Raw genomic sequence first — 55,900 nt, 5'->3', positions numbered from 1 at the left:
TTATAGGATAAGAAAAATGAATAATCAGTATTCTCTTTAACAGGAAAAAATAGATCATCTACTAACTTAGTAATCTCTCGTTCTTCTTTTTGCCTTATATCAACTAGAAAATGCTTGGTTCTATCAAGTTGCCCCAGGGAAATCCCATAATCAGCACTTTGATTCTGCAAATAACTTAAGCTGATTTTTCTTTGTTTACATGCAAAACAGTTATTATTTTGCTTTATAGGCATGGAAGAAATATTGAAGTTTTTTGCATCTATTATTCGTATCTGTGGTACTTTCTCATTCTCTATCTTGAGTAAATAATTTAATGCCAGATTAGCAGCCATGGTTCCTGCCATTCCTGTTACAGTGCCTAAAACACCCGCCTCCGAACAATTAGGTATTACACCTATAGGTGGTGGATTGGGGTATAGACAACGATAACAAAGATTCTTTGTATCAAATAAAGCAAGCTGAATGATATTGACCAAAATACTACAGCTGATAAATACTTTATTCTTTAAAACACAAATATCGTTAATAAGGTATCTTGTTTCAAAATTATCTGTTCCGTCAATAATCAAGTCGATATCAGATACTAAGGAATATCCTAAATCCACATCAAACCTTTTAGTGTGAGCCTCTATAACAATATTTTTATTAATTTTACTTAAAACATTCCTCGCCTTTTCTGCCTTATTGAACCCTATATCGCATTCATTAAATAAGATCTGCCTATGCAAATTAGAAAGGTCTACTTTATCATCGTCAACAAGAATTAACTTTCCAACACCAGCTGCGGCAAGATATTGAGCTACTGGACTGCCTATCCCGCCGAGTCCAACGATCATAATTGTTGCGTTATTTATTATTTTTTGACCTTGCTCTCCAATAACAGAAATTTGACGTTTGTATCTATCCACTCTCCTACCCTCCTGAAATAGAAGTCACAATACACACTTCATCATTTGGGTTAAGAATAATGTCTTTAATGGATGATATCTGTTCTGAGTTAACAAATACGGAAATGTATCCCTTTGAACAACCACAGTCGTCAAACATCTTTTCAAAGTTTTCTTTATAAAATTCTGCTAATACTTGTTGCAAATTTGAATTACTGGAAACCAATTGGGTTTGTTTTCTATCTGAATTAAACTCTATTAATTGATATTCATGCATTCTTATAACCTGTAGATTTTTGTATAAACGACATATATAATTTACTTATATTTTTAACAATTGTGACGAAAATATGAACGAACAACTGTTTAAAGACCTTACTAAAAACTCATCAGCAGCCAAAATGAGGCTATAATCGATTTTTAGAATTAATATATTTCTACAATATCTTGCTCTGCAAGAAAGCTACCTGTTTGGTTGATTTCCATAATAGAGTCATCCCAACAAATCACCATCGCTGACTTAGACATATGCGCCATTTGCTCACTGGTATCATCAGGCCTAACAAAAAGTGTCCACTCGTTTTGTACATGGAGTTCTGGCTTGTGAATTTTTTTTATAACACCGTTCTTTCTAGGAAAATAACCACAAATGTAATGGCTTTTATTCTTTACAAAGCGAGGAGGGTCAACCTCACAAACAATGCAACATAAAATTGTTTCAAGACTCAAGGAGTATTTCTTTTGGTATAACTTATTTAGACCAATACCTGGAGGTCTAGCATTAGTTTCAATAAACTGAATACAACCATCCTCACTCATGAAAAACTCGGTGTGAAGCACCCCGTTATTGAATTCTAATAACTGGCAAACCTTAACTGAAGCATCCAAAATTAATTGTCGCTGATGCTCATCTAAAATATTCAGACTAAATATAGGCAAATTTTTACTGACCATTAAATGATTTGGATGCGTATATTTTCTGGCTTCTACAAATAATATATCCCCATCAAATACTGCCAATTCTGAATGGTATAAATCATCTGCAACATAAGCTTGAACGATATACTTTTCCTCACTCTCTTTTTTATTGGCCAAAAAATCACAAAAATCCTTCTCGGTTTTAATGTGATATGTCTCATACGAGCCAGATGAATTAATAGGTTTAATAAATATCTCTTGATCACCTATCCTTTCTTTGATTGATTTTAGGTTTGAAGATTCAATCAATGTTGTTGTTTTAGGATATAAAAATAAACCATCCAATTTTTGATACATAAGATCTTTATGACTTAATAGCATCGATGTATTCAAACCCATGCCTGCGATATTTAGTTTTTCCCTGACCCTTGCTACATCAACAAACATATCTTCCGAAAAACAGACTATATAATCAGGGCGAATCGAATCACAAATAGCGAGCAGATCTTCAAATGAAAATGAGCTTACTAATATATTTTCTCTGTCCTTAACAAACTTAGATTCATCTTTAATCAAAAAAATGGGGGAAATTCCTAACTGAACAAGTAGATCACAATCAATTAGCTCATAATCCTGGAGAGGATCAATGCATAACAGCGTCTTTATTTTCATTGTATTTAATACCAAAGCATCCTACTAAAAATGTTGTTTTAGAAGGGAACTGATCTACTGAATAACCAAGTTTATCTGTTACTTCTAAAAACCGAGAATCATAAGAAAAAATTGCTTCTCTAGGCAATTTAAATAGATTATTAGTCACTTGATTATTTTTTTCATGAAAAAGTGTTAAATCCAGATTAGTAGCACTTTCAAAAAAAGGGGTACTCTTGAAATGACCTAACTTATTTATATGATCCGCATATTGCAAATAAGTATCGTATATTAATTCACATCGTTGTGGTTTATTTGAAAATGATGTTGGTTTAAAAGTCATCTCTTCTTTGAGTATTGAATAAAAAACAGGATTGTTTTTATTTTTATCAAAATGCACTGGCTCCATAACAAAGGGAGTGTATTTGGATTTATATATATCGCGATACACCTCAACAATAAAATCTAAAGGTAATAAATCATCACCAACAGCTAATCCGTAGCCAGGAACTTGTCCTGTCCCTATAGTAATTAATTGGCTAATCGCATTATTAGTAAATTCATTTTGAGATATTTCTGGATTATTTGCACGAACATAGGCCATTAGATAATTATAAAAAGGCAGATTTGCATAATATCCTGTTTGATTAGAATCAAACTCCATCACCAAACTCAAAAGAGTAGGTAATTTATTCTCTTTTATTAAAGTTACAATTTCAGAGGGAAATACCAATAACTTTGAACGCCAACTACAATTGGCTGCATCGCACAAGCTTTTGAAGGTTAAATAATGATTTCCAAGATCATCTGGAACAGGAATATCTGCCTTAAAATATTTTTCTAAACTAGCATGAGGCCTTGCATCTGCCACCGGACAGAGTAAGAATGTATTCCTTGCACCCGACGATATTTGCAATATATCTGTTGGATGATGAGTATTTGAAGCATTATAAAGTGAACTAACGCTTAAAAAATCTCCCTCTCTATAAACCTGATGTGTACTCGACTTCCCTTTAAATTCAATAAACATTTCAAGATTTTTTTCTAACACCATTGAAAACGGAACTGAAGAAAGTTTGCCACCAGTATTTGGTAAATAAAAGTGATTTTCATCTGCTATGATCTGCCCATACTGATATTCAAGTACAGTAAAAAGCATATTTTGAATGCCATCTATCGTTTCCAATACTTCATAGAGACGTTTGTTAACCAGAGCTATGTCCGTTTTTACCTTATCCCAAGATAGTTCACTCATATGATATCAATATAAAAGTCCTATTAATTAACAGCATCATACAAGAGAACATAACTACATTCAATGAAACTGCATTTCATGTAATAAAATTTATTGGTAAAAATTGATATTTTTATTGCATAAATGCATTTCAAGCTATAAATTATGTCACATGGAATGCGTTTTAAATAAAAACGGAGTTTTAAATGACAATCGACCAGGTAGATAATCAAATCATAAAAATGATAGTCAACGGCTGCCATGTGAATGACATAGCGGAAGACACAAAGAAGTCAAAAAGGTACATTCTTTATCGACTAAGTGATCTAAAAACAAGTTTTAACTGTAAAACCACGCCTCAGTTAATTTATATGCTGACCACATCGGGGTTAATTAAGTAATTTTTTTCACATGGATGTATTATGAATAATTCGATTTATTATTTGGGCTTTAACAAGATTCTTTCACTAACTAAATGTCCGAAAGAAGCGCTCCTTTTAGATAAAATAATCTTCCACCATCAAGGCACTCTTTTAAAACGCGAAAATAGATTATGGTTTACCAAAAAAATTCCTGATCTTGCTGCAGAACTTGGCTTTAGTGAAAGCAGAATATATATCTATCTAAAGAACTTAGAAGAAAATGGCTTTATTATCCGAAAGCGATTTAAATTTTATGGTGTACCTCGTTCCTTTATTGCCATTACAGAAATGCTTCAAAGTAAATTACAATTGATCAACCAAGAGCCAGAAAATACTCTGGAGATAAAAGAAAAAATCCCAACTCCTGAATTAGATATAAACGAGAGAATGGATTATCTTGTTTCAACAGATACCATTAATAAAGAAAAAAATAGAGTAATTAATAATATTACTCTTTCTCATTCAAGTACTAAATTACCACTTAACGAGCTCAATATTGCTAAAGGGATGTTGCTGAATGTTCAAAAACAACATGGAGTAAAGCTATCCTCACCACAAAAAATCCTGGATGAGGTTGTATTTTCACTAAGTAACCAAGAGCAATTCCAAAATATTGGGACTTTTCGGCACAAAATTAATATCATTTCTCAACTTCTGCGCACTAATCGCTGGAGAACACCGAAAGGATTTAATCAATATTCTCCGGAAGGGAAACGCTACAAAGAAGAGTGCGAGCAGGAAAATGCTGTTCGACTGCAATTGAAGAAGGAGGAATGTACTTATTCTGGATTAGATGAGTTTGCTACAAATAAACGTTTATCCAATGTTTATGAATTGGCTCATCCCCTATGTACTAACATGGAATTACAAAAGTCACTTCAAATTCAACAAAGTCTTATAAATGGCATTAAAAAAGATATCAAAACAATAAAAAACCCTAATGTATTGGACAATTTTCTAAAAATATTAGCTCAAGAAGAAACAAAGTTATCCAAATTACAGGCAGAATTATCGTTAGAATAGATCATGCTACCCCTTCGATCGCTTCAACCGAGGTTTTTTGTATACTATTCTCAATCGTTTTAGAACATAACCAGAGAATGAGTGCACCAAAGATGGCATATAGACCTAGCTGGGTAAATGCGCTCATATAATGTTCATTGCTAATAAGCGGATTTAATGATTCAGATTGAGTCATTAAATTAGAAAAATAGTTGGATAATGTGGCTGCTATTCCTGAAGCCATCATCCATATCCCCATCATAAGTCCTTGCAGTTTTTCTGGTGCAAGACTTCCTATCATCGCATAACCAACAGGAGCAATAAGCAACTCCCCTATCGCTTGAAGAAGATAATGCGCAATAATCCAAATCATGCTAGTTAATCCCTCGGTACCACAATTCATTATGCCAACAGTCAATGCCAAAAACGACAATGCAATAAACACTAAGGAACACATAAATTGTTTTGATATCGAAATGGTGATTTGTTTCTTTCTTAGTTTATCAAATAGAGTGATTGCTATAGGTGAGCCTATAATTACAAAAATTGAGTTTAAATTCATTAACCATTGTGGAGGAATATAATAAGAACCTATGTAAATACTCACGTTATACTTCAAGAATTGAGTCACACCCATAGGTCCTACAAAATAAAGCATCCAAAATACAATTGAACTTACCGTTAAAAATACAAAAGAATAAATTTTTTTTCGTGCATTTTGTGTACTTAAACTACGTCCAAGTAAGGTTATATAGAATAGAGCCGCAGAACCAATAAAGAGTATGAGGCCATTTGCTAACCAAGAATAATAAAACCCTGCTAGAAGAATAGGTATAATAAATATGATTAATATCAGTCCTAATCGACCCCTCTTTATCTCCTCCCTGGTATTTATTTTATTTTTTGCGAAATATTTCCACGATTTAATAATGAAAAACACCGTAATTAGATTAATCAAATTACTTACTTCAAATAAACGATCGTATCTATCGTGAATATCAATAAATCCGCTCATAACATAACCAGAGAGGAATCCTATATTCATAGCACTGTAATTATGAAAAAATGCTTTTTCTCTTAATTCATTTTCGATACTTGTAAATTGTTGGGTAATAAGGCAGTTAATACATGTAGATCCTAATCCACACCCTATAAGAAACAAGCTTAACCCTAGATACACAAAAGCATCAGAAAAATTAAGTACTATTAACCCTACAGTTTGTATGAGCGTTGAAATGGCAAATAGCAATCGATAACTTAAAAACCTATCCCCAATGTACCCCGCTACAAAATGTAAAATAAAATTTGATGCCAGAAAAAATCCTACGATTCCATTGGATTGCATTTGAGTTAAGCCAATGTTCTTTGTTAAATAAAGGGATAATGATGAAAATAAAATAGCAAAACTGAATGTAGTTATTGCATTTAGCCAATGTAGATAAACTACCCCTTTTCGCTCACTCTTTACAGCATGCATTCCATTTCCTTATTAAAAACTTTTACTGTTACATCACACAAACAATTCTTCAGATTTTGCTAGGACTAAATCACTCAACAATTTTTTAGGCTCAACTTGCACGGAGGGAATAGCTGTTTGCTCAGCTGTTATAAATCCATTTTTATTACAATGCTCGATAAAACTAAATAGTTTTATAAAGTAATCATCAACGTTTAGAAACCCTATCTTTTTGTCTAGCTCTCCAATTTTTATTGCATTCCATGTTTCAACCGCTTCCTCTAGTGTTCCTAAACCACCAGGCATAACGATAAATGCGTCAGCCAGATATTGAAGCATTTTTTTTCTTTCTTGCATGGAGGAGACTATATGAAGTTCATCTAGAATGTCTAACGGTTTTTCTTTGTCTAAAAGATGTGTAGTTGTAACCCCGATCGCTTTACCGCCCAATTCTTTTACAGTTCTTGCTAATAAACCCATCATGCCAAGACGTGACCCACCATAAACTAGTGTAAGTCCATAAGCAACTATTTCATGAGCAAGCTTAATAACAGCTTCTTTGAATGCCAGATTATTTCCAGAACTAGCACCAAGATATACACAAATTGTTTTCATTACTAATTATCTCATTACCCGTAAACGTCCCATCCATCAATAAAACAATACATCCCCGCAAATGTCCCATCCTTAAATTTATAGCTATTATTAATTGCTATTGAACTAACTCAATATAATCTTCCATTGATATGATAGTACCTATTTCACTATGTCTATTTTCTTTAATGAAACTATGAAACGAGGCTTTGGTTGCAGGGTGATCTAGGCCATGCTTTTTATACCAATTTTTTAGAATACTACTTTGTTCCTTCATGAATTTATCAAAATCATTATTTAAAGCGCTTTTTTGATGCTCTGTTAATTTCTCTAGGTATGTGTTTATCTTTTTGTTTACATACTGTTTGTAGCGCTCTGATTGTTCTTCCAATTTTTCTTTTTTTTCTTTTTCTTTAGCTTCTGAGATCTTGCGACGCTCATTAATTACAGCTTTGCTTGATCTGCTTAGCTTATAATCTTTTTTTAATGCTTCAATCAAATACCCAGCTAAGCCTCTAATTTTTCCTGTAACAAAATTCTCTGATTGTGTAATGATTTCTACTTTCTCTCGAATATATTCCCTACCATATTTTGTATATGTCTCATCAATCATTTGTGCTGAAAATCCAAATGTACTAATCAATATTTGTTTTAATTCCTCATCAATTGATAAGTTATTTATCTGAATTGGAGATTCATCAATATTTTTTTCTAGCTTGAATCGAATTTTAGTGACCTTCTGATTAACTCGTTCTAATTCAGGAACAATACGAATGGGTGATACTGTATTTACTTCATTCACCCCAACATCAAGTACTCTTTTCTTAAAATCTTTAAATACTTGATACTTTCCATCAAACACGCCCATCAACTTTCTAAAAATCTCTATGGGAAACCATGGTGTCTGCATAAGCCCTTTGTATCGGATACAATTCTCGTATAACGCCAAACCATAACCCGATTTAAACTTTGAAACGAGATCAATATTGATTTGACCATAAATTTCAGGTTGATACATAAGATCTTTCATTACCTGGCTGTATTCATAAATACAAACTCCGTTTGAAAGTTCGGCAGATGCCAATATGGAACTAGCCTTCCATTTTTTTTCTTGTCCTGTTGAGCAATCAATAACATTCCACTCAATAGCTATCGTTATTAGTCCGATTAAAGCTTCCTTCAGCTTAGCAGTGTCTTTGCTGTTGTAACCAATTAGTTGATATAAATCTTTTCCTTTGATTTCAAATTGTTGTTTGTAGGGAAGATCTGGATAAGCATTAAAGAGCAACGCATTAAACAGCTTACGCTGAACTAATGATAGATTATTAGAACAATGTATCGCGTTAACATGTTTCTTTAGCTCGAGACTTTTATTATTCATTGCTGCGTTTTTCACACAGTTCTCCCTAACGATAGAATCCGGATATCCGGATTAAATATCAATCCGGATATCCGGATTCCATTTCTTTTTCTAGATATTCAAACATATGAGAACACATAGATTCTAAATCTATTAATTCGGAGATTTCTTTATTAAGAACAATCGAAGGTAATCCTCGTGAATCACGTTTAAAAGTAAATAATTTCTTACCTTTTTGAGATACATAAAATTTAGCATCAGTGGAATTTCTTGTGTGTAATGACGATTGCGATTTCGTGCTATTTGATTCAAATATACGCTCAAGCTTGGCATTAGAATTTATTGTTTTCCCTATCTGATGGGCAATAGATAACATTGTTTTATAGTTATTTTTTGATTTATTTAATATTTGAACAATAGAAACGGCCAACTGTTTTGATAAAATATGAATATTAGGAATTTTACCTATTATTTCATCAGGAATCTTTGAGTAAGCCATTAAATCATTAAAAGTTGATGTAGAGATATTTAATTTGTCTGCGAGCTCTTTTTCAGTTTTAAATACACCATCTACTAATAAGCGTTTATATAACAAGGCATTAGAATAGTTGCTAACATCATTTCGTAATTTATTCTCTGCATCTTGGGATGCTACAGCATCTTGAATATTAGGAATGTCTTTTTTTATGACTAAAAAAGGAATTCCAAGCTGTAAGCAAGCAATGTGTCGTCTTCTACCGAAAATTACCTCGTATTTAATTTTTCCATGTGGGGTAGGGTGAAGCCTAACTAAAGCCGGTTGCAATTGTTTATTTGCTTTAATTGAATCAACAAGCCCTTGAATATCCCCCATTTCATTTTCATGACGGTTAGCATAGCACCATGGTTCACATTCAGCAGGATCAATATAAATCAGCTCTTGCTCTGAAAACTCAATTCCAGATTGTGTTTTAAAATAGGAGGATGTTTTGGATGATGTTTGATTAGAAGAAACCTCGTTAGAAGTTTCCAGTTTATTAATTTGCCCGTTTCGCAGTAACATGCCTAATGGACCAGAGTTGTGGACATTTTTTTTACTGTTATCCATTGTTATCACCACCTATAATCGAAGAAGTTGCTTGTTTGTCCCAAATATCTTTAAAGTTATTAATAATTTCTAAATTAACATCATCCAGATGTTGCAAAGCGCGTCTGTAAGCTTCTCGACTTCCTCGAGGTTTAGAAATGTCATAAATAGTCCCAATTTCGTTAGCTGCCTTAGGAACTTCTACAGTTTCACACATATGATTTGTCAAGATATATCGTCCAAATTGTTCGCGCATCATGTTTTCCATTTGTAAGGCCTCATTACTGCCAGTATGTTTTGAAATCAAAATTCGAAGATATTCTAATTTTTTAGAAGGTAGCTCTTTAAACATGTTTCTTAATGTAGCGGTATACATGATGAAACTGGAATAATCATTCATAGATGGAGGAATAGGAATAATAATTCCATCACAAGCAATAATTGCGTTTAAAGTAAGTAGTCCAAGATTTGGGCCGCAGTCAATTAAGATAACATCATATTGATTTTTAATAATTTTCAAAGATTCAGCTAATCTAATAACTGGAGATCCTAGTCGGTCTTGATTATTTGCTGTTTCATTGGGTAAAATTAGATCACAATCTTGTATCGCCAAGTTCGCAGGGATAATATCTAAACCATCGAAATGTGTTTTTAAAATAACCTCCTTAATGTTGCTTGGGTTAGAAATAAGCACATTTGTGATGGTGTCTTCATATTTTAACTCTAAATCAGGTATCAATCCGGAGCTAATTAAGGTTGCAGTTCCTTGTGCATCAAAATCTAGTAGTAAAACTTTTAATCCTTCAATAGCAATTTTTTTACCTAAATCGACAGTCGTTTCTGTTTTTCCAACACCGCCCTTTAAATTAGAAACGGCAATTGTTAAACATTTGGAACCTTTTGGTCGTATATAGCGAGTCCCGGCTTTATCTCTTAGACAATTTATAGCGGCTAAAGTGTACTTTTTTACGTTTCTCCCATTTTCCTGTTTTTCCATTACTATTCCTGGAATATCATCATGTGACTCCAATAGCTTTCGAAAGGTGGGATCTGAAACTTTAACCATTTTTGCTGCTTCAATAGCGCCCCATGTTCTTGGTTTTTTTCTTTTTTCAGGATTAATGACGTAGTTCCTGAGTGCCAATAACATATCATTCCCGGCTTGATAAAATTTATCCATCAGTTGTTCTGGATTATCTGTGCCATAAGTAATAATTTGAGGATTTAGCATAATTTCCTTTTGTTTAATAAACAAAATTTCACTGTTTTACTAATTTATCCATATTTTTATGAAAAAACAAGGTTTTTATGAATTTTTCTATTTACTATAGAAACACAACGTGTTTTAATTTTTTTTAAGATCTTTTTATTTGTTGTTTAGAAGTTTAATGCATCAATGTTCTTAAGGGTTGTAGGATAGTCTGCGGGACATTTACGGGAATTACCCGGGACGTTTACAGGAATGGATGCGGCGTTTACGGGATAGGGTGGGACGTTTTCAGGAAGTAAAAATAAGAAAAATAACTAATGGTGCGACGTTTACAGGTATGGTGGGACGTTTGCAGGGATAAACTGAGGAGAGACACTCGTGTCAAATTTAGAATTGAAGGGATTGAAGTTGCTTCGAGCCTTAGACAATTCATTCCAGGATGGAGAATCCAAACCCTTTGAATCGATAACTCATTTAGCTGTTGAGTTATTAAATTCTGGAAAATATCAGCCTAGAAGACAATTTGATGAATCTGTTTTAGATGAGCTCGCAAGCTCCATCAAAGTTCAAGGGATTATCCAGCCACTTATTGTTAGAAAGATTGCAGAAGAACGTTATGAGATTATTGCTGGCGAAAGACGCTGGCGAGCGGCAAAAAAAGCAGGTTTAACTTATGTGCCTGTTATTATTAGAAATGTTGATGATAATATTGCTCTCGCATTTTCACTGATTGAAAATATTCAACGCGAAAATCTCAACCCAATTGAAGAAGCGCTAGCATTAAACCGTTTTCGCGAAGAGTTCCATATGACTCATGAAGACATAGCACAAATGATAGGTCGTTCCAGAGTTTCAGTTACTAATACGCTTCGCTTACTATCTTTGGACTCTAGAGTAATAGAGATGCTAAACGAGGGTAAGATTGATATGGGACATGCCCGATCAATTTTGAAACTTTCGCCAGAACATCAATTTCAAGTTGCATGCGCCGTCATTGAGAAACAGCTCAATGTGCGTGATACGGAGGCATTAGCAAACAGATTGAAGTCATCAGGGGATAAGGAACATGACAAGACTTTTTCTTCAGCTACACGTCATGACAAGTGTGAGGAGTGGAGTACCTATCTATCTCAACAATTTACAACAAATGTTTCTGTAAAAGTAAATGCTGAAGGTAAGGGAAAAGTGATTATCGAGGTGAATTCTGCTAGTGAGGTTGATTGGTTGATCAAACTAATGAGCGAAAGAGGATAGTTATCCACAAAATCTGTTGATAACGTTGTGTGATAATCGTGGGTTATAACGTAATTAAGCCTGTTAATGAGAAAGAAGATCGTGTTTAATTTTTGGATTTTGGATTTATGATGAGACCATTGCGTATTTTTATCAGTAGCGTACAACAAGAATTTAAAGAAGATCGTCTAGAGATATGCCATTGGTTGAAAAATGATCCCTTAATGCGTCGTTTTTTTGATCCATTTTTATTCGAAGAATTGCCAGCTCATGATAGGAGGGCAGATCAAGTTTATCTAGAACAAGTAAGTGCTTGTGATATCTATATTGGTCTTTTTGGCTATGATTATGGCTTTGAGAATGCAAAAGGTGTTTCCCCTACTGAGGAAGAATACAATCTAGCTTCCGAGGAACATAAGACCCGATTAATTTTTATAAAGGGAAATGAAGAAAGTAGACGTCACCCTAAAATGAAAAATCTTATTACTCGTGTTGGAACTGAATTAATCAGAAGGCGTTATCAATCTATTTCCGAGCTTATTTCCAGTGTTTATGCGGCTTTAATACATGATTTAGAAGAACGAAAATTAATCAGAAATAGCCCTTTTGATGCCGCTCCTTGTCGAGGGGCAACATTATTAGATTTAGATGAAGAGGGGATGACGGCTTTTTTACGTCGAGCAAAACGAGGACGTGGATTTCCACTGCCTATCGATGCGACCTCTTTTGAATTACTGTCCCATTTGAATTTGCTAGATGAGGATAAGCCTACACATGCCGCAATGTTACTCTTTGGAAAGCAACCACAACGGTTTGTTATGTAATCCGAGGTAAAATGTGCTCATTTTCACGGGACAGAAGTAGCCAAACCCATTCCTTCATATCAAGTATATAAAGGCACGTTATTTTCACTGGTCGATCAGGCGATTGATTTCGTAATGTCCAAAATTAATCTTTGGGTGGGAACCAGAGAGAGCGGGGCGGAAGTGCCTGTTGCCTATGAAATTCCCCAGGAAGTTGTCGCAGAAGCGATTGTGAATGCGGTTGCTCATCGAGACTATGATAGTAATGGAAGTGTACAGGTAATGCTGTTTGCAGATCGATTGGAAATTTGGAATCCAGGAGGACTCCCTCCATCATTGACCTTAGAGAAATTACGTCATCCACATGGTTCTGTTCCAAGAAATCCCTTGCTTGCTGAGCCATTGTATTTAACGAAATATATCGAGCGTATGGGAACTGGTACAGGCGATATGATTCGTCGTTGCCGTGAGGTTGGACTGCCAGAGCCTGAATTTTCTATCTCCGATGGATTCAAGACAACCATTTGGCGTAAATCATCATCGATGACCGGACAAGTTACCGGACAAGTTACCGGACAAGTCGATCCATGGGTTGAGCGGGTACTAAGAGCATGTGAGCTAAAAGGTGAGCTGAAAAGTATAGAGCTACAAGAGGTAGCAGGTATTAGGCATCGAGAAACTTTTCAACGTAATTATCTTGATCAATTGCTCTGGGATGAGTTAATCGAGCGTACTATCCCAGAAAAGCCTAAAAGTAGATTGCAAAAATATCGTTTATCCAAAAAGGGAAAAATTTTATTAGAAGATTTATATAAAAATAAAAAATAGGATGAAGCCGATGTTAGAAAAGAGAAAGAAATAAAAAGCAATTATTAAGTGACTTTGATTGAATGATTTCTGTTTAAGGGAGCGCTGTTTAGCAAAATATAACCGAAGGGCAATTTTTATGCGTTTAAGTAAAAAAATCAACTTCCATATTTTAGTTTTAAGCGTCGTTTTCACTACAACCAATGGTTTTAGGTTACATAAATAACGTCGCTTTATTAAGCGCTATTAAAACACGTTTATGATAACTCTGTATATTAAATAGTCAGTTAAGGGAAATGATAAGCCTTGGTGTCATTTAGAAAATAGCCAAATTAGCAATGCGTTTTAGGCGATCAGGGTTGTCTTCAACATAAATTGCTGTGGTGACAATGTTGGCATGACCTGCAAGACGAGAGACAGCTTTAATATCCGCGCCCTGTTCAATTAAGCGGGTAATGAAAGTACGTCGACCAGAATGGGAGCTTGCCCCAATGATTCCTGCCTTATCATAGAGTGACTTGAACCATTTTTGCAAACTATTAGGCGTAAAGCGACTTTTGCGTTGGGTCTGAAATAAGGGTTTGTCTCGTGCAACATATTTTAGGGTATCGAGATGAGCTTGGAGTGCTTTACGGATTTTTTCATTGGCAAGATAAGCGTAACGTTGCTTTTCACCTTTGGTCATTGAGCGCTTCAAACAAATCTCTTCAAGTAATTGATAGTTGTAATCGGCTATATCTGCAATAGTGAGAGAGGCGATTTCTTTCACTCGCAATCCAAGTCCAAAAGAACAATACACAAGGGCACTATTTCTTATAGCGAATTGCCCATCTTTGGCAACAATAAGCAGTCGCTTAAATTCCGCTTCACTTAAGACTCTGGCCTTTCCTTCTTTTGGCATAAAAGACTCAATATTTTCCTGTTATAATGGTATTCTAAATAAATCAGGCTGTCTTGGCAAAAGCAAAAATAAAATTGTGGTTTATAGTAGAACTTTAGTATGAATACACTTATCGATGCAGCAATAAAATATCTTTCCAATCATTATTGCAGTGAAAAAGAGCTTATAAGGCAATTAGAGAGGGATTTTTCGCATGTTCCTGAGTTAGATGCTCAGATTCATGCAACCATAGTTCGCCTTCGGGAATTACATTTAATTAATGATAATCGTTTGGCTGAATCATTAAGTGCCCGTTATATCCATAAAGGAAACCGTTTTATTCAACAAATATTAAAACAAAAGGGCGTTAAAGAAGAGGTGATTGAGCAAATCTTAGAACATATTGAACTGGAAGAAGTTCGCGCCCTAGATGAAGCTCGGAAAAAAATGCGTGGATTTAAAAATGATACAGATGAGGCGATAAATACAAAATTGGCTCGTTTCTTAAGTGGCCGAGGTTTTTCCCATGCTACGATAAAAACCGTACTTAAACAGTTAAGTGAAGAACAGACTACTTAAAGTTTTAGATAGTGTAGCGGATGAATACAACAATCATTTGCATCTATAAGAAAAGAAAACTGTAAATTAAACTCTGAATGAAATGATAAACTTACAACGCATCATGATTATTGGTAGACCAGGAAGTGGCAAGTCCACCTCTGCTTGAAGAATTTATTAATATGGATTTAACTACAACGAATAGGGATAGCTATTTATGAGTAAAATGTTTTTTTCAACTATTTTTTTTCTAACTCTAATTGTAGGCTGTGTTCCGAGATCATTAGGACCTACTGCAGAAAATGTAGTAATTATTGATGCTCACAATACTACAGTACCTAAATCGTGTAAATTTTTAGGTCAAATATTGAATAAAGACGTACATGGTGAGTTGCTCCAATTTTCCCTTGGTTTAGAACAAAACCTTAAAAAGGATGACATTCGTTTTCTTAAAAATGAAGGCGTTAAACTGGGTGCAAATGTTGTTCTGTTTGAAAAGCATCAAACATTAATAGAAAGACGTCATAACCTGGGTCGACATACTGACATCAGTATGCATGTTATTTACGCTAAAGCCTATCAATGTCCTTCTCATTTAATAAATAACATGCGCCAGACAAGTACAGATTACTCTGTATATGAAAATCCGGTACTAATTAAACAATATTGATATGTTTTTGGTAATTTGTCTTTGGAAGATCCTTTGGCTTACTCGATCAATTAGCTTAATTGCGAAGGCCAATAAATCCAGAATAACCTCACTATAGCGAGCTAATGCATTGAAAATTTCATAATATGCTCTATGGAGATACTTAAGCCATGATATAGGTTATTTTCGCATGCAGCTCATATAGGAGTTGCAATGTAATAGGGGAAGATGGTAGCACCGTAAGCGCTCCAAGAACCACAGGCTTACAATTTACAACTTAGGGGTATAATCTAAGCCAATATTCCAAGGCAACAGTTTTTCATAATCATCAACACTGTTGCAAAGAGGAGCGTTCTTTAACAACATGACATAGTAATGATAAGGGTCGAGATTGTGTAATTTAGCCGTTCTGATGATACTGAAGTGTAAACACAAGGCCTCAGCACCTTCAACAGAGGCGCAAAACAAGAAGTTCTTTCGAGCAATGACCAAGGGTTTGATTTCTTGTTCAGTAAGATTGTTATCGATTTCCAGACGCCCATCATCTAAAAAGCGCATCAGTCCATCTCTATATTTAACACAGTAATTGAGTGCTTTCCCAAGCGGTGATTGGGGCAAAGTTGTAGGATAGACCTTATCAACCCATGTATTAAAGGCTTCCATGAGTGGTTTGGATTTTTCCTGACGCAACTGGTGACGTTGGTCTGGATTCAGTTGATTATTTTTAGCCTCACGCTCTATTTTATAAAGCTCTTTAAAAAAGCGCATGGCTTCTTTGGCAATGCCTTTGCCTTTATTAGATTGGGCAATAGGTTCAAATTTTCTGCGCGCATGCGCGTTGCAATTGACAATGTGCGCATTGCTGCTACCCACAAGTTCAAAAAAATTGTCACCATCGACATGTAAATAGCCATTGAATCCGACAAACCAATCGTAAATAAATTGTTTGTGCTCCACATCGTTGTAGTCATAAAGAATAACGGATTTATCCGGTGGTCCACCCCGAATGCAATACACATAGGATTTGGTTTCTGCTTTTCTTCCAGGCTCATGCAAGACCTGCAAGGTCGTTGCATCACAACTGGCCACATCATACTCAATCACACTGTCTTTCAACAGATTATAAATGGGACGCAGTGGTGTCATTAACTCAATGAGCCAGCGCGCCATGGTTTGGCGTGAGCAATCAATACCATGTCGTTCGCTGAGTTGTCGCTCCAGATGGTACAGTGGTTGCCTGTCATCCAGCTTGCTGACCACCAGGAATGATAAAAACTCTTCTGTTGCTTTAATTTTGGGGAGAATTTGTTTGGGCGCTGCTGCGGTTACGATTTGATTCTCGCATCCTTTAGTGCAAGCAACTACTTCACGTCGTTGCTCCACAATTTCGATGACGCAAGGTTGGTAATGCAGTAGCTCTTTGGTTTCATAACGAATCACTGTTTTGCATGCACCACAGGCACATTGCTTGTCTTCATCAGATACCGGAATAATTTCAATGCGACGGGGTAGTTCTTTCTGCGCTTTTTTATTCTTCTTTCTTGTATGGGCAGCCACTGGTGTCATTTCTTCGGTCTGCTCACCGCTTGCTTCAGCCTGAGAAAAAATGCTCTGATTATTTTCAAACAAAGACAGCTGAGGATTTTCAGGGTCAATATAACGCTCAGAGCGCTTGCCAAAACGGTGACGGCGTAGCTCCATGATTTGTGCTTTTAAAGAATCATAGGCTTCCGCGTAGTGTTCATTGCGTGCTTGAGATAGAGCAAGCTCTGCTTTTAATGCGAGTATTTCGTTACTTAATTGCTCTATTTTTTCTTCGTACATCATGTTGAAATGGCACCTGTTTGCTGAGTCAATTATATCACATTACGTTGATTTTAAAAACAAATTAATCGTTTTTTGTAAATTATTTCTAATAGAAATTCGTAGCCAATACTTCCGGCAACAATGTGTGTTTTGCAAAATCCAATCCTGAGAGCAGCCAGCTTAATTGGTCATTGGTAAGGCTCATGACCGCGTCATCGTGTTTGGGAAATTTTAGTTTTCCTTGCTCCAATCGCTTATAACAGAGCCAAAACCCATTTCGCTCCCACCACAGCATTTTTATTTTATTGGCTTGGCGGTTTCTGAAAAGAAAAATTTGCCCTGATGTGGGGTTCAACTGAAGATGGTCGGAAATCAACATCACCAGTCCATCAATTTGTCGCCTAAAATCAATAGGCTTTGGATAGAGCCATATGCTTGCATTAAATGATAAAAACATGGCTAACCCCACAAGGACAACAACATTGGCAATAAAGTCTGGTCGTGAATTTTTAGCTCATGCCCATTGTTCAATACCAAGGTGCATACTGTCTCTGGAGCTCTTTGTGTCAGCTTATTTAATTGAATCGGTACTAATTTGGATGAAGCTATTTCTTCCCGATACTTTCGCTCCCAATAGCCAAATTGATGGTAGTTTAATTGATGCTTTCGACAGTACGTTACTCGCGACAAACCACTTTCTTTTTGATGCGTTACATGCTCCATCCATCTCTGTTCTTTCGTGCCATCTGTTTCTTGGGGGGATATAATTTGTGGGGATATATTCATCGTACTCTCCTCTCTAAATTGATGTTGCAGAGTATGACGAAACGGAGATAATTATTAAATTATGTAGTTGCTGGCGCGCTTACCATTAATATTAATCCTGTATTGTTTTTCTTAATCCCAATAATTAATTCATGCAAGTTCAATGATGTCCATGATGGTGCGGGTGATACCCACCAAATACACGCTTATGCGGTTTAGCGTTTTTTGAATCCTCTTTATCTTTACTCGTAGCAGAGGTGCAGGAAGTTAACAAGAACATTAGAGGAATGAGCACTAATGCATATGAGGTTATTAAAGTGAATTTTTTAATCATGTTATTCCCTATATAAAAACAATGTGTAATATAATGAGTGTATATCCATTCACAACATAAAAAAATAGAATGACTTACATTGATGGGATCTTAACCCATCTTCCTGCAGAGGATGTACTCATGAAACAAAATTCTTCTCTCTATTTATGGTGTACTTATTTTGGCTTTAGCCACATAAACACTCCTGGCTGATAAAACTCCCAGTCGCACATGACCTACGTCTGAACTCTTAAAAAGAGTACAGACTCGCGGTTACGATGCGATACGAGAAATAGAATTTGATGATGATTTATATGTTTTATCTTCCAAATAGAGTTGGATGGCCTTATCTTAAATTTATCAAAATGACTTAATCTGCTCATAATAATCAAAGAGCATCATAAAAGATCAAATGACTAAACACATAGAACTCAATTCGCTCGAATGCCTACATAAAGAACTTTTGTTGATTAATTACACAAAACTACCTGGATTTTTGTATAACTGATAACGACCGTTTTTATGCACATGTTTTATTATCGTCTTACACTTTATAAATCTATATTAGTATGTATAATTAAATCTATTATTTAAGGTTAAACATTAACGGACTATTTTTTGAGTAAATTATGCCCAAAACTATTGCATATATTCGTGCTTCAACAGATAAACAAGATTTGAACAATCAAAAACTTGAGATTTTTGAATTCGCCAAAATAAATAAACTTGAAGTGGATGATTTTATCCAGATGACTATTTCAAGTAGAAAAACCACCAAAGAGCGCCGCATCGATGAAATGATCTCAGTATTAGATGATGCCGATACACTTATCGTCACTGAACTCAGTCGATTGGGACGAAGCACTGCGGAAGTCATAGGATTAGTTAATGAGTTAATTAAAAAAAAAGTGAGGGTGATTGCTATTAAGCAAAATTTGGACATGAAACAACATGACATGACATCAAAAGTGATGATTACCTTGTTTTCACTCTTTGCTGAGCTTGAACGTGATCTTATAAGTCTCAGAACAAAGGAAGCACTTGCCAGCAAAAAAATGCAAGGAATTCAATTGGGCAAACCCAAAGGAACAATCCAGAAAAGTAAATTTGATAAGGATAGTGATAAAATTAAAGAGTTATTGGCATTAGGGTTATCCGTCAGGAAAATTGCAACATTTTTGGGCTATAGTAATCATATTGGTCTTAATACTTATATTAAGAAAAGAGAGTTACGTTCAGCGGAAATGGCTTAGTTTATTGAGGGAGCAAGATGAAAGATATTATTATTCCCAGCGATGTATCTTTTAATGATCTTAAATTAACTACCTCAGAATACGTGAAAGACAACCCGACACGCTTGAAAGGTATCACAAGTCATGGTGCCTTTTAATGCAAACACCCTGGTTTCTCATCCCTTCCATTTTGCACCTGAGTATATTTGACTTTTCTCATGAATAGAATATAATAATAGATAAGTGGATCGGGGAATCTCGGTCGGCGTTAACGCCTCGGTGAAGATCGGGGCTTTTCGCTTTTTAAGGGAAACGTTTTAAACCCCATCCTTCTTTTTTACCATTCCCATTACGATAAAATTTTTTCTCGATTAAGTGATATGCTCTATTTTCCTGTTTTGGATCAAGTGTATATCGACCAATTGGGCGAGCAATTAAGTCGGCAAGTTGTAGGCCGCAAGAGTTTGTTTTTTTATCAGCTAGAATCATATCAAAAGGTAATCGCACTCCCCAATAATTGGAACCATCGCATACTCGCCTAAATTCCAGTTCTAAATCGTTATCTTCTTTTTTGCCTCTACATTCAAAGATAATATGTGTTCTAAGTTGGCCTTGTTGTTTTTCCTTTAAAAAAGTATAAATTCGCTCCAATCCAAAACCCAGTGCTAAATGATAAGGATTTGCTGGATCTGCATACTTATTTTTAAGAGATTTTTTTTCAATAACCATACTAATAACAGTAAATGGAGCGTCATTTATAAGCTCATTGAGATCGTCCATAAAAGTATGGCGGGTTTCTTCATTTACTAAAATAACAAATTCTTTTTTGGCCTTGCGAATATCATGTTCATGTAATAAAACCATATCATGACCAAAATAATTAAATTTAAATTTTTTTATAGCGGAACTAACAGTATGAGCATAATCCCGTTTATTAAAAATACAAAAAGCCAAAACGAAAACAGGGTAATTGGGATCAATTGATTCCAAACTATGATCGCCACTTTCATCTACATAAATGATATAATCACTAAATCCAGCATCCATAAAGCGTAGTTCCAAAAAGTCATTAAATATTTTTATACTAAAGGTCCATTTTAACATGCTTAGATAAGATTAAGCGTTTATTATTGACTGATTTTGTATCTGACTCATTGAATTCAGTAAGCCCTTTATCAAACTAATCGTATAACAAATCATTATACGATTAGTAATTAACGCATAGATTCCCAATATGCCTATCCAGCACAACAGGATAATTTGTTAACATCTTTATCAAAAGATAATGCAGCAAGTTTTACACCCTCAACTCCGGTCAGATAAGGAAATAATGTATTTGCTAAATCTTTAATGGTAAATTGTGCTTTTAATGCAATAACAATAGTCTGTATTAAGTCACCTGCTTCAGGAGATAAAATATGGGCGCCTAGTAGCTTATCGGTTTTTTTATCAGCAACGAGCTTGATTAACCCTCTTGTGTCTCTAGCCACAAAAAAACGAGGAACATGCTCAAGACCAAGGACACTGACTTTTACTTCATAACCAGCCAATTTGGCACTTGCTTCTGTATAACCAACATCAGCCACTTGTGGATCAGTAAATATTACGGTAGGCATAGTTGAATTGTCATAGCAATGCTGATTACCCTCGAGTGCATTTAATGCAGCTAATTTAGCACCATATGCTGCCATATAAACAAACATATCAACCCCTGTTACATCACCGACAGCATAAATATGATCACGACTGCTTTGCATGTACTGATTCACTCGTATGCCACCATTGTCGGCTAAAATAATGTCTGATTCGTTTAACCCAAAACCTGAAGTATTTGGAGTACGGCCTGTTGCGATAAGGACTTGCTCTGCTTCAATAATGCGGGTATCGCCGTCCTTGTCATGGGTTAGACGAATATAACCATCAATTTCCTCTATTTTCTGATAACCTATGCCCTGACACACATCAATGCCTTCTTGCTGCAGATAATGCGTAAGAGCCATACTTATTTCTGGTTCACTAGTTGGAACAAGACGAGAGCGGCAACAAATGGTGACTTTAGTGCCTGCACGTGCAAACATCTGCCCTAATTCAACGCCAACGACCCCGCCACCAATCACTAATAATGATTTAGGTTGATTGTGTAAATCCAATGCTGTTGTACTTGTTAGATAAGGAATTTGATGTATACCATCGATAGGAGGTATGGATGCTGAAGCTCCAGTCGCAATGATAACCGATGTGGGGGTATAGAGCTGATTACCTACCATTACACCATGATTCACAATGCGCGCCTGCTCTTTTACATAATTAATATTTTTATAAGCTTGCAATACATCAACATACTTGGTTACCCTTAGTGTATCCACCAGTGCTTGTTTTTGTTGAATTAATTCATACCAGTTACTGAGTTTGCCACTTGCTTCAATGCCATCAAAACGCGAGGCCTGATTCGCTTGATGTATTGTTTCTGTTGCCCTAATCATGTTTTTTGAAGGGACGCAACCTACATTAACACAGGTTCCGCCAAGGATGCCATTATCAACCATAAGGACATGTGCACCTTCTTCTGCTGCTGTAATTGCAGCGGAAAACCCAGCCGATCCAGCTCCTATAACCAAAATATCGGGTGATGTATTGGCACTTCCTATTTCATCAGGACAACTGAGGTAATCAGACATATTGTTCTCCATCATTAGGGCTGGTTGTTATTTTTTATCGAAGAGGGGTAGCCAGCATTGGTCGTTGTAGTAATCAATGACTTAATTGTTACTTTAGTTGGATCATAAGTAATTGTGGCTGATTTAGTCTTAACTGATGTTTCAACCTTATATACACCTGGTAGCTTCCCAAGACTTTTTCGCACAGTATATGGACAAGTAGAACAAAACATTCCTGGAATATCAAGAGTCACAATGCTTGTTTTCAGATTACTGCTAACTGTAATTTCCTCAGCTGCTGTGGGTGCTTGCAAACTAGAGGCAAAAGTCGATACATTACCCAATATTACGGTAATTGCTAATACGATAAATGCATTGTTCATAAATATGTCTCCTAATCGTTATAATCGCTCTAAAATAATTGGCGCCAGATAAGGATAAAGCAGCACAAGCCCTATAATGATTAACGCAATCCAGAGCATTATTTTATTGATGCGATCTGAGGCTGACATCGCACAAAAAGTACCTTGTTTGCAATCGGAATGATTGGGTTTGCGATAAACTTTCCAAAATCCAAGTGCAATCAATAGAATAGCACTAGTTAAAAAATAGGGTTTATAGGACTCCATTGCCGTTAAACTACTTATCCAAGCTCCACTTATACCCAAACTAAACAATATTAAAGGCGCAATGCAACACAAAGTCGAAGCAATCGCCGCAGCGGTTCCCGAGAGCAATATCCATTTAATACTATTACGCTTTACATACTTTGCTTCATTCATCATGTATCTCCAGGCTATATAGTGAGACAAATAAAAAGCCGTTATTCTCCTTTTGAATCAATCATATCTAATAAAGGACATTCATTAGCCAACACATTGTTTCCACTAGCATTACAAGCCATTATTAAATCTTTGAGAGCTTTTTTAACAGTCCTAAGTTCCTTTTCTTTTTCTTCAATCAGGGCAATTTTTGCTTCGGCCTGTTTTCTCACATCAGAACACTTGGCTGTATCTGACAAACGAAGATCTAATAATTCCTTGATTTCTTTTAAAGTAAAATCAAGACGCTGTACTTGTCGAATAAACTTCAGTCGCTCCAAACTAGTCTCGCTATAAAGCCGGTATCCAGCTTTTGTTCGTCCCACCGGTAATAATATGCCGAGCACCTCATAATAGCGTATTGTATCTATGCCTACACCGCCATTTTTAGCTAGTTCACCAATGCTTAGCGAAACCATAACTCTCTCCATATAAATAGTCTAGACTCTAGAGTATACCCAAGGGTCAAGGGAATCATGATAGTATTTTGAAATAATATAATTATGCGATCAGACCAATGATGATAGATCAAAACAAAACTCGCACGGAGATTATGATTTCAGAAGGTTATAAGGTGAAAATGACAGGAATTATTCGTTAGATAATATTATGGTTTAGAGGCGAAATTGTAGTAAATTAAAGCAAAGTCGTATTTCCAGTTCGCATTAGTACTGAGTCTGTAATTTAAGCCGAAATTGGATGAAGTTTTAAAGAGAGACGCTTTACTTTTTGAAAATAAAGCGATACTTAATTCAGATAAACTAACTGCTGGGCAGCTCTTAGCCTCATATCGGTCTTAATACTTATGTCAAAAAACGAGAATTACGACAACCGGCTGTCTTAACCAACAATACTTAATTGTATGAGTAGGTTAGCATTATGAGTTCATTAGTTTAGGAATTAAGCGCACATAGAACAGTTCACTTATCAACTCCACAAGTGTCTGAGTGACAATGATTGCCGGCAGTATAGGAACAGCGCCTGGTATCGCAAAAGCAAGCGGTAGGACAACAAGAGAGTTGCGAGTACTTGCGCTGAATGCTACAGATCGGCTGGAAGGCACATCCAAGCGGAAGATTCGAGCGATAAACCATCCAGCCCAGGGAGCAATAATAGCAAAGGCAATGTAGATTGGAACTACTTTTAAAACTGAGTCTGCCTCAAGACCGAGCTGCGGTACCACCGACGTAATGACCACGAATAACACAAGAGCTGTCGCTGGTACGGGCAGCAATCCAAGTGCTATTAAAACCCGTTTGCCCATCGATTTTCGATTAGCCCACGCTTGTGTAAGTGCTGCGAGCACAAGCGGAATAGCAATTATCCATATAAAGGCTTCGACAAATGGGCCAGGTTGAACCAAGTGAGCAGCGCTTTCCTCAAGGAATAGTCCAAGATAGATAGGTAGAAGCAGCATCTGTAAGATAAGAAGCGCAGGTGTCGCCACCAAAAGTAGTCGAGCATCGGCGCGTCCAATATGCGCAAAAGTTACGACATAATCAATACACGGAGTGAGCAAAACTAATAGCACACCAAGTCGTACCATTGGATCGATGGGAAGAAATTGGACTAACGCCACTACAATTAACGGGACCACCATGAAGTTCACTAGAAATAGAACCATGAGGAAACGAAACTTCACTAATGCTTGCTTAAAGTCAGCAAGCGGCACTTGTAGAAACGTTACAAACAGCATCAGAGCTAATGCAAGGTTTACACTGCTCGCAAAAACTTTCGTGGCCGGCACGAGCAAAGCAATTATGATTGCTACAATAACTGTAGAAAAATAAATTATGATTTGCTTAGCCTCTAGTAATTCTCTTATTGATTGCATGTTCATTTTTGCCTTTAATCACGTTACGAGTAAATCCGAGAGATTTGAAAGTAAACCAGTTTAATCAATCCTACCCCGTATGATTTGCTTTATAAAACCAGTGTTGGCGCAACCACAATGCAATATTTACTAGTAAAATAAGAATCGGCACCTCAACAAGTGGGCCAATCACAGTTGTAAAAGCAATGGCGGAGTTAAGCCCAAAGGTGGCAATTGCAACAGCAATAGCCAATTCAAAATTATTACTGGCAGCAGTAAATGAAGCTGCTGTTGTTTTTTGATAGTTAGCCCCGATGAGCTTCCCCATCGCAAAACTGACAAAAAACATCACAACAAAATAAACAGCTAAAGGAAATGCAATTCGAATTACATCTAATGGAAGTTGCAATACCATCGCGCCTTTCAAAGAAAACATCGCCAGTATAGTAAACAATAGGGCTATTAGAGTAATGGGAGAAATTTTTGGTAAAAAATTAGTTTCATACCACATTATCCCTTTTCTCTTTATCAGTATAAAGCGAGTCAGAAATCCTGATAAAAAAGGAATTCCAAGATAAATGAAGACGCTTTCAGCAACAGTCATAAAATCGATATGAACCATTTGTCCCGTCATGCCAACAAGGGGTGGCAAAACGGTTAGAAAAAACCAGACATAGACACTAAAGAAAAGTAGCTGAAATATACTGTTAAACGCCACTAAAGCCGCAACATATTGATTATCGCCTTCAGCCAGCTGATTCCAGACAATTACCATGGCAATACATCGAGCCAAACCAATGAGAATGAGTCCAGTCATGTATTCGGGATATCCATGTAAGAATAAAACAGCAAGACCAAACATGAGAAATGGCCCGATAAGCCAGTTTTGAATTAAGGACAACAATAGAATTCGCCAATCTTTAAAGACCAGCGGTAATTCTTCATATTTTACCCGAGCCAGGGGTGGGTACATCATTAAAATCAAGCCAAGCGCAATAGGAATATTGGTGGAACCAATCGATAGGGAATTTAAAAATTGTGGCATGTCGGTTAAAATAGATCCGATAACAACGCCTAAACCCATAATCAGGAAAATCCATAACGTTAAATATCTATCTAAAAAAGAAAGGCGACGAGTGCTGCACGTGCTCATGACAACAGCTCCTTTTTTATTTGTTGTTTTAGTTGATTAAATACCGCTTCAAATGCTGTATTTATTTTCATCTTAGATCCTTCTGCTTTAGCAGGATCAGGAATACTCCAATGGAGTTTTTTTGGTTGACCAGGGAAAATAGGACAGCTTTCACTAGCTGCCTGGTCACAGACAGTAATGACTAAATCAATAGATTCTGAATTAAATTCATTCCAGGATTTACTGCGAGGTGTATTCGGTTTGATACCATGACGAGCAAGAGTTTCTATCGCTTTCGGATGTACGTTTCCAGTCGGGATGCTGCCTGCGCTAAAAGCCAGATAGCGGCCATTCGAGTAATAATTAGTTATTGCCTCAGCCATAATGGACCGACAAGAGTTACCTGTACAAAGAAATAATAATTTAATTGGCTCAGTACGTATCAATCACAACATCCGGTTGATTTTGATTGTACATCACAGCAAGAGGTTGATGTTTTTTTGGTGGACATTGAACACGAGCCTTCAGTTGTATTATCTCCAGAAAAAAATTGAGCATCCTCCATGGTATGATAGGCTTCCCATGCAATTCCGTTAGGGTCACTCACCCATGATTTTTGTGATTTGGCATAGCAACAGGTTGTTTCACCATCGCTATGGGTTGAAATATTAGCCTCTGAAAATTGGTTTCTCAGTGCATCTAATTCAGTGGCATCATCCACTTGAATTCCCAAGTGTTCCACGCCATGTTTTCCAGCACGAGTTGAAATGGCAAAATTAATACGCGGATCTTCCAGCATCCATTTGGCATAATCGGACTTAACTTTTACGGGATCTGCTCCAAATAGAGCATTGTAAAAACGGATACTATCAGCAAGGTTGTCAACATCAATATGAATATGAAAACGTTTCATGACTTACTCCTTTTAGAATTACAGCAATCATTTAATTTTATAACCAGACAATCGTCTGTCCCAGGTTGTTGAATTTGAACTTGTTGTTTACTGCAACAATCCTGAACCATGAAGGCGATAAAATCGCGCATTAACACAAAATTTGCAGAATAAAATACATAACGCCCTTGGCGATAGGACGTGACAATTCCGGCATTAGACAAATGGCTTAAGTGAAATGATAGGGTATTTTGTAAAATACCCAACTCATCCCCAATTGCACCAGCGGATAATCCGTTTGGCCCTGCTTGAACAAGTAGCCGAAACACTTGCAAGCGAGTTTCTTGAGAAAGGGCGTCAAATATTTTTAGTGAGTTTTTTATATCCATACTTCTAGAATAGTAGAAATATTTAATTTAGTCAATCTGCCATTTAAAGTCTGTCATTTAAAGTTTAAATTTTCCTGCCAAATAAAGATAAAACTTACAGGCTGTAGAAGGATAGGTTTTTGCGTGCTATTCAATGAGTTCTTAAAATGATATAATCTCTTATCTTTTAAGCACTCATTGAGAAAAATGGCAAAAGAAGGTAAAGCGCGGGTTTTAAATGAAAATGAATTTAAACGTCTGCTCGTTATGGCAAAAGACAGCTCTTTTGCTTTGCGTAATGTTGCCATTATTTATTGCTCTTTTGGGTTAGGACTTCGCGTTAAAGAAATAGCTGCCCTCACTTTTAAAGACATTCTTGATTTGGAGTTTAAAGTTCTGGATGAAGTCAATTTAAAACGAGCCATGACCAAAGGGGAAAAGCAACGCTTCGTGTACATCACCAATAAAAAAATTACGGCAGCGTTGCAAGACTATGTCGATGATATACGTGCCAAAGAACAAGAAGCATTTAACCTAAAAGCTCCCTTGTTCAAAACCCAACGCGGCAGTCGCTTTCATCCTGACGTGTTACAAAAATGGTTTCGTAAGCTTTATGATAAAACAGGCCTCATAGGAACCAGTTCTCATTCAGGAAGACGTACTTTCATTACCCGACTCATTGAACAAGGTGCTGATATAAAAGCCGTGTCTCGTCTTGCAGGTCATGCCAATATCGCCACCACCTCGGAATATGTTGAGGACAATCCCGACCGATTAAAGAGAATTTCTAGTTTGGCCATTTTTTAGATGCCATTTTTACTCGACCCATTTTGGTTCATTCATGTAACACTAAAAAAAGAGCCCTATCATTATCTGCGTTTTGAAAAAGAGTCGAGGTATTATGAACTGCGCCTTACACAAGATCTTTTAGAAGACTGGATACTTATCACCAGCAATGGTCGCATTAAATCAAAACTCGGCCAAAGTCGCACACAGGCCTTCAACACCTTCGATGATGCATTAACGCACTTTTATGCCGCCGTAAAACTACGATTTAAGCGTCATTACCAGATACAGTCCTACCTGGTAGAAAACTTAATTTATACCTTTTTAATGCTACATCTCACCTCTCATTCTAGGGTAAAAAGCCGCGATAGAATTAAAACAGAGAAATCGACAACAAATACATCAAATAAACGAAAAACAAGACAAAAATCACACAACAGTCTACAAATTAGCTTCGCTTTTTAATGAAATACGGTCATTAATAATGTCATCTTTTAATCCAGTTGACACAAAAGAAATCATAACAATGAATTTAACGCGATTTAAGAGTAGATAATCATTTTGTAATGAAATCCCTTCCCTGCCAAGGGATCTCATGAGACAAGAAGAAACAACAAGGATATTCAACGAAATCTACCTAAAAGAACTAACATCTACCTGGTTTCTACGTTACCATTAATCTAATAATTATTTTCACATAAAAAGCCAAAGTAGCCGCATATGATTGAGCAATCCTTCAATGAACTATCTCGTCACCCAGACTATCAAGTATTAAAACGAGTTCCTATGGAACTTAAAGAAACCTGTGCCGGCCCCTCATCAAAAGTATTTATGACAACCATCATTGATTTGGAAACGATGGGTATGGATGCAACCCAACATGAAATCATTGAAATAGGCATGCTTTCCTTTTCATTTTCTAATGAAGACGGAATTTTAGCAGTTAAATATACTTATAATGAGCTAAGCGATCCGTGCAAACCTATCCCCTCAGAAATTACCAAAATTACAGGTATTACTGATGAAGATGTCAAAGGAAAGGTTATTGATTGGGGATTTGTGTCTCGGATACTCAATGAGTCCCATTTAATAATATGCCACAACAGTCAATTTGACCGTAACTTTTTAGAATTGCAGACACCCGAGGATGTACAAAAGAAAATTATATCGCTCCCCTTCGCGTGCACGATAAAAGATATTCAGTGGAAAGAGCGAAAATATGAGAGTTCAAAACTTGATTACCTTAACTGGAAGCTAGGGTACTTTTATGATGGGCATAGAGCAATTAACGATTGCTGGGCGACCTTGAACTTACTGCTTCATGAGACAGGCGCTTTCGATGAACTAAAAGCTAACGTCCGAAAAAAGCAAACCCTTATTTGCGCCGAGAATGCTCCTTTTGATAAAAAAGATTTATTAAAGAGCCGCCATTATCGGTGGTCGGATGGAACAGCAAAACTTCCAAAAAGCTGGTGGACCATAGTAGATAATGATGCCTTAGATGATGAGAAAGCATGGCTTGATACAGAAATTTTTGGTCGTGATGGCAAAAGCAGCTCCCTTCCTCAAAGTGAAATTACTGCTAGAAATCGCTACTCCATTAGAGCTGAATTATTGAAGTAAAGAATTATAGCATCCAAATCATCATATTCATCCGTGAGGAACTCCATGATTGAAATTGATCACACATTACTAAGCGAAGAAGCTTTAAATAACCTAATTTTTGATATCATTACCCGCCAAGGTACTGACTACGGAGAATATGAGATTGGTATAGAAGTTAAAAAAAAGCAGCTGTTACGTAAGTTGCTATCTGGAGATGCAGTCATAGTATACTCATCCAAAGAAGATACTTGCGATATTATTAGACAGGAAGATTTTCTCAACTTTAGCCAGCTCTAAGTGCAACCCTCCCTAGAGCATTACCTTGCGGTAAACCACTGATATAGGCGCGGTTTTTTGGACGAAAAAAGGTAATTTTTAAGAGCTATTCTTCTAAGTAACAGAGGAGAATAGAATGAGCAAAAAAAGAAACTATTACACGGCATCAAAAAAATCAAAGATAGCAGTTGCGGCAATTGAAGGAAAATTGACTCAGGCTCAACTGACCAGCGAATACGGTGTGCATCCTACCCAAATTAAAGCATGGAAGCAAACAGCATTGCAGGCTATTTCAGATGCTTTTTCCAATTCTCATGATAAGGATAAAAAAGAGCAAGCCGAGCTTGTTGGTGCTTTGTATGAGGAAATTGGTCGACTTCAAGCCCAATTATCATGGTTAAAAAAAAAGACTGCCACTGAGCTTGGATGAAAAGCGTAAGCTGATTGATAGCAACGCTGAAATATCAATCCGAGAACAATGCATGCTACTCGGATTGAGTATTTCCAGTTATTATTACAAAGCGTCTCCTATATCAGCAGAGGACGAGCGGCTCATGGCGCTGTTAGACGAGCATTATCTCCAGTATCCATGTGAAGGTAAAGTGAAGCGCGCACAATGGTTGTCCCTTGAAGTTGGCTATCCTGTTGGTAAACGACGCATCAAGAGACTCATGGAGGCTATGGGATTAGAAACCGTCTACCCAAAGCCAAATACAAGCGTTCCCAATAAAGAGCACACCGTGTACCCCTATCTATTACGTGACATCGATATCACTAAGCCTAATCAGGTCTGGGCTGCTGATATTACCTACGTGCGTATGAAGGGAGGCCATGTTTACTTGGTTGCCATCATGGACTGGTATAGTCGGTATGTGCTTCAATGGGCGGTGTCCCCAACATTAGAAGCAGAATTTTGTGTAGAGGCGCTAAAAAACGCGTTATTACAGGGGCGGTGTGATATTTTTAATACCGATCAGGGTGCTCAGTTCACGTCTAATGATTGGATCAATACCTTGAAGGCCCACAAAATCTCTATCAGTATGGATGGGCGCGGCCGATACCTCGATAATATTTTCATAGAACGTTTATGGCGCAGTGTTAAGCAAGAAAAACTCTATCGGTATGATTTCGAAACAATCGAAGAGATAGAGCTGGAATTAGCTGAGTATTTTGAATATTATAACAACCGAAGACTCCATCAGTCTTTTGGATATTTAACACCAGCTCAAGTGTATTTCGGACACCCTAGTACGGTTTCTAAAACATAGTTCGGTGTGTCATGGCTTACCCACAGGGTCCACAGGCCTATCCGAGACGATGAAGGCTCTACTGGCCTATGGACTTGTGGATAAGCCATTCTGTGAGAGCAGGAGTTAATAAACCAATTCGGAATAGCTCTTATTTTTCCTGAATTTTGTTCCAGATTACCAGACCTAGATTACCACATCAAAGCGAAATGAGTATATTAAAACGGTTTAAATAAACTGCATTTTTATGATGTGATTGCGGTTTCTTGGTAACTAAGTTCAAAGCAATATCTATCAATCAATTCAATAACATCCAATCCTCAATATTCTATATTATTTCAGCATATGCTCTAAAATTGACTTGTTATAAATTAACTTTTAATATGCTTTTTTTTTGCCCACACCATTACTACACAGGAACAAAATGTTAAAGCAAAATCGATTATTATTAAGACTTATGATCTGTTGGATAATTATTTTTATTGCAAGCCTATCATTTTTAATAAGCTCGTATGGGTTTGATGATTTAGATACCATAATTTTTGGATCAATAATCGCCTTAATCCCCCTATATTTTTTACCGACCATTGTTGCTATTAAAAAATTACATCCCTCAACACTTGCTATCACTGTTTTAAACCTGCTCACTGGAGGCTTTTTTTTCGGTTGGGTCGCCTCATTAGTCTGGGCTCTCAGTAATCCAAATAAAACAATAATCGTTTATAAAAATGATTTGAAGGAAAATAAGTAACTCAAGAGCCCACAGCATACGTGGCCTAGCCACAACGTGATTCATACAATTTGCAACCAATGACGGTGTATTAATCTTTTGTTCTAGCCTTGATAACAGGCCTAGTGTGTACGTAGACCCTGTTTTCGGTCAACATTAGTTCCCACTTAAATAATGTAGTTGTCATTAATGAATGTTTCATTTAACACGCGCTTTTAGATTTTATCCATCACAAACACTGATGTTTTTTACTTCTGTGGATCAGATAAACACCGGTATAATGGCTACAGAAGCACTCGTTTTGTGAAAGATAAGGTACGTTATCTACCCCAAAGTTTACTGCCTCTATTTTTTAGACGCAAGTGCATGGTTCAATATTGGTAATTTCTGCGCTACTGCTTTTTATGATTATATATAAATAGTCTAATATATAACGATATGGATAAATATTGGAAAAAAATGGGTACTCTTTCAAAAAATGATAAAAAACGGAATGAAATTTTACTTCTTTTAAAACAGAAGATGCCCAATCAACAAAGAAAAACTCCAAAATCTCAATCTATTATAGATTTTGAAAAAATAAAATATGACAGCATTTATGCTTTTGCTACGTTAAGTCATTTGAATTACTCATGTTACGCACATGACCTTGTAGTTTGAATAAAAAGCATTAGAATTTCGTCCTTATTTTAGGGAGGAAGTTAAATGGATATGCTTGATCTTTATAGTGATTATTTAATTTGTCAGAACAAATATGCGACAGCCACCGGATTATCTGATTTGGTTGATGGAGCATTTGCGCATGACAAGGTGACTCGATTTCTTCGTTTTGAGTCTTTTGATTCAAAATCCCTTTGGCGCTATGTAAAAAAGCCAGTGAGGTCGCAAGAAACGGTTGGTGGTGTCTTAATACTGGATGACTCCATCGAAGAGAAACCCTACACGGATGAGAATGAAATTAATTGTTGGCATTACTCTCATGCTAAAGGGAGCGTGCTCAAAGGAATCAACATCTTGTCATGCATGGTTCGCTATGCTGACTTCAGTGTACCCATAGGGTATGAGGTGATTAAAAAAGATGTTGCCTATTGTGATATTAAAACCAAACAAGCCAGAAGAAAATCATCGGTTACCAAAAATCAATTATTTCAAAACCTGATTACTCAGGCCATTACCAATAAAGTGATGTTTGATTATGTGCTTGCAGACAACTGGTTTGGCTCGAAGGCCAATATGGTTCACATCCATAAAGACCTTCAAAAATCGTTTATCATTGGGATTAAATCTAACCGCACGTTAGCTTTATCTGAAAACGAGGCCAAAAACGGACGGTACCAACAAGTAAGAGCTTTAGAATTAGAAGAGGATGTAGCCCACACAGTCTGGCTTAAAGGCCTAGACTTCCCCGTGAGGCTCCTGAAAAAAGTGTTCAAAAACGAAAACGGTTCAACAGGAATTCTCTATCTTGTTTCTAATGACATGCCAAGTAGTGCCGAACGTCTTTATGAAGTGTACCAGAAACGGTGGCGGATTGAAGAGTATCACAAATCAATTAAGCAAAATGCAAGCTTAACCAAGTCGCCCACTCGAACCGTTAAAACTCAGTGTAATCATATTTATGCTTCTATTATTGCATACTGCAAGCTGGAATTGTTGAAGATAAAAACTCAATTAAATCATTTTGCCATTAAGTACAGATTGATCCTTAGAGCAAATCAGCTTGCATGGCGGGAGCTTAAAAATATGGCTGCTTAAAATAGATCGTGCGTAACATGAGTGAATTATAAAAAAAATCTTGATACTCGATCGCGAGTAATAAAAAAACTAAAACTCTTGGGAACTGCACTATTTGAGTTACAAGACGCCCTAAATGAGGAGAAAGAAAGATTAACTTCACACTATATTAAGCACTTGAAACAAGCCAACAATGAATTACTACAGCCATTTTTAAGCACTTTTGCAAAGGATACCAGCAGTAATGATTTTATGGTGGTGGATCAATTTATTCAACAAACAAATATCATTGTGTCTCAATTGGTTGGCAAAAGTAAGCGCTCCAAGAACCACAGGCTTACAATTTACAACTTAGGGGTATAATCTAAGCCAATATTCCAAGGCAACAGTTTTTCATAATCATCAACACTGTTGCAAAGAGGAGCGTTCTTTAACAACATGACATAGTAATGATAAGGGTCGAGATTGTGTAATTTAGCCGTTCTGATGATACTGAAGTGTAAACACAAGGCCTCAGCACCTTCAACAGAGGCGCAAAACAAGAAGTTCTTTCGAGCAATGACCAAGGGTTTGATTTCTTGTTCAGTAAGATTGTTATCGATTTCCAGACGCCCATCATCTAAAAAGCGCATCAGTCCATCTCTATATTTAACACAGTAATTGAGTGCTTTCCCAAGCGGTGATTGGGGCAAAGTTGTAGGATAGACCTTATCAACCCATGTATTAAAGGCTTCCATGAGTGGTTTGGATTTTTCCTGACGCAACTGGTGACGTTGGTCTGGATTCAGTTGATTATTTTTAGCCTCACGCTCTATTTTATAAAGCTCTTTAAAAAAGCGCATGGCTTCTTTGGCAATGCCTTTGCCTTTATTAGATTGGGCAATAGGTTCAAATTTTCTGCGCGCATGCGCGTTGCAATTGACAATGTGCGCATTGCTGCTACCCACAAGTTCAAAAAAATTGTCACCATCGACATGTAAATAGCCATTGAATCCGACAAACCAATCGTAAATAAATTGTTTGTGCTCCACATCGTTGTAGTCATAAAGAATAACGGATTTATCCGGTGGTCCACCCCGAATGCAATACACATAGGATTTGGTTTCTGCTTTTCTTCCAGGCTCATGCAAGACCTGCAAGGTCGTTGCATCACAACTGGCCACATCATACTCAATCACACTGTCTTTCAACAGATTATAAATGGGACGCAGTGGTGTCATTAACTCAATGAGCCAGCGCGCCATGGTTTGGCGTGAGCAATCAATACCATGTCGTTCGCTGAGTTGTCGCTCCAGATGGTACAGTGGTTGCCTGTCATCCAGCTTGCTGACCACCAGGAATGATAAAAACTCTTCTGTTGCTTTAATTTTGGGGAGAATTTGTTTGGGCGCTGCTGCGGTTACGATTTGATTCTCGCATCCTTTAGTGCAAGCAACTACTTCACGTCGTTGCTCCACAATTTCGATGACGCAAGGTTGGTAATGCAGTAGCTCTTTGGTTTCATAACGAATCACTGTTTTGCATGCACCACAGGCACATTGCTTGTCTTCATCAGATACCGGAATAATTTCAATGCGACGGGGTAGTTCTTTCTGCGCTTTTTTATTCTTCTTTCTTGTATGGGCAGCCACTGGTGTCATTTCTTCGGTCTGCTCACCGCTTGCTTCAGCCTGAGAAAAAATGCTCTGATTATTTTCAAACAAAGACAGCTGAGGATTTTCAGGGTCAATATAACGCTCAGAGCGCTTGCCAAAACGGTGACGGCGTAGCTCCATGATTTGTGCTTTTAAAGAATCATAGGCTTCCGCGTAGTGTTCATTGCGTGCTTGAGATAGAGCAAGCTCTGCTTTTAATGCGAGTATTTCGTTACTTAATTGCTCTATTTTTTCTTCGTACATCATGTTGAAATGGCACCTGTTTGCTGAGTCAATTATATCACATTACGTTGATTTTAAAAACAAATTAATCGTTTTTTGTAAATTATTTCTAATAGAAATTCGTAGCCAATACTTCCGGCAACAATGTGTGTTTTGCAAAATCCAATCCTGAGAGCAGCCAGCTTAATTGGTCATTGGTAAGGCTCATGACCGCGTCATCGTGTTTGGGAAATTTTAGTTTTCCTTGCTCCAATCGCTTATAACAGAGCCAAAACCCATTTCGCTCCCACCACAGCATTTTTATTTTATTGGCTTGGCGGTTTCTGAAAAGAAAAATTTGCCCTGATGTGGGGTTCAACTGAAGATGGTCGGAAATCAACATCACCAGTCCATCAATTTGTCGCCTAAAATCAATAGGCTTTGGATAGAGCCATATGCTTGCATTAAATGATAAAAACATGGCTAACCCCACAAGGACAACAACATTGGCAATAAAGTCTGGTCGTGAATTTTTAGCTCATGCCCATTGTTCAATACCAAGGTGCATACTGTCTCTGGAGCTCTTTGTGTCAGCTTATTTAATTGAATCGGTACTAATTTGGATGAAGCTATTTCTTCCCGATACTTTCGCTCCCAATAGCCAAATTGATGGTAGTTTAATTGATGCTTTCGACAGTACGTTACTCGCGACAAACCACTTTCTTTTTGATGCGTTACATGCTCCATCCATCTCTGTTCTTTCGTGCCATCTGTTTCTTGGGGGGATATAATTTGTGGGGATATATTCATCGTACTCTCCTCTCTAAATTGATGTTGCAGAGTATGACGAAACGGAGATAATTATTAAATTATGTAGTTGCTGGCGCGCTTACTGATGGTCAAAAATTAGAAACAAAATATCAAACAATAATGGCACGGTACTCAACAAAATATTTTGGATATGGAAAGGGTGTTGTTTCTTATAGTCTAATTGCTAATCATCTACCCGTTAATACCAAAGTAATTGGTGCAAATGAACATGAAAGCCATCATGTTCTGGATATTGTTTATAACAATACCAGCGATCTGAAGATTACAGCGGTATCTGGAGACATGCATAGCATCAACCGGGTTAATTTTGCAATGATGTATTTGTTTGGTTATGATTTTATGCCAAGGTTCACCCAAATAAATAGAAAAGCCGATAAAAATCTTGTTGCCTTTAAAAAGCCAAGCGAATACAGTAAATTTTTAATAAAGCCTTCTAAAAAAATACCCAAACAATTAATTATTGATGAATGGGATAATATCTTGAGAATTATCGCATCCATTGCGATGAAAGAAACCTCACAGAGTACGGTGATAAGAAAACTATCTTCTTATACACAAGCAAACTCTACTCTAAAGGCATTGATAGAGTTTGATAAGATAATTATGAGCATTTATATGCTTAAGTACATTGATGATGTTGAGATGAGACGTTGTGTCCACCGAGCATTAAATAGAGGAGAGGCATTCCATCAATTACGTTCAGCCATCCTCAAAATCAGTGGTAAGCAATTGTTAGGAAAAACTGACAAAATGTTAGAAATTAATAATCAATGCAATAAAATCTTGGCTTGTTGCATGATTTATTACAATACTGCTTTATTATCAGCTCTTTTAGAGCAGGCTAAACAACGTGGCGATGAGGCATTATGCAACGAAATTAAACGATTATCTCCCGTTGCTTGGCAACATTTTAATATGTTGGGTACATTTACATTTTGCAAATCTGAAAAACTTATTGATATTCAAGAGGTTGCGAAATTGTTGTTAGAGGATGAAACTATTAATGCTCGCTCTATAAGTCTTGCTGTATAAGAGATGTAACGGGTAATGCTGATAAACCAGCGCTATATGGAATTAACCCCTATTGGTGGCATAGAGCACGCCATGAATTTGATTTTTTATGGGTTGGATTTCACCAAATTCATCATAGCCCACAAAGGCTCGAAGTCATTACTTCTTTTTACAAGCATCCTGGAGAAATGATTATAAACTCTATCATCGGTAGTTTGCTTGTATACACAGTTCTTGGCTTATCCATTGAAGCAGGTATTATCTACACTGCCTGTACTGCGATAGGCGAATTTTTCTACCACACAAATATAAAAACACCGAGGTGGGTAGGGTATATATTTCAGCGTCCAGAGATGCATCGAATCCACCATGAGTTCAATCAACATAAAAATAATTACGGTGATATCGTATGGTGGGATATGCTATTTGGCACTTATGATAACCCCAAAGAATGGAGTAAAACCTGTGGCTTTGTTCCTGAAAAAGAGGAGCAGTTATTAAACATGTTAGTTTATAAAGACGTTCATAAAAAATGATTTTCTCTACAGAAAAAAGTTAATTTGATCCCTTCAAAAGGGTTAACCAATATCGATTATTCTATTTAATTAGCCACAAAAAAAATAGAATTATTTATTAAAAAATTAGCAACTAATTAATGAGTTTTAACCAAAAAATATCACTTATTTGGCTGTCAATTCATTATACTTATCCAGCGTTTCCTGGGTAATTTTGGCGATTTTATCAGGGCTTAACTCAAATTGACCCGTTGCTAATTCTTTAAGAATTCCATTGATTTGAATGATTAATTTATTACAGTGCTCTTCGATTTTTGAGGGCTGCTCGTCTTTATTTTGATTTTTATTGTTGGTCACAAGCAAACCTAATTCCACTAATTTTGAGACAGTATAAGAAACGCTAGCCTGTTCCCTTTTAGAAAACTTGAGTACCTGTGTATGAAGGGAATCCGGCATGGTTATCGTAATTCGAGCCATATTTTATCCTGTAATCAATGAAATAAAAATATATGCAATTGTGCATACTTTTGATTATATAATAATATTCTATTTAATAGATAGATATTTTAAAAATCCTTTATTAATAATATACAAAATAGAATAGTATGCATATTTGCATACTTAATTAAATGTGTTATATACTAATTAATATGCAAATGTGCATACTGTAAATTGCTTATATATAGAGCATTTATTGGTTGTTTTGGGGGAATGGCCTCATCAACCATAAAAAAGTGATAAATATCATGGCTTTACACAAATCAACACGTTGCGAAAGGTGTGCTTGTTTTTAGAAATGCTTATTTTGTACATTATTCGGTGAGGGTTATTTTATAGTTTTATTTTATTTTTTATGCAGCGCAAATCAATTGCGCGTATGTGATTGACTCAATTGATATTGTTCTCTAACATCCTATTTTATAAATTTTAAATGGAGTTTAAAATGATTTTTATACTTATTGTTGTAATGATTATTATATTTTTTGCGGCAATTATTATCACTAACGCAAGGAATGCAAATAATATTATAAATTTCGACATTAACTCAAACGAAACGCAATATAATCCTGCAACAGGTTTACCAATGATTGGTGCTTTAGATGACCTATCCCCTAAATTAGTACCACTTCTTTGATGAGATTCATTATCCTATGCCACCTTTCTTGCGTATTCAACAGGAGGCATATAATTTAGAGAGCTATGAGGTCGAACATTATTGTAGTGTTTACGCCATTGTTCAATCTCAAATCGTGCTTCCTCCATTGTTCGAAACCAGTGCTGATTAAGGCATTCATTTCTGAATTTCCCGTTTAAGCTCTCAACAAACGCATTTTGAGTTGGTTTTCCTGGTTGAATAAACCCTAAAGTGACATTCGTTTCTTTGCTCCAGAAAAACATCGCTTTACTAGTAAATTCTGTACCATTATCACAAATCACTTTAACAGGCTTATTTCTTTGCTCAATAAGTTGGTCTAAAAAGCGAGCCACTTGTTTGCCACTGATTGAGGTAGATATTAGCTGGCCAACCATTTCACGAGAATAATCATCCACTACATTCAATATTCGAAATCGTCTCCCATTGCTAAGTTGATCCGATACAAAATCCATCGACCAACGCTGGTTTGGTGCAGAAGGAACTTCCATTGGTTGGCGAGGACGAGTCAGTTTTTTCCTTTTCTTTGTTCGAACTTGAAGTCCCTCCTCAGTGTATAATCGATAAGTATGCTTCTTATTCTGAACCAAGCCTTCAGCTTTAAGTAGTCCATGAAGAATTAAATAACCATAGGCCGGATATTGTGCGGCTAAAACCTTGAGTCGTGTTCTGGCCTTCTCATCCGTACGTGGTTTACATTGATAACGAAATGCTGTGCGGCTTAATCCTGCCAGCTTGCAAGCTACTCGCTCACTCAACTTAAAGAAACATATTAGGTGCTCGATGATCGACTTTCTTGCTGCTGGCTTCACCACTTTTTTGATAATACATCCTTCATTGCCTCTAGCTCCAGGAGCTTATCTGCCAACAGTTTTTTAAGATTAACATTCTCTGATTCAAGCTCACGAAGACGCTTGGCCTCATTCACTTCAAGGCCAGCATACTTACTTCGCCAATTGTAAAATGTGCCTGACGAAATTCCATAGTCTCGACATATCTCTTCGACCTTTATACCTGCTTCATGCGATTTGATTGCTTTTATAATTTGTTCTTCTGTGTAACGCTTTTTCACTTTGAGATCTCCTTTTGGTTTAGTTTATCGGAAATCTCATCTATGTCATGGCATTATTTTTGGGGGATAGGTCATAGACAGCTTAGGAAATTCTATTGGTTCCAGTGCATCCGATAGAGACAATTACTGGAATAACGATTATCATCATTCAACATACAATAGCAGCAGTTATGATCCATTCAACAATCGCTATTAATAATGTATTTTTTATATTAGATATTAAGGAATTATTATGGCTTTAATCAACGCAAGAAAAACACCTGAAAAAGAAAAAATTAAAATCGAAATAAACAAAGAAATCTATTCGGAAATTAAAGAATATTGCTCATGGGTTGGTATTGATGATATTGGCCATTTTTTTGAAGAGTCATCAATTATGATTTTCTCTAAAGACAAAGAATGGAAGCAGCATCAAAAAGACAAAAAACTGAATAACGAAACCGTCTAATGTTTATTAGATAGGTGCTTATTTTTGAAAAAATATCAGCAACATTTTATTTACCTTTCCTTTTTTTAATTGCGTATAATATTCCTTCCAATAAAAGCAGACAAAAAGAGCTGATAGGATAGCTGAATCGATAAGAAAAAAGCCCATGGAATTTGGGCTTTTTTTATGGAAATTCTACCCTAATTTAATTAACTCCCAATCACCAAAGTACCCATCTTTGGTTTTAATTAAATCCTCATAAACACGCATCTCTAAACCATCAGCAATCTCATCCCACCCTGTTACTTCCCTCGCTATATTAAAATACTCATCATTAATAAAAAACACTCTGGGAACTCCGTATGTCCAGATAATGCCATCAACACCAAAAAGTGTTGCTCCTTCAAAACCCCAATCATCCATTTCTTGTTCTGGGGTATTACGTCCGTGGTATAGTCTTAATTTCATCAAAAGTTCCTTTCATCTTGCTGTTGTTATCACGCTATTTTCAGGATGAGGCAAAGGGATTTTTCTTTGCCTCTTAAAAAATTCCGTTACCTTTTTATTTCCATCATTTTTTCGGTTAACGTCCACAACGCTCGATTTAATTTCACATTTTGATCAATAGCTTTTACTTCTCTCGTTTTTGTTCGAGTGGTGTATCCGTATTTATTTAAACGATGGCCACGGATACCCCCTTTAATTAAGTTTTCTTGCAGGACATTAAACACCGTAAACAAATCATTATCTTTTTGATCTACATAACGCCTTGGTTGCAATAAACTCTTAGGATTAACGATAATACCCCCCTCTGTATCAGAGAATTTTAGTGAATGTGCAGCTTCTGCAAAAATCATTTTTTCATCGTCATTTAAATGAATGGAAGCCATATCATCTGATACATCAAGCATGTTATTTGCTGTCTCAATCACTTTGTAGGTGCCTTCAATGACATTCCCAAGAACATCCCCCTGATGTTTGATTCTGATTTCGTTATACGCTTGTCCAGCAATCATTCCATTACTGCATACAACCCGAAAAAGACCCGCCATTAGACGATAAGAAGACAAACCATCATGAGAGTTAATAAGAACCAGTTCGGGGTAAAGCCCCTGATTATTTTGCATCACATCATGGCGTTGAAAACGGAGCATGTGTTTTGCAAATGCTTTCGATTCTTGATTATGACTTTTAGTCTGAGTTGCCCAAGTCGGAAAAAAACCTTCTGAGATTAATTTTTCAATGATTTGCTCTGTTGAGATTGGTGAGTACTGAGCACTTGTTTTATATGAACTATCTTGTGTGAAGATGGAAGGAGCTAATTTAAATAATTTTTCTTTAGATAAGATGGGTAACACGATTTCTTCTCCTATGTTTTCTTTAATGTTCCTAAACGAACAAGTACATTATGACAAAACTAGGAATAAAAGTCAATTAAATACGTCTTTTAATTAGATGTTTTAATATCATTTATATGTTGGAATGTGTAATATAAATGTTAATTTAAAAACCCTTTATAAAGGTCTTGCTCATTCTCAAAATGAACATATATTCCGCCATATGTACCAGTTAACCCAATAATTCCGTTAATCGTTGGACCATCAAAACCCCAATCTTGCAAAGACTTATCAGATGTTGTTCTGCCATGGAATAAATGTAATTGCATGTTATATCCCTCTAATTTTATTCATCTCCTCTAAAACCCCACAACAAATGATCACTTTGTTGTGGGGAGGGATTTAATCAATTGCCGCAAAAATTTGCTTAAATTCATGATGTTGTCCGGCAAAATCTAAGAGAGCGTAATATTTATCTATTATTTCATCTGATTCGGTTCGCCATGCGAGATTATTTAGGGCGTAGGTTGTAGCAATAATCCCCGCTGCATCGCGAGATACGCTTCCCTCGTAGCCATTACCATGAACAAAGATATTGAATGGCTCGCTTGAATGGGGCGCTATATAAAATCCATTGTTACTCAGCTCGTAAAAATCCCAATATCCACCATGATATGTGTTGCAAATAGTACGCATTGTTCGGTATACCGTGGATTCAAAGCTTAAGTATTCTTTATTTAAATGCTTTGGGAGAAAGGCTAATCGTTGGTTGTCTGAAATTAATTGAGATTGAATGAAGAATTGTTGTCTTTCAGTATTCATGTGAAGCTCCTTATTTTTCTATTATGTTCCTAAGTGAACAAATACAGTATCTCAAAATACCTCGATAATGTCAACATAAAACATCTATTTTAATGACGTATTTTATTATTATTTTAGCTGGAACACTTGATGCCTAAATAATAATGCATCATTTTCTTTTTATACTTCCGCTTCTTAAGAGCATACGTAATATCCAAAACAAGAAAACAAAATCTATCTCCAATTTTTTTAATCATAACAATATCCTTATCAATTAATTTATCAACAGAAAGAGGCATATCCCCTTTCTGTTGGTATGCGCTTATATACGTCTTTTTATGCATAAGATGAGTAATAGAGCGCTTCACCAGACCAAATACTAGCTCTACTGACTTCATTAATCTTCACCGAACCATGAATGCCAATTCTTTTCCTAAAGGGCTGACCTATAAAATTACCGGGGATTGGCTTGGTTTTTCCACTAAAACCCGAGCCATCGGAAATAAGTTCCTGTCCTAGTTCTCGTAACTCTAGAGTGGTGCGGCCGATAAGTTTGGTCACTTCGTAAAAATCTATATTTGTTTGGTCATATCCCCAGCTTGCATAAAGGATAGAGCCTACTTGAAGGGAGTAGTGATTCATGTTTTTTCCTTATTTTATCGTTTATGTTCCTAAGTGAACAACTATATTATGACAAATCAGCAATTAAATGTCAACATATAACATCTATTTAATAGATGTATTTTATACTTGTAATATATTGACATAGTGCTGACTGCTGCTAAAATAAAAAAGTCACTAAGGACAATAATGAAAAACCGGAGCCATAACATGATTACTACAAACCAAACGAAGGCACCACCTGAGCTTATTGCTCAATTGAACAACTTTGTTTGCTTACATGGCCAAAATACGAAAACACCTATACTAAGGAATTTTAAAACCTATTTTACAATAAGGCATGCGGTCTATCATTATCGACCACCTTCATCTAAAAAAACCGATAGTTCAGATATCAATTACTATTTTAATGATCATAATAATCGATCTGGAGCAAGGCACTGTCTTTATCAGATCAGCGAAAACTCTCTTTTAGAGGCTTATAATAAGGCCAGCAAAAGAAATGAAACTGCTATTAAAAAAGTAATGGGAACAGATTGTATTAGAGATTGTATCAAGACCCCTGTTTTTGCCTTTCGAGTAAAGTGCGCCTACAAACAGCCAGGGAACAAATACTTTATTAATTTAGCAACTCATACTGGATATAGCCGTATGAATGATTCAAAGAAAACCGCATCGAATTATTACATAAATCCACAACTTACCCTGATTGAGATAATAAAATGAAAAAACTATTACGACTTGAAATTAAACAAAATTTACGTAGACCTCCACGGGTTTACGTCAAATCAATCGATTTAAAAACAATTTATGGCTCTTTTCATGTGGATGCCCCTGATGGTTTTGAGGGATGGGACTTACTGTCTGCTGAGCAAACCATTGAACTTAAACAATTCATGCAAAACGTTACAGCTGTTTATCAACACTTAAACCCTTCTCCTGCAAACACACTGACAGATTTTCGTTTTCGCCTTCCTTATGAATTTCTGGATACTTTAGAACAAATTGAGATCCTGTGTCATAAAGAAAAAGTGGAACTCAATGTGTTTGATTCGATGATTACAAGCATGATTCAGCAAATTAAAATAGCCACCAGTAAACTCTCAGGTCACTCCAAAGAACAAGCCCTTGCATTGCTAGATCGTGCCAATCTTGCTGAATATAAAAAAATTGATTTTAGCCATCAAATCAAAGCAATATTTGCAGAACTGCAAGCCATTCACAACCGTTCTGAAAAACTACACCTTAAAGCCAAAGATTTATATAACAAAGATAAAAGTTACTCTCCCCTGGCAATTAAAGGTATGGCTGAAGGTGAAACCACACCATCAAAGTGGTTGGTGTCCTGTGCTATAGATATTCTTATGGATGAACGAACCGCACCTCTTGATTCTATGCTGTCGAGTGACGATATTTTTATGCTTTGGGCAAAGCCTTTGCTGAAAGAAGCGTTCTCAAAAGAAACACTGATTAGTAAAGCGCAAAAGCTAGAGAAAAATAAGTCACTTATTGATAGAATTACACAATTTAATCAAATGAATTAATAATTTGTTCATAACTGTTCTGAGGACTTTGACTGTCATGCACCATTTTAAATTAAAAATGACTTTGTTCTTTTCTGCACTGATGATAATTCAAAGTTTAGTCGGTTATGCTTTGTTTCAACAAGTTAAGGATGATGATCAATTGATGCTTGCAACAATTCAGGCAATGACGATTATATGACCAAATCAAACTTGACTAAGAATAGAGCATTAATCACTACTTAATAGCAAATTACCCCCAAGAAATGTCTTACATAATAAACAGCATCTTGGCTAATGCCTTAATAGTGACGAAAAGCTATACTGAATTTGTTTGGCGCAGCTGAGATGTTGACAGGATGTTGAGACACTAGAGAGTTCAAGGATAAACTCAAATCAATGGCATTTACAGCTGCGCACAGGCACAAAACAAAAACCACAGTTAACCAACTAACTCTTTAGCCTTATCCCAAATATGCATCAATTCATCAAAGGGCAAGCCTTCCAGGTTAATCAACTCACGCTCTTCAGCAATCAGTTTAACCGCACGTAATCGCCTTTCAAATTTAGTTAATGATTGCCCAAGGGTTACTCGGGGACTTAACTTGCAAAAAATACACAGGGAAAACACTGCATGGAGTAAATCGCCAATTTCTTCTTGCAAAGCAGTTTGATTCGCTTTAGAAGGATCATGTTCCAGATGCTCTTTGATTTCATCACACTCACTGTGAATTTGATTCATGATTTGGTCTGCACTTTGCCACTTGAAACCAAATTGAGAGGCTTCTTCCTCCAGAGCACTAATTTTATCCAAAAGATCCATGTTCAGCCTAAAGGTGATTTGATGAGTACTGTATGTTGTTTTCAACCACCAACCATGAGCCCTTCATCATAATATTTGATAACTAAATCTGATTTTACAACGGTTAATAGCTGCGCGTAAAATAGCATAGCTCTACCAATAAGTATCTTTAAAAGCTATTTTTCAACTCGAATAGAGAATATATTTGACACTATTTTCAAAAAATGAAACAATCTTGCCAGGTTTGAAACTGACCCATCCGTCTGCATCCTATAAAGGAAATGGTAAATAGTTTAATCAACAAGTTTATTGGTAGTTATCTTTATTCTGAATCATAAAGGGAATCCATAACGCAGACACTGGTATTTTTTCCCAATTGATGAGGAACTTATGATGTTGTCTATAGAATCCGTTAAAAAACAAGCCAACCTACTTAAAACATTCCTAAATGAAAAGCATAGCAATATTTCACACTCATCTTGCTTACAAGCTATAGCAAAGATAAATGGCTACAAAGATTGGAATACTATGCAATCAATGCTTGATCACCAAGAAGAGATTAATGATATGTCCTATGATAATAACCCTAAATCCTATGTGCATGATGTTGCAGACCGATTACATGAGCTAGAATCTTATGTATATGAATTAGCTAACCAGGTAGATAAAATTCAGTCTAAAGTAGATGAACATGATCCCTATATTTTGATGCAACAAGGAATAGATCCCTGGAACCCACCAGATTAATACAAGCATCTCAAGTGCCACCAAGAACTTATAATAATTATCAGGAATACTTATATGTCATACTCTATGAATATCGAAGTTAATGAATTCCCTTTTCAATTTGGACGAATGGGCTATCAAACCCCTTCTATAGGAATTTTTATTGATTTTTCTAATGTTAAAATTAAAGAAGCAATAGAGACAGGAAATGAAAATTTTTACAATGCTATTAAATCAGTTTTAAGTCAAGGTGATGAAATAGATGCTTTGTATGAAATGACTAATTTTGAACATTATGCATTACAAGGCCATGGATGGAGAGCACTAACGGAATACTACGATTTTGCCTCTCTTGAAAAATTTAAATTTCAGGCTGAATTAGTACTTGCCAGCAAACATGCAAACGAAGAGCAACTCCGAGTTGCTAGAACCATCATTGATGTTTTAAATGGAACATATAAATTTCCACCACCACCTGAAAAGTCTCCTGAAGAAAAAGCAAAAGCCGCTTTTGAGCGTAAGAAACCAAAACTTAAATTGAAATTGACAATTGATAGAGGTTATAAATGCGATCAATGTGGTAATTCAACTGAAAACAGTCTTTGTCTCATCCGAAGAGATAATTCCATTCTTAATTATGAGATTGATAACTTAGTGTTAAGATGTAGAAAATGTATGAATAAGATGAGAAGTAAACAATAAATTTGTATCGCTCTGTCTCCATCTGGGTAGCAAAAAAAAACCAGATGGAGACAGGATAGAGTTCATTACCCAACCACAGCAAATCAAATGAAAGCCATTAACCGCCAAATACTATAGCTACTGTAACACATAACGTTGATAATATTTTTTGACTAAATTTTGAGATTCTCTAGAGTTTGCGAACCATGTTTGAAATCAAAATAGCCGAACCCTCTTCCCTGTCATAATATCCACAAACCCATCCTATTATGAAAAGGGGTATTAATTACACCAACTATTTTTGTACCTATATTATTGACATGTTTCCAAGTTTGATTAAAAATATGATTTTGGTTAGACAGAAACCATGCGTCTGCGTACTAAAGCTTTCACGAGTACTGTCATTGAACAAATGTTCTCTAAATCATAATAAACCATAGCTTATAAATGTTATAGGAAGCAGACGACATAACGTTAGTGAGCGCAAATGAGGTTTATATGATTACTCCAATTTCACCAACATATCTTAAGCAAAAAGCAAAAAAACTAAAGAAAAGCGATAACTTATCAATGTGCGTAGCTCTCGATGAGGTTTCAAAGTTTTATGGATTTTCTAATTACAGACACTATTTAAATGTTTTTGAATCTAATCAAAGGCAATCGAAAAATCCTATCTTAGATTATATTGAATACTTCAAAATCCAAGCAAATAACCTAATCGAGGATTACAAAACCCAAACACCTTATTTTGATGATGTAATTGAAGATTATTTGTATCAATACAACCCACAGCACTTTGATATAGATGAAATTATAATGTCATTTGATGTAGACGAGAAAAATTTTAACCTAACAGAGGCTCAAGACATAATCGCGTATTATGCTGGCTATGAAAAATGGCAGGATATGTTGAATATTTCTGAAAGTGACTTAATACTTGCCAAATTATTATTCGATAACAAAAATATCATAGATATTGAAGATTGGCATATGTATATCGCAAACGCCGAAGATGATAACCATACAACCTTTGATCCCGAATCGAAAATTGAAATATTAAATAAAATTTTCCTTAATATTTGGTAATGCAAACTGGATCTGTTCCCAATAGAAATGCTGTTAGATATCAAAAATAATAGGTTTTAAAATGAAAATTGAAATTATTGAGTCAAAAACTTATAGAAAACAAACTTACAATATTTGCTTTGACGGTCGAGAGTATTTCTTAATGGCTATTAACTCGATTGGAATTCCGGAGGTCATGACTTACCATCCCACCCTTGAGGATGCAAGTGACTCATACGATCAATTACCGGGCAAAAGAGGATGTGCTCAGTGCTAGCAAGAATTATTAAGCACTATGTTTGAAATAACATCCTAATTTAATTGAAAACATTATGGATGGTTACAAGAGTAGTTAAAGGTGTCTGCTAAAGTCCATCGATTGATGCAACACCCGAATAACTGCAATACCATAATGAGTCATTTTGAAGAAAATAACATGAGAACCTACGTTGAAAGCCCTCAAATCCTGACGGACATAATCACATGTTCGAGAAATAAGTGGATCATCTGCAAGATACTGGAAGCTTGTTTGAATTGCCAAAATATAATCTTCTGTCCTTTTGATCCCAAACTCTCTTATACTGTATAAATAGATTGACTCAAGATCCTCTATAGCCTTTGGATAAAGACGATATGTTTTATTTGGCATGAGGTACTTTCTTCATTCGCCCAAGAAATTCTTCCGCATTCCACATTAATGGATCACCGCTCCCCTCCCCTTCATCGATAAGATGACGCAACTGCTCAAGCTTTGATTCAGCTTGTTTTTCACGAAGAAGACGTAATGATTCTCTTAATACTTCGCTATTACTTCTATAATCTCCTGAATCCACAAGAAACTCAACATAATCACGAAGTTCACAGCCCAAATCCACTGTCATTGTGCGCGCCATAAATACCTCATCAATGTAAGTAAATGTCTTACATTTAGTATATAAGACATTTGCTTACATTTCAAATCAATCATAGCTATCGCTAGAGTACACCCTTGTGATAATTTTTACTGTCATTTTCATAAGACGACTTCACTTTCAATCCTGATTTGATCGCACTTGTGCACCCGACTTCTAACTAACTGAATTTCAGTAGCCATCTTCACTATTTGTAATTATACTCAGAAGCGGGCTTCACCAGAAGATCATTAAGATGGATTCTAACGATAGTGTTCTAATTGAAAAGGGATTACTTTCAGCTTCAGGCAGTGAGTGGAAGTGTGCACGTTTGCGTGCAGAAATAATTGCACCGCTGGCACAACTAAAAGTTGTAACTTGGGAACTTGCTGATAATGCCGCAGTACAACTAGGCCTTTCTCGAAGACAAATTTATGCGCTAATAAAGCGTTATCGTCATGGCCAAGGGTTAGTGAGCGATATGCTTTTAAATAAATCCAATGGGGGAAAAGGTAAAAGCCGTTTGCCTGAAGCAGTTGAACAGATTATTCGAGAAGTATTGCGATCGCATTATCTAAACAAACAAAAATTATCCGAAACTGTTATTTGGAATGAAATTAAACAACGTTGTCGCAAGCATAATCTTTCAGTCCCTGCCCTCAATACAGTTCGCCTAAGAATACAATGGCTAGATCCTTATGTCTTGACTCGAAAACGCGAAGGAATTGATGCCGCAAGAACATTGCAATCTTCAGGAGGTGTTCCACCAGCAATTGTTGCTCCGCTTGAGCAAGTTCAAATTGATCACACGATTATTGATCTAATGATAGTTGATGACATTCATCGCCAACCAATCGGAAGACCCTATATTACTGTAGCTATTGATGTTTTTAGCCGCTGCTTGATTGGGATGTTGATTACGTTGGAGGCACCTTCATCTGTTTCTGTTGGGTTATGTCTTGCGCATGCTGTATGTGATAAGCGCCCCTGGCTCGATCGTCTTGGTTTGGACATCGATTGGCCTATGATGGGAAAACCTTTATTACTTTATCTTGATAATGGCGCTGAATTCAAAAGTGAAGCATTACGCCGTGGATGTGAGCAACATGGTATTGCGCTGGATTATAGGCCATTAGGTAAAACTCATTATGGAGGTATTGTTGAACGCATCATTGGCACGCTCATGCAGAAAATACATGAGTTACCCGGCACAACATTTTCTAACCCCTCTCAAAAAGGCGATTATGATTCTGAAGCTAAAGCTGCATTGTCGCTTAATGAGTTAGAACGTTGGCTGGTATTAGCCGTGAGCCATTATCATGGCAGTGTTCATCATACGTTGAATCAAACCCCTGCCTCTCTTTGGTCTGAGGGTATCACGCAATTTGGTAATGTGCCTACAGTTAGCAATCCCCGTGCATTTCTTATTGATTTTCTACCCGTGTTACGCCGACAAATTAATCGCGGTGGGTTTTTAGTAGATCACATCGCATATTATGCTGATGTACTTAAACCATGGATTGCAAATCGCCATCAATTACAAAAATTTATTATCAGACGCAATCCACTGGATTTAAGCCGCATTTGGGTATTGGATCCTGATAGTAACCGATATATTGAAATTCCTTACCGGTTTATTTCCAGGCCAGCATTAACGTTGTGGGAACACCGTCAAGCAATGGAGAGATTGCGCGCAAAAGGCTGCTCACAAATTGATGAAACCATGTTGTTTAGTATGGTTTCACAAATGCGAGAAATAACAAAAATGGCTAAAAAAACCACACGTAAAACCAGGCGCAATCAGCAGCGCCTTAGCCAAATAGCTCAACTGCCAATCATTCAGGAAAAAACCGACCTAAAAATAGAACCTCCTACAGACATAACCACTGAGGTTGCTCGGCCTTTTGACCAAATTGAGGAGTGGTAATTATGAGTGAAGAGACAGTTCTTGATTTATCTCATCTCATTCCATCAATGCAAAAAATTGCCATGCTACCTTCAGCTGAACGTGTTCAAAGGGTTCGTGCAGATCGCTGGATCGGATACCCAAAGGCAATGGCAGCCATAGAAAAGCTGGAGTCGCTACTTAATTGGCCATCGAAGCAACGCATGCCAAATCTTTTGATTGTCGGTCCAACTAATAACGGCAAGTCAATGATCATTGAAAAATTTCGTCGTACTCATCCTCCCATTACTGAGCCTGATTCAGAAAAAATTCCCGTCGTTAGTGTACAAATGCCTTCTGAACCATCAGTAAAACGGTTTTATTCTGCTTTACTCATGGCAATCGGTGCTCCAATTCGTCCAAGACAGCAATTAGCAGAAATAGAAGAACAAGCATTAAGATTATTACGTACTGTTAAAGTCAAAATGTTAGTCATTGATGAGCTGCATAATATTATGGCTGGAGCTGGTAGTAGTCGGCGTGAATTTCTTAATCTTTTACGCTTTTTAGGGAATGAATTACGGATACCGTTGGTAGGCATTGGTACAAAAGAAGCTTACTTGGCCATCCGTTCAGATGACCAATTAGAAAATCGTTTTGAACCCCTGGTGCTACCTATCTGGCAAGAAGGTAGCGAACTGCAATCATTATTGGCAAGCTTCGTTGCCTTACTGCCTTTGCGTAAACCATCATTTATTGCCACATCAGATATGTCACGTTATTTATTGGCGAGAACAGAGGGAACCATTGGTGAACTTGCACAATTATTAACATGTGCCGCCATTGCTGCAATCGAATCAGGGGAAGAGTCTCTTAATTCGCGAACACTAAGTTTAGCTGATTATGACGGTCCGACAGCAAGAAGACGAGCTTTTGAGCGTGAATTATAATGAATCGATTGCGTTGGCCATTACATCCTTCGCCATTTAAAGAGGAAAGCCTGTTATCTTGGTTAGCAAGAATTGCAAATTGTTATAATTTTACGGTTGATGAACTGCTGAAACATGATTTAGGGTACTATGGAGAGATCGATACACTTAATATCAGTGCACCACAATGGCTTTTGGAATTATTATCTAATCGTACAGGCATTGATGAACATGATATTTATGCAATGACTTTGTCTGCATGGACTCCCCTCCTGCTTGATGATCTCTTTGAAGAAAATTCTGATTTTGAAGCTTATGTTCAATCTTACTCACTTTTATTACCTTTAAGTAAACGCAAAAAATATAATCCCAAGAAACCTTGGAAGCCCTGGTTATCTCAACCATTGATGTTTTCAAAAGCTTGCCCTATTTGTGTGGATATCAATAAGGCTGGTGCAATCTCATTGATATGGTGCTTGCCATTAATGTTAAGTTGTCCTATTCATCAATGTCTATTACTTCAATGTCATATTTATCAAGGACACCATATTGTTTGGGCAAAAGAAAATGAGCCACCAATTTCAATATCCCCTGCCATAAGTAAAATGGATCAGCGCACTTGGTCAGCGTTAACAGAAGGCAAGGTTGTTTTACCACACAGAACAATACATGGAGGCGTTTGGCTCCGACTATTACGCACAGTGCTTGATGAATTACATATCCCGCAGTCTTCAAAAAATATTACCAATCTTTGGGCATCGCTAGGGCTAACTCCAAGAGGCGGACAAGCACGATGGCGTCCTTATGAATTATTGCCTCTAAAAACACAACAGCAAACACTAATAGCTGCTGCAAAAATTATTGACCAAATAGAAAAAGGATTGATAAACACTGCTGGAAAGCAGGCTTTTTTGTTTTTACCAGAACTTCGAAGCAATAAAGATCTACCGTCTTTTCCAAAAAGAAAAAAAGAAGCAATAATGAATCCAGAATCGCCGTTTCTAAAAGCAATGGACTCCTTTAATCGATTAGTCGAGATTGCAAAAAAAGACCCTCTTGTAGCCAGAAATTTCCGTAATTCAATTTTATGCGGGAGAGTAGATTTTGAATCAATTCAAGAAACTAATCGTTCATTAATCAAAATTGGTATACCGTCAGAATTTTTAGTAACATAATCAAAATAGATAATGATTTAAAAGACGTTAATTTAGTGACTGAATAAGTGACTGGTTTTATTGAGATCTTGACGCAAATTCAAGTTGTCACATAATCGAACGTTTTTGTGACTCAAAAGATGGAGAGAAAAATGCTGGTTGGGTATATGCGGGTGTCAAAAGCAGATGGTTCGCAAAATATGGATCTACAGCGTGATGCCTTATTAGAAGCAGGTGTTGATCCGAATCAAATTTATGAGGACTTTGCTTCAGGAAAACGTGACGATCGCCCAGAACTTGCTAACTGTTTAAAGGCATTACGTAAGAACGATATTCTAGTTGTCTGGAAGCTGGATCGACTCGGTCGCGATCTGCGCCATCTTGTTAATACGGTTCATGATTTAACAGCTAGAAATATTGGATTTAAAGTATTAACAGGACATGGTGCTACTATTGATACAACAACCGCGGCAGGAAAGCTCGTGTTCGGTATATTTGCAGCACTTGCTGAGTTTGAACGTGAAATGATTAAAGAACGAACCCTTGCTGGAATAGCCTCTGCTCGTGCACGCGGCAGAAAAGGAGGAAGACCTTATAAAATGACTCCTGCAAAACTCAGACTTGCAATGGCCTCTTTAGGTCAAGTTGAGACTAAAATCGGTCCATTATGTGAGGAGCTTGGAATTACAAAACAAACTTTGTATCGACATCTAACACCAACAGGTGAATTACGAGATGATGGAAAAAAATTACTTGGTATAATTTTATCTTGATAGGCCTGACTGATAGGCCTGACCGATCCATTTCCGAAAAATATAGTATAATAAATTATCGACACTTTGATAATAAAATTTTCATGAAAAACAAATTTGAAATTAAAGATAGGATGAAAGCAGGAGGGATTACCAGCGCGTCTTTTGCTACGGTTGATTCTCAAGGTCATGTCATACCGGATCCTGTAAATATCGCAGACCCAAATTTGCAACTCGAAGTCACAAAAGATACGGTCTTTCAATGTGCTTCTCTGAGTAAACCTGTATTCGCTTATCTAGTTTTAAAATTAATCGAGACTAATAAGACAAAATCTTCTGAAGAGGATTGGGTGGGAAAATTTAAAACGGATTTTAATTTAAAGACCCCTTTATACACACTCTTTAAAGATAAAGGTGTAGTATTAGAGGGCGATAATAACCCTTTTCTTAAGCTATTCAGTGACCAAAAACAAGCAAAGCAAATAACCGCTGAAATGGTTTTATCCCATACAACTGGGTTACCTATAGTGGGTAAGCCACCGTATCAATTCCAATTTGAACCTGGTACACATTACGCGTATTCGGGACCTGGTATTGAATGTTTACAAGTAGCCATTAAAGAATTAACGGGTTTGAGTCTGGAAACATTGGCTCGAGAGCATGTATTTGGAGAGCATGCGTTAAAGATGCCTAATAGCACTTATGGTTCTGAAGGTATAGCAGCCAATAGCCTAAAAACAACTGCAGAGGAATATGCCAAATTCATAGTGGCTTGGATTAACGATGATAAATTAAATTATGCATTTAACCCAATAAAACCTGCCGACTCTATGACAAATGACTTTTTTCCAAACCAAAAATCAGTTGGTAGGCTTGTTGAAAACATAAATATTGAAGAATCCGATAGAAACCGTGTAGCTTGGGGTTTAGGGATAGGACTAGTAAAAAACGAGCAAGGCCAAGTGATAGGAGTTTATCATACTGGTGATAGTGGCGAGGGTGGAGTTGAATGGAGAGCAGGGTTTGGTGCAGTCATTGATCCTCAAAGTAAACGTTGTATTGAAGCTTCGGTTTATCTGACCAAATCACCTAATGGACATATTCTCGCAGAGAAAGTCTTGCCTGATATATTAAAATCTGGGCTCGATTATTTTTTTCCAACATATGGCTTTGCACGCAATGCCGAAGAGTTAGATGGAACAAATTTTCATGGGATGAATCCCCAAATTTTAAAAGCTGAATTAAAAGAAATGGCCTACAAAACAAAACCCTCAACCCCACAGTTCGAGCAAAACCTTCAATCGGTAGAAAATCCTTCTAAATCATCAGAAGAGAATGTTACTAAATCCACTGACAGTACTCAAAAAATGTTTCATCAAATGAATGTTAGTCCCTTATCAACCAGACCAGTACCCTCGGAAAAAACTGTTAAATCTCAAGAGAAAGAAACAAGCTCTGCCAAGCAAGTTCAAGAAGTTGAGAAAACAGAAGGGGATACAATACAAGAAGAGCGGCAATTTAACCCAACGCCACTCTCTACATCATATGATCCTTACAAGCAATGACTTTCACCTATATACAGAGCTGTATCTCCATCCAGATCATTTGGGAAAATAAGGGTAAAAATATTGTGTACATCAACAGTGAAAATGTCTTCTGAAATTAGTGCAACTCACTTCTGAAAATGACATTTACCTCTTCTTGAGCTCCTCTATTTTTTCTATCAATAGAGTTTTATTTTTATTTATGATACGGTAATATCACTGCATTTAAATTTTATTGATAGGGAAATTCATGGCGCTTGTTGGTTATGCTCGCGTTTCCACCACTGACCAAAATTTGGATATTCAACTTGCTGCTTTAAAAAGCGCTGGATGCAAAAAAATCTTTTCCGAGAAAAAAAGTGGGACTTCAAAAAAAGACCGAACCGCACTGGATGAATGTATGGAGTACATTCGTGAA

At 36.5% G+C, this 55,900-nt stretch carries 69 protein-coding genes and 1 pseudogene (1 of these 70 cut by a window edge); 33 read left to right on the top strand and 37 right to left on the bottom strand.

Going from position 1 to position 55,900, the window contains the following annotated elements:
• From OQJ26_RS11175 to OQJ26_RS11160, 4 genes are all read right to left on the bottom strand, one after another.
• On the bottom strand, positions 1–908 hold the 5' portion of the coding sequence (locus OQJ26_RS11175) for a HesA/MoeB/ThiF family protein (protein ID WP_265703885.1). 115 nt of this gene lie to the left of the window's left edge; only the first 908 of its 1,023 coding nucleotides appear in the window; the start codon lies at positions 906–908; its stop codon lies beyond the left edge, outside the window.
• 4 nt (positions 909–912) lie between these two features.
• Positions 913–1,164, bottom strand: a complete 252-nt coding sequence (locus OQJ26_RS11170) for a MoaD/ThiS family protein (RefSeq protein WP_058393346.1) — start codon at positions 1,162–1,164, stop codon at positions 913–915.
• A 149-nt stretch (positions 1,165–1,313) separates the two neighbouring features.
• Positions 1,314–2,381 carry an ATP-grasp domain-containing protein gene (locus OQJ26_RS11165; protein WP_265703884.1) on the bottom strand — a complete coding sequence of 356 codons (1,068 nt, stop codon included), beginning with the start codon at positions 2,379–2,381 and terminating at the stop codon, positions 1,314–1,316.
• Between the two features lie 67 nt (positions 2,382–2,448).
• A complete protein-coding gene (locus OQJ26_RS11160) occupies positions 2,449–3,711 on the bottom strand; it encodes a hypothetical protein (RefSeq protein WP_265703883.1) in 1,263 nt (420 codons plus the stop codon).
• 401 nt (positions 3,712–4,112) lie between these two features.
• Between OQJ26_RS11160 and OQJ26_RS11155 the strand changes: the two genes are divergently transcribed.
• Positions 4,113–5,135 carry a hypothetical protein gene (locus OQJ26_RS11155; RefSeq protein ID WP_265703882.1) on the top strand — a complete coding sequence of 341 codons (1,023 nt, stop codon included), beginning with the start codon at positions 4,113–4,115 and terminating at the stop codon, positions 5,133–5,135.
• Between the two features lies 1 nt (position 5,136).
• On the opposite strand, the gene OQJ26_RS11150 is transcribed toward OQJ26_RS11155, so the two are convergent.
• The 5 genes from OQJ26_RS11150 to OQJ26_RS11130 all read right to left on the bottom strand — a co-directional run bounded on the left by OQJ26_RS11150 (position 5,137) and on the right by OQJ26_RS11130 (position 10,821).
• Positions 5,137–6,591 (bottom strand): peptide MFS transporter, encoded by a 1,455-nt coding sequence (locus OQJ26_RS11150; RefSeq protein WP_058393341.1) that lies wholly within the window; start codon positions 6,589–6,591, stop codon positions 5,137–5,139.
• Positions 6,592–6,624: 33 nt separating this feature from the next.
• Positions 6,625–7,185: an LOG family protein gene (locus OQJ26_RS11145; protein WP_058393340.1), complete on the bottom strand. Its 561-nt coding sequence runs from the start codon at positions 7,183–7,185 to the stop codon at positions 6,625–6,627.
• Between the two features lie 97 nt (positions 7,186–7,282).
• Positions 7,283–8,560: a replication initiation protein gene (locus OQJ26_RS11140; protein WP_230305100.1), complete on the bottom strand. Its 1,278-nt coding sequence runs from the start codon at positions 8,558–8,560 to the stop codon at positions 7,283–7,285.
• 43 nt (positions 8,561–8,603) lie between these two features.
• Positions 8,604–9,611 carry a ParB/RepB/Spo0J family partition protein gene (locus tag OQJ26_RS11135; RefSeq protein ID WP_058393339.1) on the bottom strand — a complete coding sequence of 336 codons (1,008 nt, stop codon included), beginning with the start codon at positions 9,609–9,611 and terminating at the stop codon, positions 8,604–8,606.
• Positions 9,604–10,821, bottom strand: a complete 1,218-nt coding sequence (locus OQJ26_RS11130; RefSeq protein WP_058393338.1) for an AAA family ATPase — start codon at positions 10,819–10,821, stop codon at positions 9,604–9,606. The genes OQJ26_RS11135 and OQJ26_RS11130 overlap by 8 nt, the downstream gene beginning before the upstream one ends.
• Before the next feature lie 357 nt (positions 10,822–11,178).
• On the opposite strand from OQJ26_RS11130, the gene OQJ26_RS11125 reads away from it, so the two are divergent.
• From OQJ26_RS11125 to OQJ26_RS11115, 3 genes are all read left to right on the top strand, one after another.
• A complete protein-coding gene (locus OQJ26_RS11125; protein ID WP_058393337.1) occupies positions 11,179–12,054 on the top strand; it encodes a ParB/RepB/Spo0J family partition protein in 876 nt (291 codons plus the stop codon).
• Between the two features lie 107 nt (positions 12,055–12,161).
• Positions 12,162–12,857, top strand: a complete 696-nt coding sequence (locus OQJ26_RS11120; protein ID WP_265703881.1) for a DUF4062 domain-containing protein — start codon at positions 12,162–12,164, stop codon at positions 12,855–12,857.
• A gap of 114 nt (positions 12,858–12,971) precedes the next feature.
• The gene (locus OQJ26_RS11115) at positions 12,972–13,664 is read left to right on the top strand and encodes an ATP-binding protein (protein WP_265703880.1); all 693 of its coding nucleotides are present in this window, start codon (positions 12,972–12,974) and stop codon (positions 13,662–13,664) included.
• Positions 13,665–13,959: 295 nt separating this feature from the next.
• Here OQJ26_RS11115 and OQJ26_RS11110 read toward each other — a convergent pair whose 3' ends face one another.
• Positions 13,960–14,544, bottom strand: a complete 585-nt coding sequence (locus OQJ26_RS11110; protein WP_265703879.1) for a tyrosine-type recombinase/integrase — start codon at positions 14,542–14,544, stop codon at positions 13,960–13,962.
• A 99-nt stretch (positions 14,545–14,643) separates the two neighbouring features.
• On the opposite strand from OQJ26_RS11110, the gene OQJ26_RS11105 reads away from it, so the two are divergent.
• Both OQJ26_RS11105 and OQJ26_RS11100 read left to right on the top strand, forming a co-directional pair.
• The gene (locus OQJ26_RS11105; RefSeq protein ID WP_011212590.1) at positions 14,644–15,102 is read left to right on the top strand and encodes a regulatory protein RecX; all 459 of its coding nucleotides are present in this window, start codon (positions 14,644–14,646) and stop codon (positions 15,100–15,102) included.
• A gap of 196 nt (positions 15,103–15,298) precedes the next feature.
• Positions 15,299–15,751, top strand: a complete 453-nt coding sequence (locus OQJ26_RS11100) for a DUF4156 domain-containing protein (RefSeq protein WP_265703878.1) — start codon at positions 15,299–15,301, stop codon at positions 15,749–15,751.
• A 249-nt stretch (positions 15,752–16,000) separates the two neighbouring features.
• On the opposite strand, the gene tnpC (OQJ26_RS11095) is transcribed toward OQJ26_RS11100, so the two are convergent.
• From tnpC (OQJ26_RS11095) to OQJ26_RS11080, 4 genes are all read right to left on the bottom strand, one after another.
• The gene (gene tnpC / locus OQJ26_RS11095; protein ID WP_265702303.1) at positions 16,001–17,557 is read right to left on the bottom strand and encodes an IS66 family transposase; all 1,557 of its coding nucleotides are present in this window, start codon (positions 17,555–17,557) and stop codon (positions 16,001–16,003) included.
• 85 nt (positions 17,558–17,642) lie between these two features.
• Positions 17,643–17,993: an IS66 family insertion sequence element accessory protein TnpB gene (gene tnpB / locus OQJ26_RS11090; protein ID WP_265702305.1), complete on the bottom strand. Its 351-nt coding sequence runs from the start codon at positions 17,991–17,993 to the stop codon at positions 17,643–17,645.
• Between the two features lie 2 nt (positions 17,994–17,995).
• Positions 17,996–18,322 carry an IS66 family insertion sequence element accessory protein TnpA gene (gene tnpA / locus OQJ26_RS11085; RefSeq protein WP_265702306.1) on the bottom strand — a complete coding sequence of 109 codons (327 nt, stop codon included), beginning with the start codon at positions 18,320–18,322 and terminating at the stop codon, positions 17,996–17,998.
• A gap of 139 nt (positions 18,323–18,461) precedes the next feature.
• Complete coding sequence (locus OQJ26_RS11080) at positions 18,462–18,635, bottom strand: hypothetical protein (protein WP_265703877.1); 174 nt, start codon at positions 18,633–18,635, stop codon at positions 18,462–18,464.
• A gap of 608 nt (positions 18,636–19,243) precedes the next feature.
• Here OQJ26_RS11080 and OQJ26_RS11075 point away from each other — a divergent pair.
• Positions 19,244–19,867: a recombinase family protein gene (locus OQJ26_RS11075; RefSeq protein WP_058509153.1), complete on the top strand. Its 624-nt coding sequence runs from the start codon at positions 19,244–19,246 to the stop codon at positions 19,865–19,867.
• Between the two features lie 282 nt (positions 19,868–20,149).
• Here OQJ26_RS11075 and OQJ26_RS11070 read toward each other — a convergent pair whose 3' ends face one another.
• The 10 genes from OQJ26_RS11070 to OQJ26_RS11025 all read right to left on the bottom strand — a co-directional run bounded on the left by OQJ26_RS11070 (position 20,150) and on the right by OQJ26_RS11025 (position 27,550).
• A complete protein-coding gene (locus OQJ26_RS11070; RefSeq protein ID WP_265703876.1) occupies positions 20,150–20,950 on the bottom strand; it encodes a DUF3800 domain-containing protein in 801 nt (266 codons plus the stop codon).
• Between the two features lie 134 nt (positions 20,951–21,084).
• Positions 21,085–22,524 carry a mercury(II) reductase gene (gene merA / locus OQJ26_RS11065; RefSeq protein WP_058509053.1) on the bottom strand — a complete coding sequence of 480 codons (1,440 nt, stop codon included), beginning with the start codon at positions 22,522–22,524 and terminating at the stop codon, positions 21,085–21,087.
• 14 nt (positions 22,525–22,538) lie between these two features.
• Positions 22,539–22,886, bottom strand: coding sequence for a cation transporter (locus OQJ26_RS11060; protein ID WP_058509054.1), 348 nt, complete (start codon positions 22,884–22,886; stop codon positions 22,539–22,541).
• An 18-nt stretch (positions 22,887–22,904) separates the two neighbouring features.
• The gene (locus tag OQJ26_RS11055; RefSeq protein WP_068310821.1) at positions 22,905–23,288 is read right to left on the bottom strand and encodes a mercuric transporter MerT family protein; all 384 of its coding nucleotides are present in this window, start codon (positions 23,286–23,288) and stop codon (positions 22,905–22,907) included.
• Positions 23,289–23,326: 38 nt separating this feature from the next.
• Positions 23,327–23,743, bottom strand: coding sequence for a heavy metal-responsive transcriptional regulator (locus OQJ26_RS11050; RefSeq protein WP_058509056.1), 417 nt, complete (start codon positions 23,741–23,743; stop codon positions 23,327–23,329).
• Between the two features lie 458 nt (positions 23,744–24,201).
• Positions 24,202–25,158: an arsenic resistance protein gene (locus tag OQJ26_RS11045; protein WP_058509057.1), complete on the bottom strand. Its 957-nt coding sequence runs from the start codon at positions 25,156–25,158 to the stop codon at positions 24,202–24,204.
• A 70-nt stretch (positions 25,159–25,228) separates the two neighbouring features.
• Positions 25,229–26,290, bottom strand: a complete 1,062-nt coding sequence (gene arsB / locus OQJ26_RS11040) for an ACR3 family arsenite efflux transporter (RefSeq protein WP_058509058.1) — start codon at positions 26,288–26,290, stop codon at positions 25,229–25,231.
• Positions 26,287–26,715: an arsenate reductase ArsC gene (locus OQJ26_RS11035; protein WP_265703875.1), complete on the bottom strand. Its 429-nt coding sequence runs from the start codon at positions 26,713–26,715 to the stop codon at positions 26,287–26,289. Before OQJ26_RS11035 ends, arsB begins: the two co-directional genes overlap by 4 nt.
• On the bottom strand, positions 26,712–27,182 hold the full coding sequence (locus OQJ26_RS11030; RefSeq protein ID WP_058509059.1) for an ArsI/CadI family heavy metal resistance metalloenzyme: 471 nt from the start codon (positions 27,180–27,182) through the stop codon (positions 26,712–26,714). The genes OQJ26_RS11035 and OQJ26_RS11030 overlap by 4 nt, the downstream gene beginning before the upstream one ends.
• Entirely contained in the window at positions 27,179–27,550 is a 372-nt protein-coding gene (locus OQJ26_RS11025) for an ArsR/SmtB family transcription factor (RefSeq protein WP_058509060.1), read from the bottom strand. Before OQJ26_RS11025 ends, OQJ26_RS11030 begins: the two co-directional genes overlap by 4 nt.
• Before the next feature lie 186 nt (positions 27,551–27,736).
• Between OQJ26_RS11025 and OQJ26_RS11020 the strand changes: the two genes are divergently transcribed.
• The 9 genes from OQJ26_RS11020 to OQJ26_RS10985 all read left to right on the top strand — a co-directional run bounded on the left by OQJ26_RS11020 (position 27,737) and on the right by OQJ26_RS10985 (position 34,270).
• Positions 27,737–28,336: a tyrosine-type recombinase/integrase gene (locus OQJ26_RS11020; RefSeq protein ID WP_265703874.1), complete on the top strand. Its 600-nt coding sequence runs from the start codon at positions 27,737–27,739 to the stop codon at positions 28,334–28,336.
• A complete protein-coding gene (locus tag OQJ26_RS19470) occupies positions 28,337–28,780 on the top strand; it encodes a WGR domain-containing protein (protein WP_416209958.1) in 444 nt (147 codons plus the stop codon).
• A 255-nt stretch (positions 28,781–29,035) separates the two neighbouring features.
• Positions 29,036–29,938 carry a 3'-5' exonuclease gene (locus tag OQJ26_RS11015; RefSeq protein ID WP_265703873.1) on the top strand — a complete coding sequence of 301 codons (903 nt, stop codon included), beginning with the start codon at positions 29,036–29,038 and terminating at the stop codon, positions 29,936–29,938.
• A 45-nt stretch (positions 29,939–29,983) separates the two neighbouring features.
• Entirely contained in the window at positions 29,984–30,217 is a 234-nt protein-coding gene (locus OQJ26_RS11010; protein ID WP_265703872.1) for a YheU family protein, read from the top strand.
• A 115-nt stretch (positions 30,218–30,332) separates the two neighbouring features.
• Positions 30,333–30,626, top strand: a complete 294-nt coding sequence (locus tag OQJ26_RS11005; protein WP_065235619.1) for a hypothetical protein — start codon at positions 30,333–30,335, stop codon at positions 30,624–30,626.
• Positions 30,619–31,464, top strand: a complete 846-nt coding sequence (locus OQJ26_RS11000) for an IS3 family transposase (protein WP_082650874.1) — start codon at positions 30,619–30,621, stop codon at positions 31,462–31,464. Before OQJ26_RS11005 ends, OQJ26_RS11000 begins: the two co-directional genes overlap by 8 nt.
• 403 nt (positions 31,465–31,867) lie before the next feature.
• Complete coding sequence (locus OQJ26_RS10995) at positions 31,868–32,194, top strand: superinfection immunity protein (protein WP_265703871.1); 327 nt, start codon at positions 31,868–31,870, stop codon at positions 32,192–32,194.
• 684 nt (positions 32,195–32,878) lie between these two features.
• A complete protein-coding gene (locus OQJ26_RS10990; protein WP_265701959.1) occupies positions 32,879–33,928 on the top strand; it encodes an IS701 family transposase in 1,050 nt (349 codons plus the stop codon).
• A gap of 21 nt (positions 33,929–33,949) precedes the next feature.
• A complete protein-coding gene (locus OQJ26_RS10985) occupies positions 33,950–34,270 on the top strand; it encodes a hypothetical protein (RefSeq protein ID WP_265703870.1) in 321 nt (106 codons plus the stop codon).
• Here the strand turns inward: OQJ26_RS10985 and tnpC (OQJ26_RS10980) are convergent.
• The 3 genes from tnpC (OQJ26_RS10980) to tnpA (OQJ26_RS10970) form a co-directional block, all read right to left on the bottom strand.
• Positions 34,252–35,808, bottom strand: coding sequence for an IS66 family transposase (gene tnpC, locus OQJ26_RS10980; protein ID WP_265702303.1), 1,557 nt, complete (start codon positions 35,806–35,808; stop codon positions 34,252–34,254). The genes OQJ26_RS10985 and tnpC (OQJ26_RS10980) overlap by 19 nt on opposite strands.
• A gap of 85 nt (positions 35,809–35,893) precedes the next feature.
• On the bottom strand, positions 35,894–36,244 hold the full coding sequence (tnpB, locus tag OQJ26_RS10975) for an IS66 family insertion sequence element accessory protein TnpB (RefSeq protein ID WP_265702305.1): 351 nt from the start codon (positions 36,242–36,244) through the stop codon (positions 35,894–35,896).
• Positions 36,245–36,246: 2 nt separating this feature from the next.
• Positions 36,247–36,573: an IS66 family insertion sequence element accessory protein TnpA gene (gene tnpA / locus OQJ26_RS10970; RefSeq protein WP_265702306.1), complete on the bottom strand. Its 327-nt coding sequence runs from the start codon at positions 36,571–36,573 to the stop codon at positions 36,247–36,249.
• A 93-nt stretch (positions 36,574–36,666) separates the two neighbouring features.
• Between tnpA (OQJ26_RS10970) and OQJ26_RS10965 the strand changes: the two are divergent.
• Both OQJ26_RS10965 and OQJ26_RS10960 read left to right on the top strand, forming a co-directional pair.
• Positions 36,667–37,626, top strand: a pseudogene (locus OQJ26_RS10965) (Tn3 family transposase); the annotation flags it as partial.
• Positions 37,623–38,141, top strand: coding sequence for a sterol desaturase family protein (locus OQJ26_RS10960; protein WP_322783966.1), 519 nt, complete (start codon positions 37,623–37,625; stop codon positions 38,139–38,141). The pseudogene OQJ26_RS10965 and the gene OQJ26_RS10960, both read left to right, overlap by 4 nt.
• A gap of 144 nt (positions 38,142–38,285) precedes the next feature.
• On the opposite strand, the gene OQJ26_RS10955 is transcribed toward OQJ26_RS10960, so the two are convergent.
• On the bottom strand, positions 38,286–38,597 hold the full coding sequence (locus OQJ26_RS10955) for a hypothetical protein (protein WP_265703869.1): 312 nt from the start codon (positions 38,595–38,597) through the stop codon (positions 38,286–38,288).
• Positions 38,598–39,063: 466 nt separating this feature from the next.
• Here OQJ26_RS10955 and OQJ26_RS10950 point away from each other — a divergent pair, with 466 nt between their 5' ends.
• A complete protein-coding gene (locus tag OQJ26_RS10950) occupies positions 39,064–39,255 on the top strand; it encodes a hypothetical protein (RefSeq protein WP_265703868.1) in 192 nt (63 codons plus the stop codon).
• Positions 39,256–39,269: 14 nt separating this feature from the next.
• Here the strand turns inward: OQJ26_RS10950 and OQJ26_RS10945 are convergent.
• Positions 39,270–40,345 (bottom strand): IS3 family transposase gene (locus OQJ26_RS10945; protein WP_265674795.1). Its coding sequence is split into 2 segments (ribosomal slippage): positions 39,270–40,096 and positions 40,096–40,345, totalling 1,077 coding nucleotides; the frame shifts between segments, so codons are not numbered across the junction.
• Positions 40,346–40,577: 232 nt separating this feature from the next.
• On the opposite strand from OQJ26_RS10945, the gene OQJ26_RS10940 reads away from it, so the two are divergent.
• A complete protein-coding gene (locus OQJ26_RS10940; protein WP_265703867.1) occupies positions 40,578–40,793 on the top strand; it encodes a hypothetical protein in 216 nt (71 codons plus the stop codon).
• A 174-nt stretch (positions 40,794–40,967) separates the two neighbouring features.
• Here the strand turns inward: OQJ26_RS10940 and OQJ26_RS10935 are convergent, their stop codons facing one another.
• The 5 genes from OQJ26_RS10935 to OQJ26_RS10915 form a co-directional block, all read right to left on the bottom strand.
• Entirely contained in the window at positions 40,968–41,240 is a 273-nt protein-coding gene (locus OQJ26_RS10935) for a hypothetical protein (RefSeq protein ID WP_061363908.1), read from the bottom strand.
• A gap of 86 nt (positions 41,241–41,326) precedes the next feature.
• Positions 41,327–42,130, bottom strand: a complete 804-nt coding sequence (locus OQJ26_RS10930; RefSeq protein WP_058464671.1) for a DUF932 domain-containing protein — start codon at positions 42,128–42,130, stop codon at positions 41,327–41,329.
• A gap of 140 nt (positions 42,131–42,270) precedes the next feature.
• On the bottom strand, positions 42,271–42,438 hold the full coding sequence (locus tag OQJ26_RS10925) for a hypothetical protein (protein ID WP_265703866.1): 168 nt from the start codon (positions 42,436–42,438) through the stop codon (positions 42,271–42,273).
• A gap of 73 nt (positions 42,439–42,511) precedes the next feature.
• Positions 42,512–42,931, bottom strand: a complete 420-nt coding sequence (locus OQJ26_RS10920) for an antirestriction protein (protein WP_265703865.1) — start codon at positions 42,929–42,931, stop codon at positions 42,512–42,514.
• Between the two features lie 315 nt (positions 42,932–43,246).
• Positions 43,247–43,552: a hypothetical protein gene (locus OQJ26_RS10915; protein ID WP_058464674.1), complete on the bottom strand. Its 306-nt coding sequence runs from the start codon at positions 43,550–43,552 to the stop codon at positions 43,247–43,249.
• Between the two features lie 189 nt (positions 43,553–43,741).
• Between OQJ26_RS10915 and OQJ26_RS10910 the strand changes: the two genes are divergently transcribed.
• Genes OQJ26_RS10910 through OQJ26_RS10900 form a run of 3 tightly spaced genes read left to right on the top strand, consistent with a single transcriptional unit; the run spans position 43,742 to position 45,256 of the window.
• Entirely contained in the window at positions 43,742–44,257 is a 516-nt protein-coding gene (locus tag OQJ26_RS10910; protein WP_265703864.1) for a hypothetical protein, read from the top strand.
• The gene (locus OQJ26_RS10905; RefSeq protein ID WP_265703863.1) at positions 44,254–45,075 is read left to right on the top strand and encodes a hypothetical protein; all 822 of its coding nucleotides are present in this window, start codon (positions 44,254–44,256) and stop codon (positions 45,073–45,075) included. Before OQJ26_RS10910 ends, OQJ26_RS10905 begins: the two co-directional genes overlap by 4 nt.
• Positions 45,076–45,112: 37 nt before the next feature.
• On the top strand, positions 45,113–45,256 hold the full coding sequence (locus tag OQJ26_RS10900; RefSeq protein WP_157061449.1) for a hypothetical protein: 144 nt from the start codon (positions 45,113–45,115) through the stop codon (positions 45,254–45,256).
• 240 nt (positions 45,257–45,496) lie between these two features.
• On the opposite strand, the gene OQJ26_RS10895 is transcribed toward OQJ26_RS10900, so the two are convergent.
• Entirely contained in the window at positions 45,497–45,877 is a 381-nt protein-coding gene (locus tag OQJ26_RS10895) for a MazG nucleotide pyrophosphohydrolase domain-containing protein (RefSeq protein WP_058464677.1), read from the bottom strand.
• A 369-nt stretch (positions 45,878–46,246) separates the two neighbouring features.
• Here OQJ26_RS10895 and OQJ26_RS10890 point away from each other — a divergent pair, with 369 nt between their 5' ends.
• The 4 genes from OQJ26_RS10890 (at position 46,247) to OQJ26_RS10875 (ending at position 48,605) form a co-directional block, all read left to right on the top strand.
• Entirely contained in the window at positions 46,247–46,603 is a 357-nt protein-coding gene (locus OQJ26_RS10890; protein WP_131775193.1) for a glyoxalase superfamily protein, read from the top strand.
• 54 nt (positions 46,604–46,657) lie between these two features.
• Positions 46,658–47,284: an HNH endonuclease gene (locus OQJ26_RS10885; protein WP_058464679.1), complete on the top strand. Its 627-nt coding sequence runs from the start codon at positions 46,658–46,660 to the stop codon at positions 47,282–47,284.
• Between the two features lie 477 nt (positions 47,285–47,761).
• Positions 47,762–48,349, top strand: a complete 588-nt coding sequence (locus tag OQJ26_RS10880; RefSeq protein ID WP_058464680.1) for a hypothetical protein — start codon at positions 47,762–47,764, stop codon at positions 48,347–48,349.
• Positions 48,350–48,410: 61 nt separating this feature from the next.
• Positions 48,411–48,605, top strand: coding sequence for a hypothetical protein (locus OQJ26_RS10875; RefSeq protein WP_058464681.1), 195 nt, complete (start codon positions 48,411–48,413; stop codon positions 48,603–48,605).
• A 75-nt stretch (positions 48,606–48,680) separates the two neighbouring features.
• On the opposite strand, the gene OQJ26_RS10870 is transcribed toward OQJ26_RS10875, so the two are convergent.
• Together OQJ26_RS10870 and OQJ26_RS10865 are read right to left on the bottom strand one after the other, a co-directional pair.
• Positions 48,681–48,977 (bottom strand): type II toxin-antitoxin system RelE/ParE family toxin, encoded by a 297-nt coding sequence (locus OQJ26_RS10870; RefSeq protein ID WP_058464682.1) that lies wholly within the window; start codon positions 48,975–48,977, stop codon positions 48,681–48,683.
• Complete coding sequence (locus tag OQJ26_RS10865; protein ID WP_265703862.1) at positions 48,967–49,221, bottom strand: type II toxin-antitoxin system ParD family antitoxin; 255 nt, start codon at positions 49,219–49,221, stop codon at positions 48,967–48,969. Before OQJ26_RS10865 ends, OQJ26_RS10870 begins: the two co-directional genes overlap by 11 nt.
• A gap of 253 nt (positions 49,222–49,474) precedes the next feature.
• Here OQJ26_RS10865 and OQJ26_RS10860 point away from each other — a divergent pair, with 253 nt between their 5' ends.
• The 6 genes from OQJ26_RS10860 to OQJ26_RS10835 form a co-directional block, all read left to right on the top strand.
• On the top strand, positions 49,475–51,145 hold the full coding sequence (locus OQJ26_RS10860; RefSeq protein ID WP_265703861.1) for a Mu transposase C-terminal domain-containing protein: 1,671 nt from the start codon (positions 49,475–49,477) through the stop codon (positions 51,143–51,145).
• A 2-nt stretch (positions 51,146–51,147) separates the two neighbouring features.
• Positions 51,148–52,053, top strand: coding sequence for a TniB family NTP-binding protein (locus OQJ26_RS10855; RefSeq protein WP_265703860.1), 906 nt, complete (start codon positions 51,148–51,150; stop codon positions 52,051–52,053).
• Positions 52,053–53,207 carry a TniQ family protein gene (locus OQJ26_RS10850; RefSeq protein WP_265703859.1) on the top strand — a complete coding sequence of 385 codons (1,155 nt, stop codon included), beginning with the start codon at positions 52,053–52,055 and terminating at the stop codon, positions 53,205–53,207. Before OQJ26_RS10855 ends, OQJ26_RS10850 begins: the two co-directional genes overlap by 1 nt.
• A gap of 131 nt (positions 53,208–53,338) precedes the next feature.
• Positions 53,339–53,959 carry a recombinase family protein gene (locus OQJ26_RS10845; protein WP_265703858.1) on the top strand — a complete coding sequence of 207 codons (621 nt, stop codon included), beginning with the start codon at positions 53,339–53,341 and terminating at the stop codon, positions 53,957–53,959.
• An 83-nt stretch (positions 53,960–54,042) separates the two neighbouring features.
• A complete protein-coding gene (locus OQJ26_RS10840; RefSeq protein ID WP_265703857.1) occupies positions 54,043–55,503 on the top strand; it encodes a serine hydrolase domain-containing protein in 1,461 nt (486 codons plus the stop codon).
• A gap of 229 nt (positions 55,504–55,732) precedes the next feature.
• On the top strand, positions 55,733–55,900 hold a 168-nt coding region (locus OQJ26_RS10835), incomplete at its 3' end, for a recombinase family protein (protein ID WP_265704010.1).

The sequence above is a fragment of the Legionella sheltonii genome (genome assembly GCF_026191355.1).
GTDB classification, from domain to species: domain Bacteria; phylum Pseudomonadota; class Gammaproteobacteria; order Legionellales; family Legionellaceae; genus Legionella; species Legionella sheltonii.
Note: the sequence above shows the minus strand (reverse complement) of the source record. Positions and strands in the feature narration are given on the sequence as shown.

Excerpts from the sequence above, each read along its gene's own strand:
- OQJ26_RS10855 (WP_265703860.1), top strand. The coding sequence starts at position 51,148 with ATGAGTGAAGAGACAGTTCTTGATTTATCTCATCTCATTCCATCAATG.
- OQJ26_RS10905 (WP_265703863.1), top strand. The coding sequence starts at position 44,254 with ATGAAAAAACTATTACGACTTGAAATTAAACAAAATTTACGTAGACCT.
- OQJ26_RS11060 (WP_058509054.1), bottom strand. The coding sequence starts at position 22,886 with ATGAACAATGCATTTATCGTATTAGCAATTACCGTAATATTGGGTAAT.
- OQJ26_RS10950 (WP_265703868.1), top strand. The coding sequence starts at position 39,064 with ATGATTTTTATACTTATTGTTGTAATGATTATTATATTTTTTGCGGCA.
- OQJ26_RS10900 (WP_157061449.1), top strand. The coding sequence starts at position 45,113 with ATGCACCATTTTAAATTAAAAATGACTTTGTTCTTTTCTGCACTGATG.
- OQJ26_RS11030 (WP_058509059.1), bottom strand. The coding sequence starts at position 27,182 with ATGAAACGTTTTCATATTCATATTGATGTTGACAACCTTGCTGATAGT.
- OQJ26_RS10870 (WP_058464682.1), bottom strand. The coding sequence starts at position 48,977 with ATGCCAAATAAAACATATCGTCTTTATCCAAAGGCTATAGAGGATCTT.
- OQJ26_RS11010 (WP_265703872.1), top strand. The coding sequence starts at position 29,984 with ATGATTGAAATTGATCACACATTACTAAGCGAAGAAGCTTTAAATAAC.
- OQJ26_RS11155 (WP_265703882.1), top strand. The coding sequence starts at position 4,113 with ATGAATAATTCGATTTATTATTTGGGCTTTAACAAGATTCTTTCACTA.
- OQJ26_RS11120 (WP_265703881.1), top strand. The coding sequence starts at position 12,162 with ATGATGAGACCATTGCGTATTTTTATCAGTAGCGTACAACAAGAATTT.
- tnpA (WP_265702306.1), bottom strand. The coding sequence starts at position 18,322 with ATGAATATATCCCCACAAATTATATCCCCCCAAGAAACAGATGGCACG.
- OQJ26_RS10955 (WP_265703869.1), bottom strand. The coding sequence starts at position 38,597 with ATGGCTCGAATTACGATAACCATGCCGGATTCCCTTCATACACAGGTA.
- OQJ26_RS11050 (WP_058509056.1), bottom strand. The coding sequence starts at position 23,743 with ATGGTTTCGCTAAGCATTGGTGAACTAGCTAAAAATGGCGGTGTAGGC.
- tnpB (WP_265702305.1), bottom strand. The coding sequence starts at position 36,244 with ATGTTTTTATCATTTAATGCAAGCATATGGCTCTATCCAAAGCCTATT.
- OQJ26_RS11110 (WP_265703879.1), bottom strand. The coding sequence starts at position 14,544 with ATGCCAAAAGAAGGAAAGGCCAGAGTCTTAAGTGAAGCGGAATTTAAG.
- OQJ26_RS10990 (WP_265701959.1), top strand. The coding sequence starts at position 32,879 with ATGGATATGCTTGATCTTTATAGTGATTATTTAATTTGTCAGAACAAA.
- OQJ26_RS10895 (WP_058464677.1), bottom strand. The coding sequence starts at position 45,877 with ATGGATCTTTTGGATAAAATTAGTGCTCTGGAGGAAGAAGCCTCTCAA.
- OQJ26_RS11015 (WP_265703873.1), top strand. The coding sequence starts at position 29,036 with ATGATTGAGCAATCCTTCAATGAACTATCTCGTCACCCAGACTATCAA.
- OQJ26_RS11135 (WP_058393339.1), bottom strand. The coding sequence starts at position 9,611 with ATGGATAACAGTAAAAAAAATGTCCACAACTCTGGTCCATTAGGCATG.
- OQJ26_RS10850 (WP_265703859.1), top strand. The coding sequence starts at position 52,053 with ATGAATCGATTGCGTTGGCCATTACATCCTTCGCCATTTAAAGAGGAA.
- OQJ26_RS11045 (WP_058509057.1), bottom strand. The coding sequence starts at position 25,158 with ATGCAATCAATAAGAGAATTACTAGAGGCTAAGCAAATCATAATTTAT.
- OQJ26_RS11130 (WP_058393338.1), bottom strand. The coding sequence starts at position 10,821 with ATGCTAAATCCTCAAATTATTACTTATGGCACAGATAATCCAGAACAA.
- OQJ26_RS11160 (WP_265703883.1), bottom strand. The coding sequence starts at position 3,711 with ATGAGTGAACTATCTTGGGATAAGGTAAAAACGGACATAGCTCTGGTT.
- OQJ26_RS10885 (WP_058464679.1), top strand. The coding sequence starts at position 46,658 with ATGTCATACTCTATGAATATCGAAGTTAATGAATTCCCTTTTCAATTT.
- OQJ26_RS10890 (WP_131775193.1), top strand. The coding sequence starts at position 46,247 with ATGATGTTGTCTATAGAATCCGTTAAAAAACAAGCCAACCTACTTAAA.
- OQJ26_RS10925 (WP_265703866.1), bottom strand. The coding sequence starts at position 42,438 with ATGCAATTACATTTATTCCATGGCAGAACAACATCTGATAAGTCTTTG.
- OQJ26_RS10935 (WP_061363908.1), bottom strand. The coding sequence starts at position 41,240 with ATGAAATTAAGACTATACCACGGACGTAATACCCCAGAACAAGAAATG.
- OQJ26_RS11170 (WP_058393346.1), bottom strand. The coding sequence starts at position 1,164 with ATGCATGAATATCAATTAATAGAGTTTAATTCAGATAGAAAACAAACC.
- tnpC (WP_265702303.1), bottom strand. The coding sequence starts at position 35,808 with ATGATGTACGAAGAAAAAATAGAGCAATTAAGTAACGAAATACTCGCA.
- tnpC (WP_265702303.1), bottom strand. The coding sequence starts at position 17,557 with ATGATGTACGAAGAAAAAATAGAGCAATTAAGTAACGAAATACTCGCA.
- arsB (WP_058509058.1), bottom strand. The coding sequence starts at position 26,290 with ATGAGCACGTGCAGCACTCGTCGCCTTTCTTTTTTAGATAGATATTTA.
- OQJ26_RS10875 (WP_058464681.1), top strand. The coding sequence starts at position 48,411 with ATGAAAATTGAAATTATTGAGTCAAAAACTTATAGAAAACAAACTTAC.
- OQJ26_RS11005 (WP_065235619.1), top strand. The coding sequence starts at position 30,333 with ATGAGCAAAAAAAGAAACTATTACACGGCATCAAAAAAATCAAAGATA.
- merA (WP_058509053.1), bottom strand. The coding sequence starts at position 22,524 with ATGTCTGATTACCTCAGTTGTCCTGATGAAATAGGAAGTGCCAATACA.
- tnpA (WP_265702306.1), bottom strand. The coding sequence starts at position 36,573 with ATGAATATATCCCCACAAATTATATCCCCCCAAGAAACAGATGGCACG.
- OQJ26_RS10910 (WP_265703864.1), top strand. The coding sequence starts at position 43,742 with ATGATTACTACAAACCAAACGAAGGCACCACCTGAGCTTATTGCTCAA.
- OQJ26_RS10840 (WP_265703857.1), top strand. The coding sequence starts at position 54,043 with ATGAAAAACAAATTTGAAATTAAAGATAGGATGAAAGCAGGAGGGATT.
- OQJ26_RS19470 (WP_416209958.1), top strand. The coding sequence starts at position 28,337 with ATGCCATTTTTACTCGACCCATTTTGGTTCATTCATGTAACACTAAAA.
- OQJ26_RS10880 (WP_058464680.1), top strand. The coding sequence starts at position 47,762 with ATGATTACTCCAATTTCACCAACATATCTTAAGCAAAAAGCAAAAAAA.
- OQJ26_RS10845 (WP_265703858.1), top strand. The coding sequence starts at position 53,339 with ATGCTGGTTGGGTATATGCGGGTGTCAAAAGCAGATGGTTCGCAAAAT.
- OQJ26_RS11080 (WP_265703877.1), bottom strand. The coding sequence starts at position 18,635 with ATGATTAAAAAATTCACTTTAATAACCTCATATGCATTAGTGCTCATT.
- OQJ26_RS11070 (WP_265703876.1), bottom strand. The coding sequence starts at position 20,950 with ATGTTAAAATGGACCTTTAGTATAAAAATATTTAATGACTTTTTGGAA.
- OQJ26_RS11105 (WP_011212590.1), top strand. The coding sequence starts at position 14,644 with ATGAATACACTTATCGATGCAGCAATAAAATATCTTTCCAATCATTAT.
- OQJ26_RS10865 (WP_265703862.1), bottom strand. The coding sequence starts at position 49,221 with ATGGCGCGCACAATGACAGTGGATTTGGGCTGTGAACTTCGTGATTAT.
- OQJ26_RS11075 (WP_058509153.1), top strand. The coding sequence starts at position 19,244 with ATGCCCAAAACTATTGCATATATTCGTGCTTCAACAGATAAACAAGAT.
- OQJ26_RS11100 (WP_265703878.1), top strand. The coding sequence starts at position 15,299 with ATGAGTAAAATGTTTTTTTCAACTATTTTTTTTCTAACTCTAATTGTA.
- OQJ26_RS11145 (WP_058393340.1), bottom strand. The coding sequence starts at position 7,185 with ATGAAAACAATTTGTGTATATCTTGGTGCTAGTTCTGGAAATAATCTG.
- OQJ26_RS11025 (WP_058509060.1), bottom strand. The coding sequence starts at position 27,550 with ATGGATATAAAAAACTCACTAAAAATATTTGACGCCCTTTCTCAAGAA.
- OQJ26_RS10915 (WP_058464674.1), bottom strand. The coding sequence starts at position 43,552 with ATGAATCACTACTCCCTTCAAGTAGGCTCTATCCTTTATGCAAGCTGG.
- OQJ26_RS11115 (WP_265703880.1), top strand. The coding sequence starts at position 12,972 with ATGTCCAAAATTAATCTTTGGGTGGGAACCAGAGAGAGCGGGGCGGAA.
- OQJ26_RS10940 (WP_265703867.1), top strand. The coding sequence starts at position 40,578 with ATGGCTTTAATCAACGCAAGAAAAACACCTGAAAAAGAAAAAATTAAA.
- OQJ26_RS11020 (WP_265703874.1), top strand. The coding sequence starts at position 27,737 with ATGGCAAAAGAAGGTAAAGCGCGGGTTTTAAATGAAAATGAATTTAAA.
- OQJ26_RS11150 (WP_058393341.1), bottom strand. The coding sequence starts at position 6,591 with ATGCATGCTGTAAAGAGTGAGCGAAAAGGGGTAGTTTATCTACATTGG.
- OQJ26_RS11055 (WP_068310821.1), bottom strand. The coding sequence starts at position 23,288 with ATGATGAATGAAGCAAAGTATGTAAAGCGTAATAGTATTAAATGGATA.
- OQJ26_RS10995 (WP_265703871.1), top strand. The coding sequence starts at position 31,868 with ATGTTAAAGCAAAATCGATTATTATTAAGACTTATGATCTGTTGGATA.
- tnpB (WP_265702305.1), bottom strand. The coding sequence starts at position 17,993 with ATGTTTTTATCATTTAATGCAAGCATATGGCTCTATCCAAAGCCTATT.
- OQJ26_RS10860 (WP_265703861.1), top strand. The coding sequence starts at position 49,475 with ATGGATTCTAACGATAGTGTTCTAATTGAAAAGGGATTACTTTCAGCT.
- OQJ26_RS10920 (WP_265703865.1), bottom strand. The coding sequence starts at position 42,931 with ATGAATACTGAAAGACAACAATTCTTCATTCAATCTCAATTAATTTCA.